At 56.1% G+C, this 43,833-nt stretch carries 53 protein-coding genes, 1 tRNA gene and 1 pseudogene; 11 read left to right on the plus strand and 44 right to left on the minus strand.

Annotation, left to right across the window (positions count from 1 at the left end; all coding sequences use genetic code 11):
- Nucleotide 1: 1 nt before the first annotated feature.
- The 8 genes from AC2VLR_RS05350 to AC2VLR_RS05385 form a co-directional block, all read right to left on the minus strand.
- Nucleotides 2–78, minus strand: a tRNA-Met gene (locus AC2VLR_RS05350).
- Nucleotides 79–232: 154 nt separating this feature from the next.
- A complete protein-coding gene (locus AC2VLR_RS05355; RefSeq protein ID WP_486881193.1) occupies nucleotides 233–1,276 on the minus strand; it encodes a L,D-transpeptidase family protein in 1,044 nt (347 codons plus the stop codon).
- Nucleotides 1,266–1,505: a Rho-binding antiterminator gene (locus AC2VLR_RS05360; RefSeq protein WP_486881194.1), complete on the minus strand. Its 240-nt coding sequence runs from the start codon at nucleotides 1,503–1,505 to the stop codon at nucleotides 1,266–1,268. The genes AC2VLR_RS05355 and AC2VLR_RS05360 overlap by 11 nt, the downstream gene beginning before the upstream one ends.
- Nucleotide 1,506: 1 nt before the next feature.
- Nucleotides 1,507–2,772, minus strand: a complete 1,266-nt coding sequence (gene serS / locus AC2VLR_RS05365; protein ID WP_486881195.1) for a serine--tRNA ligase — start codon at nucleotides 2,770–2,772, stop codon at nucleotides 1,507–1,509.
- Nucleotides 2,765–4,093, minus strand: coding sequence for a replication-associated recombination protein A (locus AC2VLR_RS05370; RefSeq protein WP_486881196.1), 1,329 nt, complete (start codon nucleotides 4,091–4,093; stop codon nucleotides 2,765–2,767). Before AC2VLR_RS05370 ends, serS begins: the two co-directional genes overlap by 8 nt.
- 23 nt (nucleotides 4,094–4,116) lie before the next feature.
- Nucleotides 4,117–5,172: an OmpP1/FadL family transporter gene (locus AC2VLR_RS05375; protein WP_486881197.1), complete on the minus strand. Its 1,056-nt coding sequence runs from the start codon at nucleotides 5,170–5,172 to the stop codon at nucleotides 4,117–4,119.
- Between the two features lie 18 nt (nucleotides 5,173–5,190).
- Nucleotides 5,191–5,859: an outer membrane lipoprotein periplasmic chaperone LolA gene (gene lolA / locus AC2VLR_RS05380; RefSeq protein ID WP_486881198.1), complete on the minus strand. Its 669-nt coding sequence runs from the start codon at nucleotides 5,857–5,859 to the stop codon at nucleotides 5,191–5,193.
- The gene (locus AC2VLR_RS05385; protein ID WP_486881199.1) at nucleotides 5,831–8,035 is read right to left on the minus strand and encodes a DNA translocase FtsK; all 2,205 of its coding nucleotides are present in this window, start codon (nucleotides 8,033–8,035) and stop codon (nucleotides 5,831–5,833) included. The genes lolA and AC2VLR_RS05385 overlap by 29 nt, the downstream gene beginning before the upstream one ends.
- On the opposite strand from AC2VLR_RS05385, the gene AC2VLR_RS05390 reads away from it, so the two are divergent.
- On the plus strand, nucleotides 8,028–8,177 hold the full coding sequence (locus AC2VLR_RS05390; RefSeq protein ID WP_486881200.1) for a hypothetical protein: 150 nt from the start codon (nucleotides 8,028–8,030) through the stop codon (nucleotides 8,175–8,177). The two genes, AC2VLR_RS05385 and AC2VLR_RS05390, sit on opposite strands and share 8 nt — an antisense overlap.
- 90 nt (nucleotides 8,178–8,267) lie before the next feature.
- On the opposite strand, the gene AC2VLR_RS05395 is transcribed toward AC2VLR_RS05390, so the two are convergent.
- Complete coding sequence (locus AC2VLR_RS05395; protein ID WP_486881201.1) at nucleotides 8,268–9,695, minus strand: APC family permease; 1,428 nt, start codon at nucleotides 9,693–9,695, stop codon at nucleotides 8,268–8,270.
- Nucleotides 9,696–9,827: 132 nt separating this feature from the next.
- Here AC2VLR_RS05395 and trxB point away from each other — a divergent pair, with 132 nt between their 5' ends.
- Both trxB and AC2VLR_RS05405 read left to right on the plus strand, forming a co-directional pair.
- Nucleotides 9,828–10,796: a thioredoxin-disulfide reductase gene (gene trxB, locus AC2VLR_RS05400; protein ID WP_486881202.1), complete on the plus strand. Its 969-nt coding sequence runs from the start codon at nucleotides 9,828–9,830 to the stop codon at nucleotides 10,794–10,796.
- Between the two features lie 3 nt (nucleotides 10,797–10,799).
- Complete coding sequence (locus AC2VLR_RS05405) at nucleotides 10,800–11,399, plus strand: Smr/MutS family protein (RefSeq protein ID WP_486881203.1); 600 nt, start codon at nucleotides 10,800–10,802, stop codon at nucleotides 11,397–11,399.
- Here the strand turns inward: AC2VLR_RS05405 and AC2VLR_RS05410 are convergent.
- The 5 genes from AC2VLR_RS05410 to ispD form a co-directional block, all read right to left on the minus strand.
- Complete coding sequence (locus AC2VLR_RS05410) at nucleotides 11,387–11,593, minus strand: CopZ family metallochaperone (RefSeq protein WP_486881204.1); 207 nt, start codon at nucleotides 11,591–11,593, stop codon at nucleotides 11,387–11,389. The genes AC2VLR_RS05405 and AC2VLR_RS05410 overlap by 13 nt on opposite strands.
- Nucleotides 11,594–11,602: 9 nt before the next feature.
- Complete coding sequence (locus AC2VLR_RS05415) at nucleotides 11,603–12,082, minus strand: heavy metal-responsive transcriptional regulator (RefSeq protein WP_486881205.1); 480 nt, start codon at nucleotides 12,080–12,082, stop codon at nucleotides 11,603–11,605.
- 68 nt (nucleotides 12,083–12,150) lie between these two features.
- The gene (gene truD / locus AC2VLR_RS05420; RefSeq protein ID WP_486881206.1) at nucleotides 12,151–13,245 is read right to left on the minus strand and encodes a tRNA pseudouridine(13) synthase TruD; all 1,095 of its coding nucleotides are present in this window, start codon (nucleotides 13,243–13,245) and stop codon (nucleotides 12,151–12,153) included.
- A complete protein-coding gene (gene ispF, locus AC2VLR_RS05425) occupies nucleotides 13,238–13,711 on the minus strand; it encodes a 2-C-methyl-D-erythritol 2,4-cyclodiphosphate synthase (RefSeq protein ID WP_486881207.1) in 474 nt (157 codons plus the stop codon). Before ispF ends, truD begins: the two co-directional genes overlap by 8 nt.
- A gap of 2 nt (nucleotides 13,712–13,713) precedes the next feature.
- Nucleotides 13,714–14,427 (minus strand): 2-C-methyl-D-erythritol 4-phosphate cytidylyltransferase, encoded by a 714-nt coding sequence (ispD, locus tag AC2VLR_RS05430; protein ID WP_486881208.1) that lies wholly within the window; start codon nucleotides 14,425–14,427, stop codon nucleotides 13,714–13,716.
- 123 nt (nucleotides 14,428–14,550) lie between these two features.
- Here ispD and mfd point away from each other — a divergent pair, with 123 nt between their 5' ends.
- Nucleotides 14,551–18,015, plus strand: coding sequence for a transcription-repair coupling factor (gene mfd, locus AC2VLR_RS05435; RefSeq protein WP_486881209.1), 3,465 nt, complete (start codon nucleotides 14,551–14,553; stop codon nucleotides 18,013–18,015).
- Nucleotides 18,012–19,124 (plus strand): phosphoserine phosphatase SerB, encoded by a 1,113-nt coding sequence (gene serB / locus AC2VLR_RS05440; RefSeq protein WP_486881210.1) that lies wholly within the window; start codon nucleotides 18,012–18,014, stop codon nucleotides 19,122–19,124. The genes mfd and serB overlap by 4 nt, the downstream gene beginning before the upstream one ends.
- Here serB and AC2VLR_RS05445 read toward each other — a convergent pair.
- The 5 genes from AC2VLR_RS05445 to AC2VLR_RS05465 form a co-directional block, all read right to left on the minus strand.
- Nucleotides 19,079–21,535 carry a YbcC family protein gene (locus tag AC2VLR_RS05445; protein WP_486881211.1) on the minus strand — a complete coding sequence of 819 codons (2,457 nt, stop codon included), beginning with the start codon at nucleotides 21,533–21,535 and terminating at the stop codon, nucleotides 19,079–19,081. The genes serB and AC2VLR_RS05445 overlap by 46 nt on opposite strands.
- A complete protein-coding gene (locus AC2VLR_RS05450; protein ID WP_486881212.1) occupies nucleotides 21,528–23,225 on the minus strand; it encodes a proton-conducting transporter transmembrane domain-containing protein in 1,698 nt (565 codons plus the stop codon). The genes AC2VLR_RS05445 and AC2VLR_RS05450 overlap by 8 nt, the downstream gene beginning before the upstream one ends.
- Before the next feature lie 189 nt (nucleotides 23,226–23,414).
- A complete protein-coding gene (locus AC2VLR_RS05455; RefSeq protein ID WP_486881213.1) occupies nucleotides 23,415–24,377 on the minus strand; it encodes an AraC family transcriptional regulator in 963 nt (320 codons plus the stop codon).
- Between the two features lie 74 nt (nucleotides 24,378–24,451).
- Nucleotides 24,452–25,429, minus strand: coding sequence for an SDR family oxidoreductase (locus tag AC2VLR_RS05460; protein ID WP_486881214.1), 978 nt, complete (start codon nucleotides 25,427–25,429; stop codon nucleotides 24,452–24,454).
- A 170-nt stretch (nucleotides 25,430–25,599) separates the two neighbouring features.
- A complete protein-coding gene (locus AC2VLR_RS05465) occupies nucleotides 25,600–26,571 on the minus strand; it encodes a LysR family transcriptional regulator (RefSeq protein ID WP_486881215.1) in 972 nt (323 codons plus the stop codon).
- Nucleotides 26,572–26,636: 65 nt separating this feature from the next.
- Between AC2VLR_RS05465 and AC2VLR_RS05470 the strand changes: the two genes are divergently transcribed.
- The 4 genes from AC2VLR_RS05470 to gorA all read left to right on the plus strand — a co-directional run bounded on the left by AC2VLR_RS05470 (nucleotide 26,637) and on the right by gorA (nucleotide 29,797).
- On the plus strand, nucleotides 26,637–27,083 hold the full coding sequence (locus AC2VLR_RS05470; protein WP_486881216.1) for a DUF29 domain-containing protein: 447 nt from the start codon (nucleotides 26,637–26,639) through the stop codon (nucleotides 27,081–27,083).
- Nucleotides 27,084–27,092: 9 nt separating this feature from the next.
- Nucleotides 27,093–27,599, plus strand: coding sequence for a hypothetical protein (locus AC2VLR_RS05475; RefSeq protein ID WP_486881233.1), 507 nt, complete (start codon nucleotides 27,093–27,095; stop codon nucleotides 27,597–27,599).
- The gene (locus AC2VLR_RS05480) at nucleotides 27,599–28,339 is read left to right on the plus strand and encodes a glutathione peroxidase (RefSeq protein WP_486881217.1); all 741 of its coding nucleotides are present in this window, start codon (nucleotides 27,599–27,601) and stop codon (nucleotides 28,337–28,339) included. Before AC2VLR_RS05475 ends, AC2VLR_RS05480 begins: the two co-directional genes overlap by 1 nt.
- Before the next feature lie 102 nt (nucleotides 28,340–28,441).
- Nucleotides 28,442–29,797, plus strand: coding sequence for a glutathione-disulfide reductase (gorA, locus tag AC2VLR_RS05485; RefSeq protein ID WP_486881218.1), 1,356 nt, complete (start codon nucleotides 28,442–28,444; stop codon nucleotides 29,795–29,797).
- Between the two features lie 54 nt (nucleotides 29,798–29,851).
- Here gorA and AC2VLR_RS05490 read toward each other — a convergent pair whose 3' ends face one another.
- From AC2VLR_RS05490 to radC, 7 genes and pseudogenes are all read right to left on the minus strand, one after another.
- Nucleotides 29,852–30,667 (minus strand): S-methyl-5'-thioinosine phosphorylase, encoded by an 816-nt coding sequence (locus tag AC2VLR_RS05490; RefSeq protein WP_486881219.1) that lies wholly within the window; start codon nucleotides 30,665–30,667, stop codon nucleotides 29,852–29,854.
- Nucleotides 30,667–31,215 carry a hypoxanthine-guanine phosphoribosyltransferase gene (locus AC2VLR_RS05495; protein WP_486881220.1) on the minus strand — a complete coding sequence of 183 codons (549 nt, stop codon included), beginning with the start codon at nucleotides 31,213–31,215 and terminating at the stop codon, nucleotides 30,667–30,669. The genes AC2VLR_RS05490 and AC2VLR_RS05495 overlap by 1 nt, the downstream gene beginning before the upstream one ends.
- A gap of 7 nt (nucleotides 31,216–31,222) precedes the next feature.
- Nucleotides 31,223–31,600, minus strand: coding sequence for a DsrE family protein (locus AC2VLR_RS05500; RefSeq protein ID WP_010641460.1), 378 nt, complete (start codon nucleotides 31,598–31,600; stop codon nucleotides 31,223–31,225).
- Nucleotides 31,601–31,710: 110 nt separating this feature from the next.
- Nucleotides 31,711–32,073: a YtxH domain-containing protein gene (locus tag AC2VLR_RS05505; RefSeq protein ID WP_215842756.1), complete on the minus strand. Its 363-nt coding sequence runs from the start codon at nucleotides 32,071–32,073 to the stop codon at nucleotides 31,711–31,713.
- A 25-nt stretch (nucleotides 32,074–32,098) separates the two neighbouring features.
- Nucleotides 32,099–32,452, minus strand: coding sequence for a hypothetical protein (locus AC2VLR_RS05510; RefSeq protein WP_486881221.1), 354 nt, complete (start codon nucleotides 32,450–32,452; stop codon nucleotides 32,099–32,101).
- A gap of 118 nt (nucleotides 32,453–32,570) precedes the next feature.
- Nucleotides 32,571–32,881, minus strand: a pseudogene (locus tag AC2VLR_RS05515) (diacylglycerol kinase).
- Nucleotides 32,882–32,934: 53 nt separating this feature from the next.
- Nucleotides 32,935–33,609, minus strand: a complete 675-nt coding sequence (radC, locus tag AC2VLR_RS05520; protein WP_486881222.1) for a RadC family protein — start codon at nucleotides 33,607–33,609, stop codon at nucleotides 32,935–32,937.
- A 32-nt stretch (nucleotides 33,610–33,641) separates the two neighbouring features.
- Here radC and coaBC point away from each other — a divergent pair, with 32 nt between their 5' ends.
- Nucleotides 33,642–34,910: a bifunctional phosphopantothenoylcysteine decarboxylase/phosphopantothenate--cysteine ligase CoaBC gene (gene coaBC, locus AC2VLR_RS05525; protein WP_486881223.1), complete on the plus strand. Its 1,269-nt coding sequence runs from the start codon at nucleotides 33,642–33,644 to the stop codon at nucleotides 34,908–34,910.
- Nucleotides 34,882–35,334, plus strand: a complete 453-nt coding sequence (gene dut, locus AC2VLR_RS05530; protein WP_486881224.1) for a dUTP diphosphatase — start codon at nucleotides 34,882–34,884, stop codon at nucleotides 35,332–35,334. Before coaBC ends, dut begins: the two co-directional genes overlap by 29 nt.
- 9 nt (nucleotides 35,335–35,343) lie before the next feature.
- Here dut and AC2VLR_RS05535 read toward each other — a convergent pair whose 3' ends face one another.
- From AC2VLR_RS05535 to AC2VLR_RS05620, 18 genes are all read right to left on the minus strand, one after another.
- Complete coding sequence (locus AC2VLR_RS05535) at nucleotides 35,344–35,625, minus strand: high-potential iron-sulfur protein (protein WP_486881225.1); 282 nt, start codon at nucleotides 35,623–35,625, stop codon at nucleotides 35,344–35,346.
- Between the two features lie 160 nt (nucleotides 35,626–35,785).
- Nucleotides 35,786–36,163, minus strand: coding sequence for a 50S ribosomal protein L17 (gene rplQ / locus AC2VLR_RS05540; protein WP_486881226.1), 378 nt, complete (start codon nucleotides 36,161–36,163; stop codon nucleotides 35,786–35,788).
- Nucleotides 36,164–36,192: 29 nt separating this feature from the next.
- The gene (locus tag AC2VLR_RS05545; RefSeq protein ID WP_486881227.1) at nucleotides 36,193–37,209 is read right to left on the minus strand and encodes a DNA-directed RNA polymerase subunit alpha; all 1,017 of its coding nucleotides are present in this window, start codon (nucleotides 37,207–37,209) and stop codon (nucleotides 36,193–36,195) included.
- A gap of 22 nt (nucleotides 37,210–37,231) precedes the next feature.
- Nucleotides 37,232–37,858, minus strand: a complete 627-nt coding sequence (gene rpsD, locus AC2VLR_RS05550; RefSeq protein ID WP_215842748.1) for a 30S ribosomal protein S4 — start codon at nucleotides 37,856–37,858, stop codon at nucleotides 37,232–37,234.
- Between the two features lie 20 nt (nucleotides 37,859–37,878).
- Nucleotides 37,879–38,274, minus strand: a complete 396-nt coding sequence (gene rpsK, locus AC2VLR_RS05555; RefSeq protein ID WP_010639656.1) for a 30S ribosomal protein S11 — start codon at nucleotides 38,272–38,274, stop codon at nucleotides 37,879–37,881.
- A gap of 17 nt (nucleotides 38,275–38,291) precedes the next feature.
- Entirely contained in the window at nucleotides 38,292–38,648 is a 357-nt protein-coding gene (gene rpsM, locus AC2VLR_RS05560; RefSeq protein WP_215842747.1) for a 30S ribosomal protein S13, read from the minus strand.
- Between the two features lie 59 nt (nucleotides 38,649–38,707).
- Nucleotides 38,708–38,821, minus strand: a complete 114-nt coding sequence (gene rpmJ, locus AC2VLR_RS05565; RefSeq protein WP_009568281.1) for a 50S ribosomal protein L36 — start codon at nucleotides 38,819–38,821, stop codon at nucleotides 38,708–38,710.
- A 9-nt stretch (nucleotides 38,822–38,830) separates the two neighbouring features.
- Nucleotides 38,831–39,049: a translation initiation factor IF-1 gene (infA, locus tag AC2VLR_RS05570; RefSeq protein WP_010639668.1), complete on the minus strand. Its 219-nt coding sequence runs from the start codon at nucleotides 39,047–39,049 to the stop codon at nucleotides 38,831–38,833.
- Entirely contained in the window at nucleotides 39,050–39,712 is a 663-nt protein-coding gene (locus AC2VLR_RS05575) for an adenylate kinase (RefSeq protein WP_486881228.1), read from the minus strand.
- Nucleotides 39,709–41,040, minus strand: a complete 1,332-nt coding sequence (gene secY / locus AC2VLR_RS05580; protein ID WP_486881229.1) for a preprotein translocase subunit SecY — start codon at nucleotides 41,038–41,040, stop codon at nucleotides 39,709–39,711. Before secY ends, AC2VLR_RS05575 begins: the two co-directional genes overlap by 4 nt.
- Nucleotides 41,040–41,477 carry a 50S ribosomal protein L15 gene (gene rplO, locus AC2VLR_RS05585; protein WP_486881230.1) on the minus strand — a complete coding sequence of 146 codons (438 nt, stop codon included), beginning with the start codon at nucleotides 41,475–41,477 and terminating at the stop codon, nucleotides 41,040–41,042. Before rplO ends, secY begins: the two co-directional genes overlap by 1 nt.
- Nucleotides 41,474–41,659: a 50S ribosomal protein L30 gene (rpmD, locus tag AC2VLR_RS05590; protein ID WP_215842793.1), complete on the minus strand. Its 186-nt coding sequence runs from the start codon at nucleotides 41,657–41,659 to the stop codon at nucleotides 41,474–41,476. The genes rplO and rpmD overlap by 4 nt, the downstream gene beginning before the upstream one ends.
- Nucleotides 41,652–42,182 (minus strand): 30S ribosomal protein S5, encoded by a 531-nt coding sequence (rpsE, locus tag AC2VLR_RS05595; RefSeq protein ID WP_215842744.1) that lies wholly within the window; start codon nucleotides 42,180–42,182, stop codon nucleotides 41,652–41,654. The genes rpmD and rpsE overlap by 8 nt, the downstream gene beginning before the upstream one ends.
- 14 nt (nucleotides 42,183–42,196) lie before the next feature.
- Entirely contained in the window at nucleotides 42,197–42,553 is a 357-nt protein-coding gene (gene rplR / locus AC2VLR_RS05600; protein ID WP_226818564.1) for a 50S ribosomal protein L18, read from the minus strand.
- A 16-nt stretch (nucleotides 42,554–42,569) separates the two neighbouring features.
- On the minus strand, nucleotides 42,570–43,094 hold the full coding sequence (gene rplF / locus AC2VLR_RS05605; protein WP_486881231.1) for a 50S ribosomal protein L6: 525 nt from the start codon (nucleotides 43,092–43,094) through the stop codon (nucleotides 42,570–42,572).
- A gap of 12 nt (nucleotides 43,095–43,106) precedes the next feature.
- Nucleotides 43,107–43,502, minus strand: coding sequence for a 30S ribosomal protein S8 (rpsH, locus tag AC2VLR_RS05610; RefSeq protein ID WP_215842742.1), 396 nt, complete (start codon nucleotides 43,500–43,502; stop codon nucleotides 43,107–43,109).
- A gap of 9 nt (nucleotides 43,503–43,511) precedes the next feature.
- Nucleotides 43,512–43,697: a type Z 30S ribosomal protein S14 gene (locus tag AC2VLR_RS05615; protein ID WP_010639684.1), complete on the minus strand. Its 186-nt coding sequence runs from the start codon at nucleotides 43,695–43,697 to the stop codon at nucleotides 43,512–43,514.
- A gap of 14 nt (nucleotides 43,698–43,711) precedes the next feature.
- Entirely contained in the window at nucleotides 43,712–43,831 is a 120-nt protein-coding gene (locus AC2VLR_RS05620) for a hypothetical protein (protein WP_486881232.1), read from the minus strand.
- Nucleotides 43,832–43,833: the final 2 nt, after the last annotated feature.

Below are 43,833 nucleotides of genomic sequence, written 5' to 3' on the forward strand. Positions count from 1 at the left end.
TTGGTAGCGGGGGTAGGATTTGAACCTACGACCTTCGGGTTATGAGCCCGACGAGCTGCCAAGCTGCTCCACCCCGCAACAGGGTCGACAATCATACGTGGTAAGCTATTTTACTGTCAATACCTTTCTGCTTTGTCGCTCTCTTTCAGGACCGCTGCCCCGTCGAGAGAGCGCACTATACATGGGGGTCCGGGGGTGTGCAAGCACTTTTTTCAACACTCCCTCTCTCCTTTCACCGGGCGGATTCGCCCATGGCTACGGGGGCCGGAGGCGGGGTAGCGGTATTGGCGTTGTCTCCGTAGGGGGCAAAATCATAGGGTTGCGCCTGCAACTGACGAGCTACCGTCTGCAAGTCCGGGGTGTTGATATTGATGGCCACAGGGACGGTATTGGGTTTTTCTACCAGATTGATGACCCGCTGCCAGTTGATGGTCCAGGCCTGATGCAGCGCCGTACTGTAAGTAGTAATGGCATCTACTGCACGCTGCTGATTGTTACTGCCCTTGTGATAGGCCTCTACGGGTTCAAAACTCTGCAGATACAGGTTTCCATCACCATTGCTACCCACCACATAGGGCTGGTCGATACTACGCACAGGCGTACCCACCTTGACCATTTTGAATAGCTGTACCTCATTTTCCGGATACACATGGAAGCAGCCATGACTGACCCGCATTCCTACACCCCAGGGCTTGTTGGTGCCGTGGATAAAGATTTGCGACCATCCGGTTTCCAGCGCCAGTTCACCCATGGGGTTGTCGGGTCCCGCCGGGAAAAATGCCGGGATCGGTTCGCCAGCCTTGGCATGTTCTTCCTGAATATTTTTGGGAACCGTCCAGGTGGGATTTTTGACCTTGGCAATGATTTTCGTGCTGCCCACCGGATCGGGCCAGTTAGGACGGAAAATGCCTACCGGAAAGGTGTAGACCACCTTCTGTCCTGCCGGAAAATAATACAGGCGACGGGCGGGAATGTTGATAATGATGCCCTGCCAGGGCTTGGGCGGGAGAATGTATTCGGTAGGCACGAGCACCCGGGTACCGGCTCCAGGTAACCAGGGATCCACACCCGGATTGGCTGCACGGATTTCGTTGTAGCCCACGTCATAATGGCGGGCAATATCCAGCAGAGTATCCTGCTGACGGGCCAGCACGACCCGGAGTTGTCCGACCATGTTGCTGCCTGCCGCAGGCAGGGGAAACTCTGCCGCCAGGGCGGTCTGCCCATTGAACCAGAGTCCGCCCAGCAGTACCCAATGAATAGGCTTAATTTTCATGAAGAGATGATTCCTGGAGTTGATCAATAAAAGTGAGGTCGAGGATATGTTCCTGGTGCTGGTCCAGAAGCTTGAGCCACTCCCTTCCCGCAGCTGTCCAGACATCCAGAATCTGTCCCTGGAGATGGCGGCCATCATGCAGTTGGAGTATCACTGGCCGCCGTTGCAGGGCTGCAAGCTCCAAAGCGCTGTGCAAGGCACAACTGACAGGCAGATAGGGATCTGACATCTTATGCCCGGATAGTGTCCATTCCACCCATATAGGGTCGTAACGCTTCGGGAAGGTGCACACTGCCGTCGGCCTGCTGGTGATTTTCCAGCAAAGCCACCAGGGTGCGGCCAATTGCCAGTCCCGAGCCATTCAGGGTGTGTACCAGCTGGGGCTTGCCGTCTTCGCCGCGATAGCGTAGCTGCAATCGGCGCGCCTGGAAACTCTCAAAATTGCTGCAGGAGCTGATTTCACGATACTGGTTCTGGCCCGGCAACCAGACTTCCAGATCATAAGTGCGCGCCGCACTGAAACCCATGTCTCCGGCACAGAGCGCCATGACTCGATAGGGAAGTTCTAGTAATTGAAGGACTTTTTCGGCATGCCCGGTGAGCGCCTCAAGGGCGTCGGCGGAATCTTCGGGGCGCACCACCTGCACCAGCTCAACCTTGTCAAACTGATGCTGGCGAATCATGCCCCGGGTATCGCGGCCATAAGCCCCTGCTTCGCGTCGGAAACAGGGGGTATAGGCGCAGAACTTCTGGGGAAGCGTCGTGACGATTTCGCCGCGCAACAAATTGGTGAGCGGTACTTCTGCTGTGGGAATCAGATAATAAGGGTCATCGCGTAGAGCAAACAAATCGTCTTCAAATTTAGGCAATTGTCCGGTGCCGAATAATGAGTCCGCATTGGCCAGAAACGGCGGAGCGATTTCGGTATAAGCATGGGTATTCACCTGCAAATCAAGCATGAACTGGATGAGCGCCCTTTCCAGACGGGCACCCAGGCCCCGCAAAACCACAAATCGCGCACCAGCCAGTCGGGCGCCTGCGGCGAAATCCAGGATCCCCAAGGCCTCGCCGAGGTCCACATGATCTTTGGCGGTGAACGAAAATTCACGGGGAGTTCCCCAATGGCGCAACACCACATTGTCGGCTTCATCCCGTCCATCAGGGACAGCGTCCTGAGGCAGATTGGGCAGACTGCTGACCAGTGTCTCCCACTGTTGCAAGACAGTTTCTAGAGATTGCTCCAGCGCCTTGATGCTTTCTCCGTATTGCCCGGCCGCCGCTTGCATGGCGCCGGTATCCAATCCCTGCCGACGGGCCTGGGCAATTTCCCGGGAGGCTTCGTTGCGTGCATTGCGTTGCTCTTCCATCTGGATTTGCAGGGTTTTGCGCTGCTGGTCCAGTGCCTTCAGGGCATCGACGTCCAGCGTAAAATGCCGACGGGCGAGTCCGGCAGCGACCTTTTCGGGTTCATTGCGCAACAAGTTGGGGTCAAGCATGGGGCTTTTTCTCTTCAGCAGTGGCGCGACGGGAGCCAATCCAGCGCAGACGTTCCTGAATGCGCAGTTCCAGCCCGCGTTCGCTGGGTTCATAAAAACGGGTTCCCGCCAGTGCCGACGGAAAATATTCCTGTCCAGGAGCAATGGCATCGGGATAGTCGTGATCGTATTGATATTCCTTGCCGTAATCCAGCGTTTTGAGCAATTTGGTGGGCGCGTTGCGCAAATGCAGAGGGACTTCCAGACTGCTTCCAGCTTTGACCAGAGATTGTGCCTGGTTCCAGGCCGCATACACACGGTTACTTTTGGGACAGCTGGCCAGGTACACCGTCACTTGCGCCAGGGCCAGCTCACCCTCGGGACTGCCCAGAAACTGGTAGGCATCTTTGGCCGCCAGAGCCATTTCAAGAGCGCGCGGGTCTGCGAGGCCCACATCCTCCGAGGCCATCCGTACCAGACGCCGGGTCAGGTAAAGGGGATCGGCACCACCATCGAGCATTCTTGCCAGCCAATACAGGGCGGCATCGGGGTCAGAACCGCGCAGGGATTTGTGGAAAGCGGAAATTTCATCATAAAAAGCCTCGCCACCCTTGTCGAAACGCCGCCAGCTTTGCCCAGTCGCGGCAAGCAAGGCCTGGGGCGTAATCCGTACGGTATCTTCCTGCTGCTCCGCCAGCTGTACCGCGAGATCCAGCAGATTCAGGAGGCGGCGGGCATCTCCATCCGCCGCACGCAACAGGCCTTGACGCAATTCAACTGGAAAATCAATGGAACGCGCACCCAAACCCTGGGTGGGATCCTGCAAAGCTCGCGCAAGAATGATGGCTAGATCGGCTTCCTCCAGGCTCTTGAGCACATACACCCGCGCCCGGGAAAGCAGGGCATTGACCAGGGCAAAACTGGGGTTTTCTGTAGTGGCACCAATCAGAGTAATGACGCCTTCTTCCACATAGGGCAGCAGGGCGTCCTGCTGGGTTTTGTTGAACCGATGGATTTCGTCAATAAAGAGGACGGTTTCCTGCCCATCAATCCGATGCGCTTCGGCACTGCTGATGGCGGCGCGGATTTCCTTGACGCCACTATTGACTGCTGAAAGCACTTGAAAATGATAATCCGCTGACTGCGCCAGCAATTGGGCAAGGGTGGTTTTACCGGTGCCCGGTGGGCCCCAAAAAATCATGGAATGGAGCTGCCCGGAGCGGAGCATGGCACGCAATGGCCCCTGTTCGCCGAGCAGGTGCGGTTGGCCGACGTAATCCTCCAGACGCTGAGGGCGCAGGCGCGCCGCCAGAGGGCGGAGATCACGCGCTTGATTCAGCAAAGGATCTCCGAGGCTGACCAGGGTCAGAAATGCCGGGAAATAGCCGCACCGAAGTTAAAGGTGCTGGCTTTGTAAGTTCCGGGAAAGGTCAAGGAATAGGAAGTGGCATTACCGGAAAGAGCATAGGAAGCCCCGAGGTCATACTGCCAGTGTCCAAGCCCGATACCCAAGCCAAAGGATACCAGATTGCTGCTGGGGGCCGGGGCAGCAGCCTGGATACTGGAGCCATCGGTCGGACTGTCTTCGTGGGCGAGCCCGCCACGCAAAGCCAGGAACTGACTGAAGTGATAGCTCAAACCCAGACGATAGGCGAGGGCTGATTTCCAGCCGAGGTTACCATAACCAGGTAAGCGGGTATTACTCCAGTCATTCCAGTCCACATCCAACTCGGTTGCAAATGCGGGGGTGAAGCGGTAGCGGATACCGGCCTGGACCTGACTGGGCAGACGAATATCGCTGCCCACGTTGGCGGTTGAGCGGTAACTCAGGGCTGCATTGAAGGTTTCAGTGGTATAAAAGAGGCCGACATTGCCGCCGACGCCGCCGCCGTTGCCGGAATGCGGTCCAAAAGTTGCGCTGAGACTCTGGTAATAATCCAGCCCTGCACCAATACTCAGATTGGGCAGAATCAGGTAAGCCACGCCCGGATTGATGTCGATGAGGCGCAGATCATTTTTGTAGGGTAGCGTCTGCTCCGCGCTCAAGCTTCCTGCTGGCCAGGTGGCATTGATTCCATAGGGAGAGGTAATGCCCAGCCCTGCAGCCAGGGGTAAGTTATCAAAGCGGTGGGTCACGAATAAATTGGGCATGATCAGCAGATTATTGCTGGCACCCACCCCATCTTTTTTATAGCTGGGTTCTGCGGCGACCACATCCAGACTGGCGCGAGTTCCGGGGAAAAACACCATATCCGCCGGATTAACGGCAAAACTGCTGACGGGACTGGCATCGGCCACGGTGGCTCCCGCTTCGGAAAGCCCTACGACCGATGTGGGCACCGCAAACCCCGATGCCTGTGCCTGCACACTGACGAAAAGGCCCAGGGCCAGAAGGGTCAAACCGGTTTTGACATTACGCATGCAGCACTCCAGAAAAATTTATTGCGAAAGAACATCGACTCCGGCAGGAGCGGTAAACTGAAACTCCTTGGCCGGAATGGCATGATTGATTTCTATATGGGTAAAATGCAGAACCGTCTCCTGCTGGAAAGCATCTTCCATGCGCATTTCCTGCAGGATCCCGGCCTGATTGAAGCCGAGACGCAGGGAAGTAAAACCCTGATCCTGACCGTTTTTGGGACGCAACAATAACCAGTGCAACTGATTTTTAGTGCCCAGATCACTGATATCAAAGCGCTGGCTCAAGTCATCATTGCCGGCAATTAACGCCGCCGGAGTGGAGCCCAGGGCCTTTCCCAGGGGTTGCACGGTGACCTGTTGCAGAGCCGGTTCATAAAGCCAGACTTTGCTCCCGTTGGAAACAATGGTCTGCCCATTGGCGCCGCTGTAATCCCAGCGAAACTGGCCGGGGCGGGAAATCCACAAACTGCCACTGGCCTTTTTGACAATCTGGCCATCATGGTTGGCCACTTCCTGACTGAACCGGGCGGTAATGGTATGGGTGCTCTGAAAAAAATGATGCAGCATATCCATGCCCGAAGCAGCATTTGCCGCAGTAGTCCAGCCGAGCAAAATGGCAAGGCCCAGTAACAGCCCGAAAAACCCTCGGCTTTTTGCTTTAATCACGACCCGGTGGCGCTGCTGCATAAATTTCCCTGCTCCCGTTACTTTGCAAAGGCCCGACAACACCCACTCTTTCCATTTCTTCAATCATGCGTGCGGCGCGATTATAGCCCACCTTCAGTTGCCGCTGCACGTAGGAAATGCTGGCCTTGCGACTACTGGTGACAATAGCCACTGCCTGATCATAAAGCGGATCGGCATCTTCACCGCCAGCCCCCTCCAGATCTTCACCATCAGCACTTTCACCGCCCTGTAAAATTCGCTCATCATACTGGGGTGCGCCCAACTGCCGTAACGACTCTACGACACGATGCACTTCGTCGTCACTGACAAAGGCGCCATGCACCCGTTGCGGATAACCGGAACCCGGTGGCAGATAGAGCATATCGCCCTGGCCGAGCAGGGTTTCAGCCCCCATCTGGTCGAGAATGGTACGTGAATCAATCCGCGAAGACACCTGAAAGGCAATGCGGGTAGGAACATTGGCCTTGATCAGGCCGGTGATGACATCCACGGAAGGGCGCTGGGTCGCCATGATCAAGTGCAATCCGGCGGCCCGGGCTTTCTGGGCCAGACGGGTGATGAGGGTTTCCACCTGCTTGCCGACTACCATCATCAGATCCGCAAACTCGTCGATGATCACGACAATTGCTGGCAAGGTATTCAGAGTAATGGGCTCCCCGTCCAGATCCTTGTCAGGACCCGGCAGAGGATGCCCCGCAGCGATGGCTTCCTGAACCTTCTGGTTATAACCCGCCAGATTGCGAACGCCCACAAAAGCCATCAGTTTATAGCGTCTTTCCATCTCCGCCACACACCAGCGCAGGGCGTTGGCCGCTTCTTTCATATCGGTAACTACCGGCGCCAGCAAATGGGGAATGCCCTCATAAATGGATAACTCCAGCATTTTGGGGTCTACCATGATCAGCCGCACCTCGGCGGCTGTAGCCTTGAAGAGAATGCTCAATATCATGGCATTGACGCCCACGGATTTGCCGGCACCCGTGGTTCCCGCAACGAGGAGATGGGGCATTTTCGCCAGATCCGCCGAAACCGGTTGTCCGGCAATGTCCTGTCCCAGGGCCAGAGTCAACAGACTTTTGCTATGACTGAAACCGGAGCTGGACAGAATTTCCGAAAGCCGGACCGTCCGCCGCCGGGGGTTGGGCACCTCGATGCCCATGGTGGCCTTGCCGGGGATCGCCTCCACCACCCGCACCCGGGCCGCCAGCACACGGGATAAATCCTTACTGAGCCCGGCGACCTGACTCACCTTGACCCCGGGAGCCGGTTCGATCTCAAAGCGGGTAATGACGGGTCCGGGATTGGCGGCCACCACTGTGGCCTGCACCCCGAAATCCGCCATTTTTTCTTCCAACATACGCGACTGCTGGGCCAGGGTTTGAGGATCCAGTTGTCCGGTGGGATCCATGGGGTCGGCAGGGTCGAGCAGGGCCAAGTCTGGAAGACCATCGGCCCGGGGCGGGCCCACCGGTGCTGGCAGGGGCATCTGCCGGGTATTTTTGGGCACCGGGGCGACGGCGACGGAACGCGGTTTTTTGGCCGCAAAAAAACCCGGAGTGGCTGCAGGGGCTTTGTTTTCCTCAATGGCCGGAGAAGGGTTGGATATGACCACAGCAGTTTCCGGCTGAGATTGCTCCCTGCGCCGGATTCGGGGGATATGAATACGCGGAATAGTGATGATTTTCCGCCCACGCCATCCGTTGGAAATATTCCCCAGTTTCGTCCACATCTCCCGGGGACTCAGCCCTGTCAGCAGAAAGATACCGAGCACGAAAACCGCCAGAAACAGCAGGGCGCTTCCGCCCGAACCCAGCAATGGCTGAAAGAGGCTGGAGATTTCCTGACCGAGAATGCCACCGGCGAAGCTGCCAGTTACCGGCCACCAGGCCGCAGGCCAGACCAGGGCCAGAAACGCCATCATGCCCAGCAATATGGCCAGGCCGCCGACGGGAGCCAGGCGCCGCCCCTGCCGCTGACGAAACCAGTGATTCCAGAGCTGCACCACCCAGGCATAGAGCGCCGCCGGCAGCAACCAGGCGGCCATGCCCATGAACTGTACCAGAAAATCCGCCAGATAAGACCCGGCTTCGCCACCCCAATTTTGAACAGCAAGCCCTTTGCCACTGTTAAACCAACTGGGATCAGCAGGATGGAAGCTCAGCAGAGACATGGCCATGAAGGTCGCCATGGCGAGCATGATCAACAATAACGCTTCGCGGCGCCAGGGTTTTCGGGGCGCGGCTTTTGCTGGTCTGGCCGGGGAAGGGCGAACCGATCGGGGCGCATTACGGGTGGCAGAACTCATGCTGGCAAGCTAAACGAGGCGTGCCCGGGTGTCAAGCTTCAGGATCACAAGAAACACTTACAAATGGGGCTGTTAGCGCTTCATAATAAAGCATCCGGAGAACTTATCGGGGATGGCGCAGCGTGCCCAGGTGATGGCGTTGATCAGGATGAATACGTCCATGTACGCGCATCACATACAGCAGCACCAGCAAGCCGAAGCCCAGCCAGGCAGCCAGAGACCAATCCAGAGGATAGGCCAGCGGCACGATGGACTCATATAACACCCCCCAGAACAAGGCGGTAGCAATGACCGGCAGGAAATAATGATAAAGCAGGCGGGTGCTGGTCCCTTCATGATCGGCATGGGCGAGACGCATCAGGGATAGATTCATCAAAGTATGGGCGGTGACCAGCCCGAAGAGTACCGCCGTGGTCAACACATTAAAACCATTGCTGGCCCCGAATATTACAACCGCCAGCACTGCGACCAGGATAGTCAGGCCAGTGATCACCGAAATGCTGCGTTGCGGGGCCTGGGTATGACTCACCTGCGCAAAGCGTTCGGAAATCAGGGCGTCCCGACCAATGGCATACAGTACCCGGGAGGAGCTGTTCAGCAAGGCAAGGCTGTCAGCCATGGCACTATTGATGGCGAGGATAACCAGGGCGATACCCCCCACGGGGCCGAGATAACGCAGAAAGACCGTCACGCCGGGCGCATCGGCTTGGGCGAAACTGGCCATATCAGTAGCTCCCCAGCCGACCGTCAGAGCATAGGCGGAAAGCACCAGCGCCGCACCGACCAGGGTCAGGGAAAGCAACGCGGCCTTGCCAATCAACCGGCCACGCTGGGTGCGAGGGCCGCGCACCTCTTCGCCGAGCGGCGTGTGGCTGCCGATACCAATAAAACTGGTGATGGCAAATATCATCCCCATGGCCACGCCCTTGAAGCCATCTGTCGGAATAGAAAAGGGCGCCCAGGGATGCAGCGGCGCTGCTTTGGCAATGATGATCAGGGAGGCGACCACCAGAAAGGCCACTTCCACAAAACTGGTCACCGCCACCACGCGAATGCTGGGACGGATGCCGGAAATACTGAGTATCCATGGAACCCCGATAAAAAACAAAATGGTGACCAACCAGAACCAGGCGGGTAAAGGGTAACCCATGCTCTTGGCCAGCCCCGGCAGAAATACACCGCCAACATATACCGGAATGGCCGCCACACTGAGCAACTGATAAAACACCACCATAAACCCGGTCAGTAATGCCGGGCGAGCCCCCAGACCCGCCGCCACATAGGCATAATACCCGCCTGCCGAAGCCCGGTGTTTGCTCAGGTGATAGATGGTGTTCATTTCGATGAACATGAGCGCAAATGCCCAGAGGTAGGAAAGCGGCAAGGCCACCAACGCAAAGGCGGCACCGGCGGTCATGAAAGCCACCACATCGCAAGTCGGCGCCATGCCGGAAATACTTTGACTGATCAGCCCCCAAAGACTGACCACATCGCCTTTCAGGGTTTCGGGAGCAGCATCCGCCTGGTTCATCACGCAAATTCCTTAAATGCAACAATGTTGCATTATTGTTCATGACAAAGTTTACTGTCAACTTCACCATCATTACAGCGCTTCCCGGTTGATGTTAGACTGAGTACATAACCTGACTAGTTGAGGAAACCCATGAGCGACTCCAAAAGTGTCATAGATGAAAAGCATTGCCGTTTATTGATTCTGGGCTCCGGGCCCGGAGGTTATACGGCAGCCATTTACGCTGCGCGCGCCAACCTTCAGCCCCTGCTGGTCCAGGGTATGGAGCCTGGCGGACAATTGATGACCACGACGGATGTGGACAACTGGCCGGGTGCCGCCGAGGGCATCATGGGCCCGGAACTGATGCAGGAGCTCGAAAAGCAGGCCAGGCGCTTTGATACGGAAATTGTCTTTGATCATATTCACCAAGCTGACCTGAGCCAGCGCCCGTTTCGACTTTGCGGTGATCAGCATACTTACACCTGCGACGCCCTGATTCTGGCCACGGGAGCCTCGGCCAAATACCTGGGTTTACCCAGTGAGGACAAATTTCGCGGCAAAGGAGTTTCCGCCTGCGCCACCTGTGATGGTTTTTTCTATCGCAACCAGGATGTTGCAGTCATCGGTGGGGGGAACACGGCAGTAGAGGAGGCACTCTACCTGAGCAACATTGCCAAGCATGTCACCGTGGTCCATCGCCGCAACAAGTTCCGTGCCGAGAAAATTCTCCAGGACAAACTGATGGCCAAGGAGAATGTGACCATCATCTGGGATCATGCCGTGGATGAAGTGCTGGGTGATGCCTCGGGAGTGACCGGCCTGCGCATCAAGCATGTGGATAATGGCGACACCCAGGATTTAGCGCTGATGGGGGTGTTTATTGCCATCGGCCACAAACCCAACACCGATATTTTCAAGGGACAACTGGAAATGGATGCCGGAGGCTATTTGATCACCCGTGGTGGCCGGGATGGCATGGCCACCGCCACCAGTATCGAAGGCGTTTTTGCTGCGGGCGATGTCCAGGATTATGTGTATCGGCAGGCTGTCACCAGTGCGGGAAGCGGCTGTATGGCGGCTCTCGATGCCGAGCGCTGGCTGGAGCAACAAGAGGACTGAAACATGAGACGGCGGCGATCAGCGCAGCAACCCCCGGCAACGCCCGCCGCCGTGCTTCCTGAAGAAAAAGCCTGTTTTGAAGCCGCCATGGTGGATGTAAAACGCATTCCTGCACCGCCCGCACCGCCTCGCCCCACCCCTCCGGCACCCGTGGCCGCACAAAGACAAAAAGAGGAGCTGGAAGTTCGCGCCGCCCTTAATCGTCACTTGAGTAGTGATGAAATACTGGAAGCCGGGGATGAATGGTTGTACTTACAGCCCGGACAGTCTCCTGCCCTGCTCCGTGACCTGCGCAGAGGCCGCACCCGCATTCAGTCGCGGCTGGATTTACATGGCTGTAACGTCGAGGAGGCCCGCCTGGAGTTGGCGGCGTTTTTGCACGAAGCCCAGCAATGGCGCTGGAATTGTGTATGTATTGTGCATGGCAAGGGACTGGGCTCCCCTGGCCGTATACCGGTGCTGAAAAGATTGGTGGGTGCCTGGTTGATGCGCCATCAGGAAGTTCTGGCTTTTGCCCAGGCCCGTCCCGGCGAAGGGGGTAGTGGTGCCTTGCGGGTACTGCTGGGCTGGCGACGCCAGCGTCAGCAGAATTATCGGAGCTGAGCCGTATAACCTTCCTCTTCGATGGCCTGAATCAAGGTCTCGGGATTCAGGGATGTGCCCTCTACAGTGGCGCTTTGGGTATCCAGCTGCACGCTCACCGACTGCACTTCGGGGAGTTTCCGAAGTGCTTTCTCCACGGCCGCCACACAATGTTGGCAGGTCATGCCCTGAATGGATAATTCAACATGGCTCATAGATAATTCTCAGCGTTGCGCGACGCTACGCTGTGCAGACGGATCCCGGCTCACATCCCAACGCCGGCGCACGGCCATGTCACCTTCGGCATCGGCGAGTGAAGCCAGGATGGGACAATCTTCCACTGATCCATGACCGGGACAGCGCTCTGCCTGAACTGCCAGGGCATTGCGCATTCTCTGCAGGTCGGCAATCTTGAAGTCGATTTCGGCGATTTTCTGCTCGGTCAAGGCTTTGACATCGCCCATGTCATTTTCAGCGCTGCTGCTGATGTCCAATAATTCCTTCACTTCGGTCAGGGAAAAACCGAGATTCTGGGCGCGACGGATAAAGCGCAAGCGCGACTCGGCGTGGCCGTCATACAAACGATAGTTGGATTGGGTGCGTTGCACCGGCTGAATCAGCCCGATACGCTCATAGTAGCGCAGGGTTTCTGCTGCCAGTCCGGCCTCACGGGCCAGGCGCCCGATAGTTACAGGTGTATCCATTTTAACTCCCTCCTTATATTGACTCAGGTTTTACGCTCCGAGTGGATAGTGTCCTCATTCTAAAGCATCTAGTCAACACAAAGGTCAAGTCTGTGCATTTGTTCCTGCTCCCGGCCCAGTAAAGCCTCTACGCAGCCGGTGGCATACACCCCGGCAGGGAGAGAAAATGCCAATACCAAAGTCTGCGCATCCTCCCAGTGATATTCCAGTGCATCAGGACGGGCACGCAGGGCACGGCGGGCGGCGTCCACCTCCTGGACGGCCAACTGTGCGGGCCAGAGGCGAAGATTTCCCTCTATTTCGGTGGTCTCGGGCAGGGCTTCCAGCACCTGTTTTTCGAGCAGACCAGCCAGGTCTTCGGGCTGCAGCCCGCCACGGCCGGGCAAGGGACCGGTGGGATGCAGATCCCATTCCCGGGCGCGCTGCTGCAAGCTCTCGAAATCCTGCGTCTGAGCATGGGCGACAAAAACACTGTGGGACCCATCCAGCTGCACGACTTCTCCCGGCAAAAGGCTGTCCCAGTTATTTTGTCGGACCCTTTCGGCCAGCACCCGATTGAAAAGTGCCGAGCGGGCTGCTGAAAGCATCAGACCACGCCGGTGGCGATCCATTTTGCGCGCAGTTCCCGACAAAAGGCGGCTGGCCTCCTGCAAATTATGTCGCCCAAAACGCTGCGCTCCGAAATAATTAGGAAAACCCCGCTGCTTGAGTTTCTCCAAACTCTCCTCCCAGTCTCGGGTTTCGCCCTGACAGTGCCGTAAAACCAGACGAAAGTGGTTCCCCTTGAGTACGCCTCTGCGCAGCTTGCGATCATGGCGATTGATCTCCAAAAAATGCAGATTTTCGCTTTCCAGACACTGCCAATCCGGCGTTTCCCCGAGCTGCACCGGCACGGAAAAGTGCTGCCGGGTAATGGCGTGGCGGTCTTTCATTCCCGCATAACCCACATCTCGCACCGGCACTCCGGCGAGGCGCGCCAGCCGTTGCGCCACTTCCTGAGTATTCAATCCGCGTTTTTCGATCTTGAGCCAGTGATGGGCTCCCGTCCCGGAAGGGGCGAAAGGCAGGATTTCCGTGACTTGAAAATCCGCTTCCGTGGATTTGAGTTCCGCATCCAGACGGCCAACAGCTTCAGGATAAATGCGCGGGAACCATTCAGACATGTTGAATCAAGGCCACCGCGTGGGCGGCGATCCCCTCTCCCCGTCCGGTATAACCCAACTGTTCGGTAGTGGTCGCCTTGACGTTGACACAATCTTCGGAAACCTGCAGATCCTGGGCAAGATGCGCGCGCATTTGTGGGATATAAGGCGCCAGTTTGGGGCGCTGGCAGACGATGGTGGCGTCCACATTGCCCACCGCAAAGCCTTTTTCCTGAATCAACCCGTGACAATGACGGAGCAACACCCGGGAATCAGCTCCGGCGAAGTGGGGATCCGTATCGGGAAAATGGCGACCAATATCACCCAGTGCGGCAGCACCGAGCAATGCATCACAAATCGCGTGCAGCAACACATCTGCATCAGAGTGCCCTGCCAAACCCAGCGCATAAGGGATCTGGACCCCGCCCAGAATCAGCAGACGCTCAGGTACAAGGGCATGCACATCAAAACCGTGACCAATACGCACGCTTATTTCTCCTCATCACGGGCTGCCAGAATAGCCGCAGCCAAAGCCAGATCATCCCCCAGAGTAATCTTGATATTATCCCCATGTCCTTGAATCAGACGTGGACGCCAACCTTGCAGCTCCATGGCCGAAGCTTCGTCGGTAATGGGCGATTCCACTGCTTGCGCTACCCGCAGGGCAGCCAGCAAAGCCCCCAGGGGGAAGGCCTGGGGAGTCAAGGCCCGCCACAACCCCTCCCGATCAACGGTGCCCAAAGACACCGCGTTTTTTTCGCGTTTGAGGGTATCGGCAACCGGTATGCCCAGCAAAGCGCCCTGAGGAGAGTCTGGCAGACTGTCCAGCAAGCTGTGCAGATCCTCACTGCGCAGGCAGGGCCGGGCCGCATCGTGGACCAGCACCCAATCCGTATCCGCAGCACCGGCTGCTTGCAAGGCCTCCAGACCCAAACGCACGGAATCAGCACGCTGCTTGCCACCGCTAACGGGTGCCAGCGGCAAAACCATCTGCTCGCCCAATAACTCCCGCCAGAATCCGCTGCGCAGGTCTTCCTCGGGCAGGACCAGCTGGACCCCGGCTATGCGGGGTTCCTGCAGAAAAATGTTCAGGGTATGAGCCAATACTGGCTGGCCCCGGAGCTGCACATATTGTTTGGCCTGCGACCCGCCAAAGCGCTGCCCCTTCCCTCCGGCGGGAATAATCATCCAGATCCGGTTCATCACTTGCCCTCAAATACATGGGATTCAGGCGCAGTATCCGCAGTCTGTCCAGGAGGCGCAAGGGTTTGTACTTTTGCAGTTTGCGCACGGGCACCTTACACTAGGCTCCCTGTATTTGCTGATATGACCCCGGAAATTTTGGACCATTCTCTTCCTTTGGGCCCTGTCCCTCGCGTCGGTAACACCCGCATCTTCCAGCATCTTTTCGGAGCCGCCGACTGCTGGCTGGCTGCCGAAATGCTTCGCCAATGGCAGAAACCTCTGCTGGTACTGTTGCCCAATCCCCGTGACCTGGAAGAATGGCAGCGCGAATGGGCTTTTTTTGCGCCCGATCTGGATGCTCCGCTGATTTTCCCGGACCGGGAAATTCTGCCCTATGATCGCCTAGCGCCCCCCGCAGATGCGACGGCTACCCGTCTGGCCACATTGGCTGCATTACCCAACTGGCGCGGCCTCTGTCTGGCGCCCATGGCTGCTGCCCTGCAACGCCTTCCGCCCAGAAGTTTTCTCGATCAGCACGCCTTTGTCCTAGCCGTTGGCGATGCGCTGCCTCCCGAACGCTTCCGGCAACGTCTGATCGATGCTGGCTACCGCAATGTCAGCGAAGTGTCCGAGCCTGGTGAACTGGCCTGGCGTGGTGGCATCATTGATCTGTTTCCCAGTGGCAGCCCCTTACCCTACCGGATTGAGCTGTTTGATACCGAGGTGGAAAGTATTCGGGCTTTTGATCCGGAAACCCAGCGAACCCTGGACAAAGTCAGCAAGGTGTCCCTGCTCCCGGCACGAGAAATCCCCGTGGATACGGACGCCCTCCATGAGTTCCGCAGCCAGTTTCGAGCCCGGTTCAGTGGTGATCCACAACGCTCGGAAGCGTATCGGGCCGCCAGTCGGGGGCAGGTCCCGCAGGGGGCGGAGCATTATCTGCCTTTGTTTTTCCCGGAAAGCAGTCACTTGCTCTCCCATTTCCCTGCGGACGGAATTATTTTCATGCCTCCCGGTCTGGCGAACGCCAGCCAGCAAATCCGTCATGACTGGCAAGAGCGTCATGAAGAGCGCGCCCACGACTTCCATTACCCCATTCTTCCTCCTGAAGCACTGATCTTGACCCCAGACGAATGGGAAAGCGCTTTGCAAAGTCGCGTTCTGGTCCACGGGGAACAAAACGGGACTGGCGAAGCCTTGCCGACAGCCCCTTTACCCGCCCTGCAGGGCAGCCCGGAAACGCCACTGGCAGCGCTGGAAACCTTTTTACGGCAACTCCCGCCCCAGGGACGCGCCCTGATTGCTGCCGAATCTCCGGGCCGTCAGGAAGCCCTTTCTGAACGGCTCAGTAAAGCCGGACTGACGGCAACCCGTCTGAACAACTGGCCGGAGTTTCTCGCCTCCGCAGAAAAAATTGCCATCACCGTAGCCCCTCTGGAGCGCGGTCTGCTGATCAAGGACAAGGGGCTGGTCCAGCGTGCGCTCGTCTCGGAAGCGCAAATTTTCGGGGATCGGGTATTTGCGCAAAGACGCAGCGCCCAGGTCCGGCAACGCAATGTGGAAGGATTAATCCGTGATCTGGGCGAACTGCAACCCGGCGATGCGGTGACCCACGAGGAATACGGAATCGGGCGTTTTCAGGGGATGCGCACGCCTTTTGCGGCCCAGGGCGATGTCAATGAATATGTGGTGCTGGAATATGCCCAGGGAGATCTGGTGTATGTACCCGCCGATCATCTTGATCGCATTGCCCGGTATGTGGGCAACGGAGCTGCGGAACCGGTACTGTCGCGTCTGGGTAGTCCGCAGTGGGACAAAGCCAAAACCAGGGCGCGGGAAAAGGCCATTGATGCCGCCAGCGAACTGCTGGACATTTATGCCCGGCGGGCGGCCCGCCAGGGACGCGCCTTTGCGCCCCCGGATGATGCCTATTGGGACTTTGTTTCCCGTTTTCCCTTCGAAGAAACCCCCGATCAGCAACAGGCCATTGATGCCGTGATTGCCGACATGACCAGCCCCCATCCCATGGATCGTCTGGTCTGTGGCGATGTGGGTTTCGGCAAAACCGAGGTGGCGCTGCGCGCGGCTTTTCTGGCGGCCCATGGCGGGGCACAGGTAGTCGTTCTGGTACCTACCACCCTGCTGGCCCAACAGCACTATGAAAATTTTCAGAATCGCTTTGCCGGCATGCCGCTGCGGGTAGAGGTACTTTCCCGCTTCCAGAAGGGCAAAACCCACAAGGAGATTCTCGCAGCCACCGAAGCGGGGGAAGTCCAGATACTGATCGGCACCCATCGTCTGCTCCAGAAAGATGTGCATTTCAAGGATCTTGGCTTGTTGATTCTGGACGAGGAACACCGCTTCGGGGTCCGCCAGAAAGAACAGATCAAGGCGCTGCGCGCAGAAGTGGATATTCTGACGCTCACCGCCACTCCCATTCCCCGCACCCTGAATCTGTCCCTGGCCGGATTGCGGGATTTATCCATCATCGCTACGCCCCCGCAACGTCGCCAACCGGTGCGTACATTTGTGCAAACCTGGGAAGATGCAGTCGTGGTCGAAGCCTGTCAGCGCGAATTGCACCGGGGTGGCCAGATTTACTTCCTGCACAATGAAGTGCGGGATATTGAGCGCATGGCCAGCAATCTCCGCCGGCTGCTTCCTGAGGCCCGACTGCGCGTCGCCCACGGGCAAATGCCGGAAGGCGAGCTGGAAGCGGTCATGCTCGATTTTTATCATCAGCGTTTTGACATTTTGCTCAGCACCACCATTATCGAATCGGGCATCGACAATCCCCACGCCAATACCATTCTCATCAATCGGGCGGATAAATTTGGTCTGGCCCAGCTGCATCAGCTTCGCGGTCGGGTGGGACGCTCCCATCAACGGGCTTATGCCTACCTGTTCACCCCCGACCTGCGCGCCATGAGTGATGATGCCCGCCGCCGCCTGGATGCCATCCAGTCTCTGGAAGATCTGGGGGTAGGTTTTGCCCTGGCCAGTCATGATCTGGAAATCCGGGGCGCCGGTGAGCTTCTCGGCGAAGAACAGAGCGGACACATGGACGAAGTCGGCTTTACCCTGTTCATGGAATGGCTCAATGATGCCGTGGCTGCCATTCGCGCCGGCAAGGATCCGCGCAGCCTGGCCGAGCAACGCGCCAGCGGGCCGGAAATTCATCTGAACACGGCAGCTTTGATCCCCGAAGACTACCTGCCTGACGTACATTTACGCCTGCAGTTTTACAAGCGACTCAGCGATGTGCGCAGTGATGCGGCTATTGGTGAAATCATGGTGGAAATGGTGGATCGCTTCGGTCCGCTGCCTGCCCCGGCCAGAACGCTGCTGTGCCAGACCCAGCTCCGCCTCCTTGCCAGCCAGATAGGTATTGAACAGATCGACGTCGGACCATCGGGAGCCCGCCTGCAATTTGCCCCGGAAAACCAGGTGTCTCCGGAAAAAATCATTCAACTGGTACAGCGTCCGCACAGCATTTATCAACTGGACGGCGCCCAGCGCCTGCGCATTCGCCAGGACTTTCCCGACGGCGAAGCACGCTGCCAGGCCATCATTCCCCTTGTCGAAGCCTTGAGGACACCCGCATGAGTAGCACCCGCCTTGCCCTGTTGAGTCCTGCTGAACGCGGCCCCATGACCTTACCTGCCAGCATGGGACAATTCGTCCATAGTACCGAAAGTCATCAGCAAATCTGGGGATCCTGGCTGCAAAGCTGGCATCTGCCAGTGGCTGTCAGTGAAATCACGCCTTTTCTGGATGAGCTGTCCCGCCAGGCCCTGCATCAGGATCGCGAGGTTTTCTGGTCCTCCATGCCCAGCGAGAGCCATGCTTCACGACTGGTGCTGCGGGGTCCGCTGCACGCCGAAGCCCTGCGCCGGGCATTGACCACCCTGCACCTGCAAAATTGTATGCCCGGCCGGATTCTTCATGCCCAGGGCGACAGCCTGGCCATCGCCATGCATGGTCCCCAGGGCCCTGTCCCGGCCTTCAATCGTGCGCTGACGGATGCTCTGGAAGGCATTCATGTCGATCTGGCCATGACCCCGGTCTGGGAACCCGGCCATTTCCGGCTGCTGCTGACCGATATGGATTCTACACTGATCAGCATTGAATGTATTGATGAAATGGCCGACCACCTGGGTCTCAAAAGGCAGGTAGCGGCCATTACCGAACGCTCCATGGCGGGTGAGCTGGATTTTCAGACCTCCCTGCGGGAACGGGTGCGCCTGTTACAGGGGACCCCGGCCAGCAGCATCGATGCCATCATCCGCGAACGTCTGCAGCTCAGTCCCGGGGCCCGGGAGCTGATCCAGGCCGCCAAGACGCAGGGCCTTGAAACCGGCGTGGTTTCCGGTGGTTTCACCCAGTTTACCCGGCATTTGCAAGAAATGCTGGATCTTGACTATGCCTTTGCCAATACCCTGGAAATCGTCGATGGCAAAATCACCGGTCAGGTGCTGGGCGACATCGTCGATGCCGATGCCAAGGCCGACATCCTGGAGTTGTTGGCCATCAGTGCTGGCACCGACGCCAGTCACTGTATTGCCATAGGGGACGGCGCCAATGATCTGCCGATGCTGCGCAAGGCAGGCGTCGGCATTGCCTATCACGCCAAGGCCGTGGTGCGGGCCCAGGCGGACTTTCAGATTCGTTACGGCGGGCTGGATACTGCTGCCGATTTTCTCGGCTGGTATTGAGTAATGTTCTTCCATATCCCTTCGCCACGACGCTCCAGAAGCTGACCGTCGGGTGTGATCTGGATAATGGTCAGCCAGCGGTTATTGACCAGTTGGTCGAGTACCGCATTTTTTGCGATGATGGCGTCCATCGCTTCCGTCGGCGCCTCGATGAAAGCCGACAAACGCAAAGGCTCATGCTGCAGAATACTGCTGCTGTCGCGCAGAGATTGCTCCGATAGCCCGACGCGCAGATCGCCACCATTGCCCTCCAGTACCCCGATGGTGCCCCCCACCACATTGTGCAGGACCTTGTTACCGCAACCTTGTCGCTGATTATCGACAATGGAACCGTAATATTGCAGATTGATCCAGTTGGCGACCACCAGGGGGGCCGTCATGATCAGGTTCAGGAGGCTGAAATCCGCATCCTTGCTGGCATCGTAATCGTGGAGGAAAGCCCTCCCTGCCAGATTCATTTCCCGCGTCCGCCAACGGGGTGCGGCAATGAAGGCAGCGTTACCCGCCAGCGCCCATTCGGGACGCACCTGGGACCAATCCCGCCCACGGAAAGCCATATTCCGGCTGACCATATCGGAATCCCGCAGATCCGGCTCCAGGCGCAGCATTCTTTCCAGCCGGGTGAGATTGGCTGCTTTTTCCAAAGCATCCTGTAATGCTGCGAAAAGCGCGGCATCGAGCCGGTAATCGCTCACCTTACCCAGAATCTCCACCCGATCCGTGGTGGTATCGTGCAGCGCCGGCAAAAAGCAGGTCTCAGGATCGAGAGTCCAGCCTTTTTCCACCAGCGCCGTGCGAATCTGCCGGTCATTGAGCAGCTGGGCCGCTGCCTTGGCGTTGACCTCGCCCGTTTGCCCCGCACAGGCACCACAATCCAGACCTGCACGGTGGGGATTATTGGTCGTAGAACTACCATGCCCCACCAGCATCACAATGGGAGCCACCTCTTGAGTCAGCCCCAGGCCCGTCAGAATGAACTCGGCCATTTTGACACGCTCATCCAGACTCAGAGAGGCTGGCAACGCGCAGTGCAACGCCGCCCGTTCGCCCCCGGAAAGCCCTGCATCGTCGGGCGGAAGCGAAGGCTGATGCCAAGCCAGAGTATCCGCCAGCAGACGCGCCACATAGGAGAGCCCGGCAGTTTCCACAAAAGAGAAGCAGGATGCCGCCGAAAGCTTGAACTGCTTCCAGGTCGCTCCCCGGCGCAGGCGCCGGAAACGCCGGGTGATAACGGGCTCTGGAGCCTCCTCGTGGACATGCACAGCAGGGTTGAGCAACACCGGGGACTGGGTCCGGGGTGCCAGATCTCCCTGCCGCTGATAATCCAGCAACACCCCGAAAAAGCCGGCGAAACCGATGGTTTCGAGGCTGGGCATTACGCCTTCCAGATGGCGGCGGAAGACCTCTGAGCGCACGTCAATGCAAAATGCTGCCTGGATCTGTGTTTTTGTAGCGCCGGCTTTGCGCGACGGACGCTCGCGAATCCGCGCCGCCACCTGACGACGGTAAGCGATTTCCGTAGCGCGCAGCAGTACCTCACCGCGCTGGGCATTCTCCCGGTCGATTTTCTTGTCATCCTGTGACCAAGCGCGCAATTGCCGCTGCCAGCGCTCCACCACTTGGGGATTCGCAGCAAGACGCAGCAGCGCCTCCCAGACCATCCGGATCGTCAACAGATCCCGCAGATCCTGATGCGCAGCTCCCTGCAGTTCCGCCTGCCAGAGAAGATAGCGGCACCAGCTCGCCCAGCCCCCAATGGACTTGAGCAAAACCAGCAGATAAGCCTCCTCCTCCCCTTGGGGAATGTTCAGGGTCTGCATGGCCCAGACCCGGGCCTGCTCAGGTTCCGCAGACAAAGCCAGCAAAGGTGCGCGAATCTTCTTCAGACCCATGGGACTGAGACTATGATCGAGCAAGGTGTACTGCCGCCAGCTGCCGAAAAGCCCGAGGTCGGGATCCCTGGGAAAGGACCAGAAGGACTGCCCACGGTCATAATAAGCGGCCAGAAAATGGCTGATTTGCTCCACCACATACTGGGAGATGGAAGCATGCCCCTGGCGATCCATCAGTTCCGGCAAACGCGGCAGACGCATGGGCGTTTCTGGCGTTTCCTGGAGGTAATTACGCCATTCCTCCTCATCGGCAGACAAGCCCAGATCATCCGCAGCGCACTGGATGTCGACCATATCCAGCTTGCCCGTTTGCAACAAATCCGCATACCAGCGCCGATCCATGACCAGACGCTCACCCACACTGCCCTCCAGCTCCGCTGTTACCTGACAGAAGGGTGTATCCGCAAAACCCCAGTAGGGATTGACCGCCACATAACTATCCAGAGGCCAGAGCGGAGCAATCCGCCGAATCACCCGCTCGTAGAGCATTTCCGTATTTTCCAGAACATTGTTACTCACTGGTCACCTCCTTCATGGTCATAGATTCCTGATTTCGTGCCACTGATTGCAAAGACTCCACGGCAAGATTCTTGCGCGGCAGTTTGACGCTGACCCGCTCCGACCAGAAACGGTGGGAAAACTGCTCTACCCAGTAGTCGGTATACAAGCCGTTATAGAGATAAGTGAACAAAGCCCACTGGACTTTTTTCGGCAGAACCATGTGTCCGGGGCCCTGCATGAAACTCAGGAACAGGAAACCCACTGCCGTCAATCCCACCAACACCATATAAGCGCCCGATACGACGGGCATGGCACGGGTCAGGTCGGCGCTAAAGCCCCAGACAAACAAGGTGTGCAGCACCAGATAAATCAATCCCATGGCGACAGCTACCAATATGGCCATAAACCGGTCCACAGCCGCATCAAACAGAAAGCCTTTGATCAAAATTTGCGATATAGCGGCAGCGACAATCAGCACCAGGGCAAACCACACGGGTTCCACAAAGGGATTTTCGCCAAAGCACCAGGCAGCACCCGCAGAGATCAGCACCCCCAGCACGGTAGCCGTCAGCCACGTTACCAGGCCGGCTTTCTTCTTGGCGCCCGGCGGCACCTGACGCAACTGATCGGTAATACTGCCCGAAGACAGGAAGGCATGCGCCTTGTAGAGGGAATGTCCCACCAAGTGCAGCAGTGCCAGAGGAAAAAGCCCCAAACCCAGCTCCAGAGACATGAAACCCAGCTGGGCAGTGGTAGACCAGGCCAACATGGATTTGATGGAAGTCTGGGTGGTCATCACCAGAGAAGCGATCATGACCGTAGTCAAACCCGCCAATCCCAGTATAAGCAGGGCGTCGGGAACCCGGATCAGCAGTGCGCTCGTGCGCAGCGCGACAATGGCCCCACTATACACAATACCCGCATGCATCAGTGCTGACACTGGAGTAGGCGCCTCCATGACCTGAATCAACCAGCCATGGGCCGGAAAATGCGCACTTTTCAAGAATACCGCCGCCACAATCAGCCAGGCAGCCACCTGCAGAGACATGGGCATGGTCCCCGCCTGCTCGACGAAACTGCGGATAGCCACAAACTGAAGACTTCCCACGCTGTGTCCGATCAACAGGGCAGCAGCCACCAGGCAGAGATCTGCCGTTCGCGTAAACAAGGACTTTTTGTGGGCCGCCATGATGGCCTTGGGACGATCCCCATAAAACCTGAGCAGACGATTGACACTGAAGCCCACGGCAATGATGGCCAGGGTAAATAATCCGATGTTCCCGGAGATGACTGTCAGGAGAAAAAACCCGCCCGTAAAAGCCAGAAGCCGGAAAAAACGGGCCTGCTGCGGATCACCGTCCAGATAGGCCACGCTGTATTGGGCAATCATCACCAGCACAAAAGACACCACGCTCGCCAGGATCAAGGTCAAGGGATCAACTGCTATGGAGAGCGGCAAAGCGAAGTGCAGAGCGGGCAGTGGCAAGCTTACCAAAAGCAGGCTGCTGCGGGCACCCAAGACAAAAACCAGATCGGCAGTCAAAGCCAGTAATAATGTGACTATGGCGGTCCAGCGGACCCGGTTACGGGTCGTAAGGGCGGATTGTCGGGTTCTGCGAACCCCAGGCAAACCCATCAGGATAAGTCCTGCCGGCATCAGTGCCAGCAGTCCTCCTGCCAGCCAAGGTATGGATAGAATGTGCATCATTGTTACCTCCAGGGATCAGATGACCGGAGGAGACAATAACGGGATATGATTATTTATTCTAATTTATTATTTAAATTTATATGATTTATTATTATAAATATAGCTTAAAGCTCATAACCAAGGAACTGGGTAAATAGCTCAGAAGAAAAAACGGAATATTCGCTTAGGGAGAAAGCTTCAAATTTTGTCCTACCCTGCGTGCCCTTTACTCTGGCGATGCAGTCGGGCCGCCAGCGATCCATGCGCGGAACACTCCCGCGCATATCTTCCCGGGGGACAGCCTATGACCCGCTTGAAGGCGACGCTAAAAGCACTTTCGGATTCGTATCCCAGCGCGTAGGCGATAGCGGAGACAGGCTGATGGCCGTGTGCAAGCCGATCCGCAGCAAGCTGCATACGCCAGTGCGTCAGATATTCCATCGGTGTTTCACCCACGATATTTTTGAAGCGGGCTGCAAAGTTGGAGCGGGACATGCCAACATGTTTTGCCAGTATCGATAGGTTCCAGCGCCGACCCGGGTCAGTATGCAGTGCGACCAGTGCCGCGCCGATATGTCGGTCGGCCATGGCGAATAACCAACCGGTGCCCGCCGCAGAACGATCCGCCAGAAACAAACGCAAAGCCTGAATCAATAAGGTCTGCGCAAGGTGGTCGGCCAGCAGATCACTGCCAGGCTGCGGTTCACGCAGCTCCTGCATCAGTCGTTCTATCGACTGCCGCAGAGCGACACGATCTGACTCTTCACGGACCATGATCACTGGCGGCAAAAGGCCAAGCAGAATATCCGCTTGTGGATCCACGAACTCGAAATAACCCCCGACCCCGCTGCAGTCGCCACCGCCATTGAGGGTAACCACAGCTCCCATCTGGGTGCCGGAAATCAGATCCATGACGTCCTGTGCAGGTGCCTCTGCATCACTGCCGAATCGAAATGCACAATCGCGTGGCAACAGTACACAGTCGCCAGCCGTCAGCGCCAGCGGTAGATCTACACCGTCCACCCATAACCAACAACGCCCGGTAGTCAGGGCATAGCACTTGATGCCCGGGCCAGACGGAAAGTCCAATGCCCACCTACCGGCAACGTCAAGACCTCGAGAGGCGTAGCTTTGCGGTCGGAGCAGAGACAACATATCCGAAAGAGGGTCCATGGATTACCTTGAGGTATTGAGCCCGGTTGATAAAGTTAAAGTTTGCAGCGCAACACCTTGTATGCCATGCCAGATCAGTCGCGGAAATAATCACAGTTCTCAAGGTCATCGAGCAGAGACGGCCCACGCGGCTGCCAGCCCATCTGCTCGCGCGTCCAGAGGCTAGAGCTGGGGTTGTCCAGCGCAATAAACGCGCCCAGCCAACCATAGTGTTTCAGTGCTTCTGCATGCGTGATGGAGCGGACCGGCAAGCTTAATCGCTGACCAATCACGCCAGCAATATCGCGCATCATAATACCCTCCTCAGCGACACCATGATATCGGGCCCCGGCGCGGCCTTTTTCCAGCGCCAGCCGAAACAATTTTGCCGCGTCGTTACGGTGTACAGCCGGCCAGCGATTACACCCATCGTCCACAAACGCCATTTCCTTTTTTTTACGCGCCGTCAGAATTATCTGCCGCACCAGACCGTTATCGCCCATACCATGCACAGAGGGCGACAGCCGCACCATGGATGTGCGCACGCCGCGCATCGCCCAAGCTTCAAGAACCGACTCGGTGATTGCGCGACCATAACCCGGTGAAGCTGGATCGGGCTTATCTGCCTCCTGTGCAGGCGAGTCTCGCATGACACCAGTAGCGGCCATACCCAAAGTACCAAACGTAGCCACCAACGGACGTTCTGAGCCTTGCAAGGCAGCGCTCATCGCATCTATGGCGCGATGATCGGCGTCAGTCACCACTTTCAGAAAACGTCCCACAATGCCACCCGGCGCGCCACCCGCCAATATATACAGGCGGTTCCGCCAGGAAGCATTGGATAAGCCATGTATAAAAGCCAGGTGGATCACGCCATCGCTGCGTGCCGCTGCGGTACTCAGACTCTCAAGGTCAGCCAGATGGCCCTGCTGCGGCTCTACTCCCTGCTTTTGCAGCAACGTAGCCGCCTGCCTGGAGCGGGCTAGTCCAATCACATGGTGGCCATTTTCCTGCAACTCCCGCACAACCGCCCTACCAATGAATCCGGTCGCACCGGTCACAAATACGCGCATGCTGAGATTCCTTCGATGCCCCTGGAAATCAGAAAATATACGCAGCCATGTCCGTACTCACCATGTGTCAGACTCCGAAGTTTTTTTGCGATCGTCCAGTTTCATACCGCTCTGGCTACGATGCACAGGCCCCCTTCTACCCGAAAGCCGTTCACCACCTTCATATAAATTCAGAGATGATGACGCAACTCGGGCCACAGATGCAGCAGTCGGTCGGTAATGAATTGCTCCTGGGAAACGGAAAAGTCCAGAAACTTCTGTGCCGTAGATGACAAATGTTTACCCTTGGGATACACCAGAAACCATTGGCGCAAGATAGGAAAGTCCTCTGCCTCCAGCACCTCGATGGGGCCACCAGTTCCCTCCAGCGCCAGGGAGTGGATGGAAAGAATGGATACCCCGAGGCCACTGGCCACCGCATGCTTGATCGCCTCGTTACTGCTCAGCTCCATGACAATATGGGGCCGCAGATTTTTTTCCGCGAACAATCTCAGGTAGGCATGGCGCGTCCCCGAGCCCGGCTCGCGAATCAGGAAAGGCGCCTCGGCAATGGCTTCCAGCGACACGGGTTTGTCCAGGCGGGTCAATGGGTGTCCACGCGGGACCATGACCGTAAGCGGATTCAAGGCAAAAGGAACTGACTCCACATCGACTTCGTCATCGGGTACCTGCCCCATCACATACAGATCATCCTCGCCGTTTTGAATGCGTTGGATAATCTCATCCCGATTACTGACTTTCATACTGAATTCAATGCCCGGAAATTGCACACCAAAAGCCGCCAACAACTCGGGAGCAATATATTTGGCCGTCGTCACCACCCCCAGACGCAATTTTCCCCGGCGGATACCCTTGCGGTCAGCGATTTGCGCCTCGAGGTCTTCAAAAGTGCGGAACAAATCCCGACAGGCCGCATACAAGTCCTCTCCAGCCCCCGTCGGCCGGATGGTCTTCCCCATTTTTTCGAACAAAGGCAGACCAATGGTCTCCCCCAATTTCTTCATTTGCAGCGAGATGGTGGGCTGCGCCAGGAAAAGCTCGTCGGCGGCTTCCGTAAAACTCCCGGTACGTATGATGGCCGCAAATATCTGCAACTGGCGAAAGGTCACATGGCGTGAAAGAGAATGCAGGGTTTGCGTCATGGTTTCTCTGGATATGTGGCGGCTGAGTCGAGTGGAGAGGGCATCAGAGCAATCTACCGGTATCCATGCATTGTTGCCAAGGGTGTGACTGGATATTTTCCCGATATACTCCACCGGGTTGCCGCTTCCATCCACAGAGTAGCGCACAGAATTTGTGGATAGATTCCTCCAACGCCGGAAACCATCTAATATGCATTAACAGGCGCAAGACGGACCGATTAAAAAGCCGTCTGACACTCTTGTTGATGCACCTCATCAAGTGGGCATGGCAACCAGAAAAACGAGGCAATAGCTGGAGAAGTACCATTCGGATTCAGCGCCGCGAGATAAACGATTTGTTAGCCCAATCTGGCAGCTTGAAGCCTTATCTCCTGGAAATATCCGCTACCACCTGGAGCAATGCCTGCGAAGATGCAGCAGACGAGACAGGGCTTCCGCTACAGGCTTTCTCCTTGGAGTGTCCGTGGGACATGGATGTCCAGGTTTTAGGCAAAGACTGGCTACCAGAATGAACAGCTACATTGTTAGCTCCTTTCCTGGTCAATGCTGGCAATAATTCGGTAATTTCCAATCCTGTATCGATTGAGTGCGCCCGTCGCCTTTGCAAGGGCATCCCAACGCTTCTCAATGTCGTCAGACAACCCCCGGACTTCCGTCCGGGGGTTGTCTTTGGCACCCTGCGCTATGCCCGCTGGGATCTGGCGCAGGTCGATCTGGTGGAGCCGCACACGGGCACCGTCCTCTGCCCAATCCACCCGCTGGATAAAACCGTCCATGCCGACAGGGCGCGCCGCACCCTGAGCCCGGCACCGGAGCTCAGGCTGATGCAAAGTCCCTTCAGAAAACGGGTACGACGTTCCGGATTTGATCCACTTTGTTCAGGGAGCGGGGCGCGTGGAACCCTGAAAAAAGGAAACAGCGTTCCAAGCCTTGCAAATTTCTTAGACTTATTCTATAATTGTTCTAGGTATATTACAGAACTGCAATACACCACTTTCGGATTTCACCCGCACCAGGAGATAGAGTAATGAAACTGACTAGCATGGAAGGTAAACGTGTTCCCCAGGCCACTTTTCGTACCCGCGTAGATAACCAGTGGCGGGATGTTACCAGTGACCAGATTTTCAAGAACAAAACCGTCATTGTGTTTTCTTTGCCGGGAGCTTATACCCCGACCTGTTCCTCCAGCCACCTGCCCCGTTATAACGAATTGGCTCCCACTTTCCACGAAAATGGCGTGGATGATATCCTTTGTTTTTCGGTCAATGATGCCTTTGTGATGGATGCCTGGGCCAAGGAACTGGGTGTCGAAAACATTCACTTGGTGCCTGATGGTAACGGGGAGTTTACCCAGGGCATGGGGATGCTGGTTGACAAAAGTGATCTGGGTTTTGGCAAGCGTTCGTGGCGCTATTCCATGCTGGTTAAAGACGGGGTCATTGAAAAAATGTTCATCGAACCTGACAAGCCCGGCGACCCCTTTGAAGTTTCCGACGCGGATACCATGCTCCGCTATATCAATCCCGAAGCTCGGGATCCGGAGTTCATCACGGTATTCACCCGCGAGGGTTGTCCCCACTGCGCCCGGGCCAAGGCGCTGCTGAAAGCGCAGAACCTGGATTTTGAAGAAATCCATACGGGTATGGGGACCGGAATCAGTTCCCGCAGTATTCGTGCAGTCAGTGGTCGCTCGACGGTTCCCCAGGTATTTATAGGTGGACGCCATATCGGCGGGGCTGATGATCTGGAAAAATATCTCGGCAAATAACTCCGGGGTAACCAGCGTCGTATTCTCCGGATACGACGCTTCAGACGCGTATATAATCCGCCCGGCAAGACAATACTTGCCTGCACAAAAGGATGACAGTTGATGGACCACCAACAACCATATGATTTGATTGTGATCGGCGGCGGCAGTGGCGGTATCGCCACCGCCAACCGCGCTGCCCAGTACGGGGCCAGAACCGCCCTGATCGCCGCAGGCCCGCTGGGAGGCACCTGCGTCAATGTCGGCTGTGTCCCCAAAAAAATCTTCTGGAATGCCGCGCATCTGGCAGAACAGATGCGTATGGCCGAAGAATACGGCTTTACTGCCGTCACGCCTGATTTTCATTGGGAACAACTCAAAGCGCGAAGGGATGCCTATCTTCATCGCCTGAATGGCCGCTATGCCCAGGGTCTGGATGGCAATGGCGTCACCCTACTGCGGGGTCATGCCCGTCTGCGCGCTGCGCATCAGGTAGAAGTCGAAGGTCAGGTCCTGCAGGCGCCTCATATTGTCATCGCTACCGGTGGTCAGCCACTTTGGCCGAATATTCCCGGTGCTGAACTGGGCATCACTTCGGATGGTTTTTTTGCGCTGGAGCAAAAGCCACGCTGCGTGGCCATTGTCGGGGCAGGTTATATTGCGGTGGAATTAGCCGGTGTTCTCCATGCTCTGGGCAGTGATGTCTCCCTGGTCATGCGCCGCCATCATTTTCTGAATGACTTCGAGCCCATGCTTCGCGAACACCTCATGGACGCCATGCTGCACCAGGGAATCAACCTCCTTGCCCAGCGCCAGGTCCGCGCGCTGGAGCAACAGGAAGATGGTTTATGCCTGCATTTTCAGGATGGAGACTGCTTAGGCGGTCTGGACACGGTCATTTGGGCCATTGGCAGACAACCCAACAGCAGCGATCTGGGGCTTGAGAGTGTCGATATCCAGCAGGATGCCCAGGGGTTTATTCCTGTTGACGCCTTTCAAAACACTACCAGCTCCGGCATTTATGCCCTGGGTGATGTGACCAGAGCCCCCGCCCTGACCCCCGTAGCCATCGCTGCCGGACGCCGACTGGCGGATCGTTTGTTTAACCAGCAAGCCGACCGTCATCTGGATAGCTCCCTGGTGCCGACGGTGATTTTCAGTCACCCACCCATAGCTACTGTAGGAATGAGTGAGACCGCCGCCCGGGAACAATACGGGGACGAATCCGTCAAGGTTTACCAGACCCGCTTCACCCCCATGCTGCGCGCATTTTCCGAAGAACCGGAAAAAACCACCATGAAACTGGTAACGGTCGGCCGGGAGGAAAAAATTGTCGGCCTGCATGCCATTGGCGATGGCGTCGATGAAATGTTGCAGGGATTTGCCGTAGCTCTGCGCATGGGCGCCTGCAAGCGGGATTTTGATGACACCATTGCCATCCATCCTACCAGCGCTGAGGAGCTGGTCACCTTGCGCTGATCGCTCACCCGAGCAGGCCGCGCAAGCAACCTGACTGTACTGTTAAGCAGTCTGTTACTTGCGTCGGCTGTGCAGGTGTTTGAGGGCTTCCGGCCCGACGGAAAGTCCGCAATCACACTGGGGGCAATCGGCCAGAAGGGGAACCGTACTGGCCAGTATCGACCGCACCCTTTCCATACCCTCATGCATTACCGCATCAATGGCTTCCATGGTGATGGGCTCACTGGACTTACCTGCCGCCGGATTTACTACCAGGGACAAGGGCGCATAACACAGACCGATTTCTCGCGCCAAAACCGCTTCGGGAGCACCAGTCATACCGACAATATCCCCGCCATCTCTTTCGATACGGCGAATTTCGGCGATGGTTTCCAGACGGGGGCCCTGGGTTGCCGCGTAGGTAGCCCCATCCAGCGCTGCCACTCCCGACACTTTTGCCCCTTGCAGCAGGCGTTCGCGAATACGTCCGCAGTAGGGCTCCGAAAAATCAATGTGAACCACCATGCTTTCGCCGCCTTCAAAGAAGGTGCCGGGCCGCCCACTGGTATAATCAATCAACTGGTCCGGCACGCAAATGACGCCGGATTGCATGGCCTCACTGATGCCACCCACCGCCGCCACCGCAATGACATGGGTCACGCCCACATGGTGCAAGGCCCAGATGTTGGCGCGATAGTTCACCCGATGCGGAGGAATGGTGTGCCCATACCCATGGCGGGCCAGAAAAACCACTTCCTGCCCCCCCAGGTTCCCAAAAGTCAGGGGTCCGGAAGCTTCTCCGAAGGGGGTGCGCACAACCCGACGATTACGAATCTGCAGATTATTGAGTCGGGTTAAACCACTGCCACCAATAATGCCAACCACACCCATCAGTGATCCTCCGGGAGCACAAAAATGCCCGGCGCATTACGTCCCAGCCCCCGGGCATCCAAACCATAGCCAAATACAAAGCGATCGGGAACATCCAGGCCCACATAGTCTACCTGCAGATCTACAGCACGAGGGCGTATCTTGCGGACCATCACTGCCGTGTGCACCGCGGCGGCCCCTTCAGCCATGCAAAAATCCTGAATGGATTTGAGGGTAATCCCCTCATCAAGAATATCATCCACCAGCAACACAATGGCACCCGCGAGGGGTTCCTTGGGCCGGGTGCGCCACTGTAATTCGCCACCACTGGTTTCTGAACCATAGCGACTGACCTGCACACAATCCAGGGTCATGGGAAAATGCAAATGAGGCATGAGTTGCCCTACCACCACAATCGCACCAGTCAGCACACAGAGCAGCACTATCGGACGATGCGGCGTCAGATGTTCAAGGTCTTTATTAATGGCAACGGCCATCCTCTGGATGGCCGCTTCCACCTCTTCCGCACTGAACAGGTGCTCAGCGGGTCCCAAATGGGTCGGTGTCATCTTGGCATCAATAGGTAAAGGTGACCACGTCGTCGTCCATGGCCTGTTCGATTACATAAGCGCCACCGACTACGTCAGATACTTCAGGAATCAGATCTTCCTTGGTGCAGTCCCACAGTTCGAGGGTGGGGGTACAAACAAAGAACTTCACGCCAGCTTCATGGGCGTCCTTGATGAAATCATAGACGCTCTTGGGGCTGCCGGGCATCACAAACATTTTTTCAGCCACGCCCTTTTTGGCCAGTTCGCCAGCACGGGCGGTCAGCACCACTTCCACATCAAAATCCATGGCCGCAGCCACCGTCGCCTGGAAGAAAGGTGCACCCAGCTCCTGGGGATTGGAAGGATCGGTATTTACCATAACCATCAACAATTTATCAGCCATCTGTATCTCCTTAAAAATTCGGCCTGCACATCATAGCCGTCCCCACCCGCTACCGCACCATGAAATGATTGATTACACCATAAAAAGAGCCGCATTCCAGCCGCTGCTGCTCAGGCGTCCTCTTCCTCTTCCAGCAGAATTTCGCGCCGGGCACGCGTGCTGCGCGTGAGAATATCCCTTTCCTCCGCCAATGCCCGCTTGGCTACCTGAATAGCCTCCAGCAGATCCTCGCGCTTGGACTCCATCAAATCGCCGCCGGCATCCATCAGTCTGGCGGTTTTTTCCTGTATTTCGTCAATCAGCACACCAATACGTTCTTCTGCCAATGATTCAAGGTTGTAAAAGCGCTCTTTACCCTTGTCCATGGCCCTGCGTATCTCCTGACGGGTTTCCGCACCACTGGCCGGTGCCAACAGCAAGGCACCCACTGCGCCTACCAGAATGCCCACTACAAAACCTTCCGCGTTTCTCATGGCTTGCTCCTCGCCGTTTCCGGCTTTACCGTTTTCGTGAAAAATAGCGCCAGCCAGTGCGCAACGCCCGGTACCACATACCGAGTTCCTGCACTGGTTGAACCAGGGTTTCGGTGGTTTCCATGATTTCCCGACTGAGATATTTCATTGTGGAATCCACCCTGCTCATTTGTGCCCGACCCACCTGGGTCATTTTCTTGATGTCTGCCAGTGCTGACTTGAGCTCAAAAATGAGGGGACCGACATCCTGTTCGGCACGGGCCAGCAACCTTTCCAGGCGCAGAAAGGTGCGGATAAATACGCCCGCAGTCACCGCGATGATCAGCAAAATAATGATCATGACGATGGCAATAACGGTAATGCCTGCGTCAATACCCATTTTTCCTCCCTGCATATTGAAAATCACTGACGAGCTGCCGGCCACCATAAATACCAGCTCAGCCTGCATATAGAACTATTATAGGCAGTAACCGCCCACCGGGTAAAATACGCCCATCTTACCCGGCACCTCCATGGAAGTGCTGCCACAAGAGCAGCAATGCCAAAAACACGCCGACAGTACTGAGTACAAACACGGCTGCCGCCCCACAATCTTTGGCACGGGCCACCAAGGGGTGAAATTCCGGGCTGACCAGATCAGCCAGGGACTCCACCGCAGTATTCAGCAACTCTGCAGCCAGCAGCATGCCATGAGCAGTAAGGCCAGTCCCCACCACCACAGGGAAGCATGGACCCATATCAAAAACAGCACGGCGCCCAACAGAGCCCATAATTCCGCACGAAAACTGGCTTCCTCCCGGGCGGCCATACCGAGCCCGCGCAGGGCATAACGGGCACGTCGCCAGATGGGCTGGTTTTTATTCACCAGCCACCCTGCTCGCGCAGGGACAAGGGCTCCCCATCGCCCACAATAAAATGATCCAGCAAGCGCAGCTCCAGCAATTGCATGGCACTTTCCAGCCTCCGGGTCAACGCCAGATCCGCTGAGCTGGGCTCCGCCACTCCGGAGGGGTGGTTATGAGCGACGATCAAAGCGGCCGCGTTCAGTTCCAATGCCCGCTTCAGGATTTCCCGGATATGCACCGTCGCACCATCAATAGTCCCCGAAAACATTTCTTCCAGCTTTAGAACCCTGTGCCGGTTATCCAGAAAAATCACAGCGAATATTTCCCGGCAGCGATCACGCAAACTGGCCGACAAATACTGGCGCACCCGTTGCGGCGAATCCAGACAAGTACCCCGTTGCCATTCTTCCGCCAGATGTCGACGTCCCATCTCCAATACCGCCTGCAGTAAAGCATATTTTGCATCACCCATGCCATGATGCGCGCAGAACTGGGCGCGGGTTGCGGTCAACAAAGCACGTAACCCGCCAAAATTCTGCAGCAATTCCCGGGATACATCGACCGCGCTTTTGCCCACCACCCCGACTCGCAAAAAAATCGCCAACAACTCGGCATCCGACAAACTCTGGGCACCTTTCTGCAGCAACCTCTCCCGGGGACGCTCGTCCACCGGCCAATCAGTAATAGCCATTTGCTCCCCCCTTCCCTTACACTGGGATTATCATGAGAAGCCTATTCAACACGACTGAACCCCTGGCTGGCAAACGAATTCTGCTGGGAATTTGTGGCAGCATCGCCGCGTATAAAAGCCCGGAAATCGTCCGCGAACTGACCCGGCTGGGCGTGGAGGTAAGGGTGGTGATGACCCGCAGTGCGGGCCAGTTTGTCACCCCCATCACCTTACAAGCCCTGAGTGGTCAAGCGGTGCGTCAGGATTTGTTTGCCGCCGAAGAAGAAGCGGCGATGGATCACATTCGTCTGGCGCGCTGGCCGGACGCCGTTGTCGTCGCCCCGGTGTCCGCTCACAGTCTGGCCCGTTTTGCCCTGGGCCTCGCCGATGATCTGCTCAGCACCCTGTTGCTGGTTACCCGCGCACCGATTTTTCTGGCACCGGCCATGAATGCCAGCATGTGGGCACATCCTGCAACCCAGGCGCATGCGCGGCAGCTCTGCGAATATGGGGTGCAGCTTCTCGGGCCGGAAGCCGGAGCACTGGCCTGCGGTGAAGAAGGTACAGGGCGGATGCTGGAACCGGAACAGATCGTTGCACAACTCCGTCTGGCGCTGGCGCCAAAAATTCTCGCCGGGAAACAGGTGCTCATTACCGCAGGGCCGACCTGGGAAAGCCTGGATCCCGCCCGGGGTCTGAGTAATCGCGCCAGCGGCAAGCAAGGCTTTGCCCTGGCCCGGGCCTGTGCCGAAGCGGGTGCCCGGGTGCAGCTCATCAGCGGCCCCAGCCAAGAAGCAACCCCTCCGGGCGTATTACGGGAAAATGTCACTTCTGCACAGGAAATGCTCGAAGCCACACTGCGGGCTTTGGCAATTCCCACAGATTTATTCATTGCTAATGCAGCCGTCGCCGACCATCGCCCGGCACTGCAAAGCACAGAAAAACTCCCCAAAACGGCCATAGCGGAACAGCTGACGTTAACTGTGAATCCAGATATAGTCTCAAGCGTGCATCAACATGTCCGACGCCCGCGTCTCATCGTCGCGTTTGCGGCAGAAACCCGGGATCATCTGGACTCGGCGCGCAACAAGGCGGCGCGCAAGGGCGCGGACATCATGGTCATCAACGACATCAGCCAGAGCAACACGGGAATGGGTGCTGAGAGCAATGCCTGTAGCATTCTTGAGGGGTCAGATCTGACCGAAATCCCGACCTGCAGCAAAATCGACCTGGCCAGACACCTGATCCGCCATATCGCAGAAAATCACTTCGCTTCAAAGGTTACCGAACAACATGGAACAGTTACGAATTCGCATTCTTGACCCGCGCATCGGCGCGCTTTGGCCACTTCCGCACTATGCCAGTGAAGACGCTGCCGGCATGGATTTACGGGCCAGTCTGGAAACCCCCTTACATCTGTTACCGAACACCGTGGAACTCGTATCCGCAGGTTTTGCCATGCATATCGCGGATCCCGGAGTCACCGCATTGCTACTCCCACGTTCGGGACTCGGTCATCGCGGACTGGTGTTAGGTAATCTTACCGGTGTCATTGATGCGGATTATCAGGGACCGGTCAAAATGTCCCTATGGAATCGCGGGCGGGAAGCAATCATCATCGAGCCCGGAGAGCGGGTGGCACAGATGGTACTGGTCCCCGTTATCCGGCCGAAAATTCTGGTGGTTGAAAGCTTTGCTGCCACCGAAAGAGGTAGTGCCGGCTTCGGCAGTACCGGACAGCAGTAAGCGGTCAGATTATTTTTTGGGCATATAAATGGTGCAGTAACCGCGCGGACTGATTTTACCGGCGACCACTTTGCAGGCTCCATCTTCATTGGGCTTGGCCCCGGGAATGAAGAACTTGCAATTGCTGCACATTTCCTTGCCGTTGGGGTGTGTTACATATTGTACCGATGCCTGTGTAGCCTTGCTGGTCGCAGCCTCGGCCACGTTAGCCAGAACCGCAGGCGCCACGGCTGCGGCAATAACAACCTTCCCACTAGATTTGAACCATTCACGACGGGTCAACTTCTGCATACATCACTCCTTTTGGTTGCATATCGCCAGAAAAGCGATACCTCACCAATATAGTACAAAGTGCTGTTGAATGTGTAGCAGAATAAGACGGATCGTTAAACAAAATCGGCCAGGACTGTTGTCACTGGCCAGATGGGGTGCTTAGCGCAAAGCTAAAGCATCAGGAAGCGTCAGCGACTGCCTGCCGATCCACCAGCTCCACAATCGCCAGGGGAGCATTGTCACCGGCGCGGAAACCATATTTGACAATACGCAGATAGCCACCGGGGCGGGCTGCATAATGAGGTCCCAGATCGTCAAAAAGCTTGACCACCGCCTGGCGGTCGCGCAAGCGCGAGAAAGCCAAACGCCGTTTGGCAACCGTGGCTTCTTTCGCGAGCGTAATCATGGGCTCCGCAAAACGCCGCAGTTCCTTGGCTTTGGGGAGCGTGGTCACAATACGCTCATGGTGAAACAAGGACACCATCATGTTGGCAAACATGGCCTGACGATGGCTGCTATTTCTGTTTAATTGTTTACCACTTTTGCGATGACGCATAACCCATTCCTTCTACCAAATTCTGAACATTAGCCGTTAACATCAACGTCTGCATTGCGCCCGGCAACCGGCGGCAGGTTTTCCGGAGGCCAGTTCTCGATACGCATACCCAGACTGAGACCATGGGCAACCAGCACTTCCTTGATTTCGGTGAGTGATTTTTTGCCGAGATTGGGCGCTTTCAGCAGTTCCTGCTCGGATTTTTGGACCAAATCACCAATATAAAAAATATCCTCTGCTTTCAGGCAATTGGCAGAACGAACCGTCAACTCCAGATCATCTACCGGGCGTACCAGCAAGGGCATCTGATCCTGCCCCCCCTGTGCCTGGGAAGCTTCGGGAGCTTGCTGGTTTTCAGCACCAGCCAGCACCCCCAACTGACTACGGAGGATACGTGAAGCTTCCTGAATCGCCCACACCGGATCAACCACTCCATTGGTCTCCACATCCAGGATCAGCCGGTCAAGATCAGTACGCTGTTCCACACGCGCATTTTCAACCTGATAGCTAACCTTCAAAACCGGGCTGAAGCTGGCATCCAGAGCCATGACCCCAATCCGTTTTTCGTGATTCTGGCGGCGGCTGGCAGCGGCATCATAGCCTCGCCCGTCGTCAATACGCAGATGCATGACCAATTCGACATCACGGGTCAGGGTGGCGATCACCTGATCAGGATTAGCAACTTCAATCCCGTGCTCGGAAACAATATCAGCGCCAGTCATCACCCCGGGTCCACGCTTGTGCAACTTTACTTGCACATCACCGTGCCCCTGGGAACGCACTGCCAGCATTTTGAGGTTGAGCAGAATATCCACGACGTCTTCCTGCACCCCTTCGATGCTGGAATATTCATGCAGAACGCCTTCAATCTCTACCTCAGTAACGGCAGCTCCCTTGAGAGAGGAAAGCAGAATGCGTCGCAAAGCACTGCCCAGAGTGTGGCCAAAGCCACGTTCCAGAGGCCCCAAAGACAGGCGCGCCCGACGTGCGGAAATTTCTTCAACTTCTACGCCCTGGGGGCGTAACAGATCACCAACATCAGTCATAAGCTTTCCTCAACCCCCGGTCTTACTTAGAGTACAACTCCACGACGACCTGTTCGTTCAAATCCGGTGCGATATCTTCACGTGCCGGTACGGCCTTGATCGTGGCACTGAGCGACGCCGCATCCATGCTCACCCATTCCGGGAAACCACGACCGCCCGCCGCCTCAACCGCCGAAACAATGCGCACATGCTGACGAGCAGATTCTGCCACACTCACCACATCTCCGGCCCGCACTTGATAAGAAGGAATATCCACACGGCGGCCATTCACCAGCACATGACCATGGCGAACCACTTGCCGAGCTTCGGCACGGGAAGAGCCAAAACCCAGACGATAAGCCACATTATCCAGACGCAGTTCCAACAAGCGCAGCAAGGTCTCACCGGTCACACCGCGCTTCTGACTGGCTTGTTCAAAGTAACGCCGGAATTGACCTTCGAGAACGCCATAAATCCGGCGAATCTTCTGCTTTTCACGCAGCTGACCACCGTATTCGCTGACTCTTCCCCGGCGCTGACCATGCTGACCCGGCGCATAGGCACGAATACTCACAGGGCATTTATCCGAAAAGCATTTTTCGCCTTTCAGAAAGAGCTTGCCACCTTCACGGCGGCATAAACGACAACTGGGACCCGTATATTTAGCCACTAACAACCTCCACCTAAAATTTAAACACGCCGCTTTTTAGGCGGACGGCAGCCGTTATGGGGAATCGGCGTGACGTCGCGAATACTCGCAATGCGAAAGCCGATAGAATGCAAAGCCCGAACCGTACTTTCCCGACCCGGTCCAGGGCCACGCACTTCTACATCCAGATTCTTGACACCATATTCCTGCGCCTTTTTTCCGGCATTTTCCGCTGCCACCTGAGCGGCAAAGGGGGTGCTTTTGCGCGACCCACGGAAACCCGAACCACCTGAACTTGCCCAGGTCAGGACGTTACCCTGACGGTCACTGATGGTGATGATCGTATTGTTAAAGGACGCATAAATATGCGCGACCCCGTCGAGTACGTTCTTTTTAACTTTCTTCCGCACGCGGGAGTTTGTCTGTGTTTTCGCCATTACCGGAATCTTCCTAGTTAACGAGTGATCGACTTGGCAGGACCTTTACGGGTCCGTGCATTCGTCTTGGTGCGTTGTCCGTGAACCGGAAGTCCACGACGGTGCCGAATACCACGATAGCAGCCGAGATCCATCAAACGTTTGATGTTCATGGTGACCTCACGGCGAAGATCACCCTCAACCAGAAACTTGGCTACCTCGGTACGAATGCGTTCCAGCTCCGGTTCGCTGATGTCCTTGACGCGCATGTCAAAAGCAATCTCCGCCGCCGTCAAAATACGTTGCGAACGGTTCCTGCCAATCCCATAGATATACGTCAAGGCAATTTCAATTTGCTTGTTGTTTGGAATATTTACACCAGCAATGCGGGCCATCCGCAATTCCTCCAAAAGACCAAGTGGGACAAGCCCACAGACTGATAAATTTAGCCGCCTTAACCTTGACGCTGCTTGTGACGGGGCTCCACACAAATAACCCGTACCACACCGTTACGGCGGACAATCTTGCAATTACGACAAAGTTTTTTTACTGACGCCCTTACTTTCATCACATTCCCCTATTTGGCACGATATATAATGCGACCCTTGGTTAAATCATAGGGCGTCATTTCTACGGTCACCTTATCTCCAGGGAGAATGCGGATATAATGCATCCGCATTTTCCCAGATATATGGGCATTGACGACATAGCCATTTTCGAGACGCACCTTGAAGGTGGCACTTGGCAAGTTTTCAATGACCTCACCCTGCATTTCCAGAGTATCTTCTTTCGACATCTAATCTGTTTCCCTCACCGCTTTCACGATTCTGGCAAAAACCTCGTCCGTCTCACCATGACCATCGATGCGATGGTAGGCAGGACGATCGTGATAATAAGCGACCAAGGGCGCGGTTTCCGCTTGATAAACGGCCAACCGTTTCCTGATGACTTCCGGCTGATCATCTTCACGCTGAACCAAATCAGCACCACATACATCACACACAGCACTTACCTGTGAAGGATGATATCGCACATGATAAATGGCGCCGCAGCCGGAACAAACTCGTCTTCCAGACAGTCGCTCCACTATTTCTTCATCATCCAGCGCGATATGCAGCACCGCCGCAATCTGACTTTCGCCGCGCTCCAGTAACGCATCCAGGGCATTGGCCTGGTACACGGTACGCGGAAAGCCATCAAATATCACACCAGCAAGCGCATCTTCCGAGGTCAAACGTTCGGCAACAATACCCATGATAATGTCGTCACTGACCAAGGCCCCGGAATCCATCACTGCTGCTGCCCGGCGACCAATCTCACTGCCAGACTGAACAGAGGCGCGGAGCATATCACCGGTGGAGACATGAGGCAAGTGCAATTCCTGAGAAAGACGCTGTGCCTGCGTTCCTTTACCGGCTCCCGGGGCTCCCAGAAAAATAATGTGTCTGGCCAAGCTCAACGTCCGCCGAGGGGATTCTTGCGAATCAACCCTTCATATTGATGGGTAAGGAGATGACTCTGAATCTGACCCATGAGATCCATCATCACTACTACCACGATCAGGAGGCTGGTACCGCCCAGATAGAAAGGCACGTTGTACTCAACAATCAGGAACTCTGGCAACAGACACACCAAGGTTAGATAAATCGCACCCCAGAGAGTCAGACGGGTCAGAATCTTGTCCATATACCGGGCCGTATGTTCACCAGGACGAATACCCGGCACAAAAGCCCCCGATTTTTTGAGGTTATCGGCCGTATCCCGGGGATTGAAGACCATTGCCGTATAGAAAAACGCAAAAAACACAATTGCCGTTGTAAAGACAACCACATACAGCGCTGACCCGGGACTCAGCGCCTGGCCGAAACGGGCCAGCCATTCCATGCCAGGAACGTTGGCGAACCAACCCGAAAGAGTGGCGGGTAACAGCAGAATACTGGTAGCGAAAATAGGGGGAATCACACCACTCATATTCACCTTGAGGGGCATATGGGTACTTTGCCCGCCATAAATCTTACGCCCGACCTGGCGCTTGGCATACTGGATGGGGACCCGCCTTTGTGCGCTTTCCATGAATACCACGAATCCCGTTACCAGCAGTGCCAGCACAAAGAGAGCCACTACAAACAGCGGCTGAAACTGACCGGTCTGCATCAATTCAAAAGTGGTACCAATCGCATCGGGCAAGCCAGCCACAATCCCGGCAAAAATGATCAGAGAGATGCCGTTGCCAATACCACGCTCGGTAATCTGTTCCCCAATCCACATCAGGAATACGGTTCCACAAGCCAGAGAAATCGTGGTGGTAAACAAAAACAAAGGACCCGGATCAATGACTACGGGCACATGGCCGGCGTGCATCTTTTCAATGGCCACGGCAATACCAAGACCTTGCATCAGGGCCAGACCCACAGTGGCATAACGCGTATATTCGGTAATTTTACGGCGACCGGATTCCCCTTCTTTTTTCAGTTCTTCGAGCTTGGGGAAGACCGAACCCGCCAACTGAAAAATGATGGAGGCACTGATGTAAGGCATGATTCCCAGGGCAAAAACCGTCAGGCGAGATAAGGCTCCGCCGGAAAACATGTTGAACATGCCCAGGATGGTGCCTCTTTGCGCATTAAAAAAAGAAGACATCGCCGCAGGATCGATGCCCGGAACGGGAATGTGAGCGCCAATACGGAATACCAGCAAAGCACCCAGCAAAAAAAGAATGCGGTTACGTAATTCATTGATCTTACCAGCACCCTGAGCGGCACCTGCAATATTACGTAACCCGGCCATTATTCTTCGACCTTTCCACCAGCATTTTCGATAGCGGCCTTGGCACCTGCGCTCACTCGCAAGCCCCGCACCGTAATAGCCTGAGTCAATTCGCCGGTCATGATGACTTTGACCACATCCGGGTTACCGCGCACAATGCGCCGCAGCAGCAGTCCTTCCATATCCACCAGACCATCAATAGCGGCATTTTCGAGCTGAGTCAGGGTCACCTCACAACTACGCGCACCCAGGGTGTTGCGAAAACCTCTTTTCGGAATCCGCCGCTGCAAGGGCATCTGACCACCCTCAAAACCCACCTTATGATAACCACCAGAACGGGCATGCTGACCCTTATGACCGCGTCCGGCAGTTTTGCCGAGGCCACTGCCAATACCACGACCAACACGACGACGATCTTTTTTTGCACCTTCTGCAGGCGCAATTGTATTTAATTTCATGACAACTCTTCCCAGCGCAAAAGGTAAGGCACTTTATTGACCATGCCACGGATTTCCGGGGTATCCGGACGTTCAACGGTATGGTTGGTACGACGCAGGCCCAAACCGCTAATGACTCGACGATGTTTTTCGGTCACACCAATTAAACTTTTCACCAGCGTGATGCGTAACTGTTTACTCATCATGACCCCCCTCACCACGAATTTCCTTGAGACTCTTGCCGCGCTTCATGGCAATTGCCTGCGGGCTGGAAAGCTTGTTGAATGCATCGAAAGTTGCACGCACGACGTTAATAGGATTGTTGGATCCCAAAGATTTGGCCACCACATTCCGTAAACCAACCGCTTCGCACACCGCACGCATGGCTCCACCGGCAATAACACCACTTCCCTCAGGAGCAGGTCGCAGCATGACTCGCGCTGCGCCATGACGTCCTTCCACAGGATATGGAATGGTACCGCCCCGCATCAAGGGAATCTGGGTCATCCACCGACGCGCCTGATCAGTGGCTTTCTGGATACCTGCCGGTACTTCCTTGGCTTTACCACGTCCGAAACCGACTTTACCATCGCCATCACCCACTACCATCAACGCCGCAAAACCGAATTGCCGACCGCCTTTGACCACTTTGGACACACGATTGATATGGATTAACTTCTCCTGCATACCATCGCTGGGTTGATTATCCCGATTTTCCCTTGCCATTTTTCAGATCTCCGTCAGAACGACAACCCGCCCTCACGGGCGGCATCGGCCAGGGCTCGCACCCGACCATGATAACGATAACCGCTTCGGTCAAAGGCCACTTCCTTTACCCCTGCAGCCAATGCTTTGGCCGCTACCCGTTGACCGATGGTCACGGCAGCAGCCACGTCCGCGCCGCGCGGCATGGTAGCGCGTACTTCGCCTTCAACGCTGGACGCCTGGGCAATGACAACCCCTTTGGAGTCATCAATGATTTGCGCATAAATGTGCTTGCCGGAACGAAAGACGCAGAGTCTCGGCTTGGCCTGTGAGGCAATCCGTGCACGGGTTTTCCGGGCACGACGAAGTCTGGATACATTTTTATTCATCATTCACCTGCCTCAACCATTATTTCTTCTTGGCTTCTTTACGACGGACATTTTCACCGGCATAACGCACCCCTTTACCCTTATAGGGTTCAGGAGGACGATAAGCACGGATGTCTGCAGCAATTTGGCCAATTTTCTGTTTATCGATGCCCTTGATCACGATTTCCGTCTGGGTAGGCGTTTCAATCGTAATATCTTCAGGCACGGGGTAATCCACGGGGTGCGAAAAACCCAGACTCAAACTCAAGGTTCTACCTTTAGCCTGGGCACGATAACCGACGCCGATGATTTCGAGCTTCTGCTCAAAACCCACCGAAACACCATGCACCATGTTATTGAGCAAAGCCCGCATAGTACCCGCAAAAGCATTTTGACCTTCTATCCAATCCAAGGTCGCAACACCTTCTTCAACCTGGAGAGACACACTGGAGTGAAAAGGTACCGACATTTGTCCTTTGGGTCCCTTCACATGCAAACGCTGGTCAGCAATATGCACCTCCACGCCCTTGGGAAGAGTAACGGGTTGTTTCCCTACTCGCGACATACCTTTTCCCCTTTAAGAGACGACGCAGAGTACTTCACCACCAATCCCGGCGCTACGCGCCGCACGATCAGTCATGATACCCTGCGATGTGGAAATGATAGCGATACCAAAGCCATCCCGAACTCTTGGAAGGTCTTCTGCACCGCGATAAATACGCACTCCCGGTCTGCTTACCCGACGGATCTCAGCAATGACGCCAGCACCGGCGTAATATTTGAGAGTCAGATTCAACACAGGATGTCCATCCAGTGTTTCTTCTCGGAAGTCGCTTATGTAGCCTTCTTCCACCAGAACCCGGGCGATCGCCCTTTTCAATTTGGAAGCAGGAATTAATACTTTTGCCTTGTTGACTTGTTGCGCATTACGAATGCGCGTAAGCATATCAGCAATAGGGTCCGTTACGCTCATCGTGTTTCCTCACCAACTCGCTTTAACAATACCGGGAATCGAACCCGCCGAAGCATGCTTACGCAGACACAAACGGCAAAGGCCAAACTTCCGATAGTAACCACGTGAACGTCCGCACAATTTGCAGCGGTGGTACGCACGCACCTTAAACTTTGGGGTCCTTTCGGACTTTGCAATCAATGATTTTTTTGCCACGCGTCAAACTCCCTTCAAGACCGGAAGGGCATCTTGAAAGCTTTTAACAGCCCAAGGCCCTCTTCATCATTCTTGGCGGTGGTAGTGAACACCACGTCCAACCCGCGCAAACGATCAATTTTATCATATTCAATTT

The organism is Acidithiobacillus sp. TH-A117 (assembly GCF_057473465.1).

What these genes read in the sequence shown, in the direction of transcription:
- AC2VLR_RS05510 (WP_486881221.1), bottom strand. Translation starts at nt 32,452, where the DNA reads ATGGGTATTGACGCAGGCATTACCGTTATTGCCATCGTCATGATCATT.
- AC2VLR_RS05460 (WP_486881214.1), bottom strand. Translation starts at nt 25,429, where the DNA reads ATGCGCGTATTTGTGACCGGTGCGACCGGATTCATTGGTAGGGCGGTT.
- AC2VLR_RS05455 (WP_486881213.1), bottom strand. Translation starts at nt 24,377, where the DNA reads ATGGACCCTCTTTCGGATATGTTGTCTCTGCTCCGACCGCAAAGCTAC.
- AC2VLR_RS05545 (WP_486881227.1), bottom strand. Translation starts at nt 37,209, where the DNA reads ATGACTGATGTTGGTGATCTGTTACGCCCCCAGGGCGTAGAAGTTGAA.
- AC2VLR_RS05450 (WP_486881212.1), bottom strand. Translation starts at nt 23,225, where the DNA reads ATGATGCACATTCTATCCATACCTTGGCTGGCAGGAGGACTGCTGGCA.
- rpmD (WP_215842793.1), bottom strand. Translation starts at nt 41,659, where the DNA reads ATGAGTAAACAGTTACGCATCACGCTGGTGAAAAGTTTAATTGGTGTG.
- AC2VLR_RS05465 (WP_486881215.1), bottom strand. Translation starts at nt 26,571, where the DNA reads ATGACGCAAACCCTGCATTCTCTTTCACGCCATGTGACCTTTCGCCAG.
- coaBC (WP_486881223.1), top strand. Translation starts at nt 33,642, where the DNA reads ATGAGAAGCCTATTCAACACGACTGAACCCCTGGCTGGCAAACGAATT.
- AC2VLR_RS05355 (WP_486881193.1), bottom strand. Translation starts at nt 1,276, where the DNA reads ATGAAAATTAAGCCTATTCATTGGGTACTGCTGGGCGGACTCTGGTTC.
- AC2VLR_RS05490 (WP_486881219.1), bottom strand. Translation starts at nt 30,667, where the DNA reads ATGGGTGTGGTTGGCATTATTGGTGGCAGTGGTTTAACCCGACTCAAT.
- AC2VLR_RS05360 (WP_486881194.1), bottom strand. Translation starts at nt 1,505, where the DNA reads ATGTCAGATCCCTATCTGCCTGTCAGTTGTGCCTTGCACAGCGCTTTG.
- truD (WP_486881206.1), bottom strand. Translation starts at nt 13,245, where the DNA reads ATGTCTGAATGGTTCCCGCGCATTTATCCTGAAGCTGTTGGCCGTCTG.
- AC2VLR_RS05395 (WP_486881201.1), bottom strand. Translation starts at nt 9,695, where the DNA reads ATGAACCAGGCGGATGCTGCTCCCGAAACCCTGAAAGGCGATGTGGTC.
- rplR (WP_226818564.1), bottom strand. Translation starts at nt 42,553, where the DNA reads ATGATGAATAAAAATGTATCCAGACTTCGTCGTGCCCGGAAAACCCGT.
- serS (WP_486881195.1), bottom strand. Translation starts at nt 2,772, where the DNA reads ATGCTTGACCCCAACTTGTTGCGCAATGAACCCGAAAAGGTCGCTGCC.
- rplF (WP_486881231.1), bottom strand. Translation starts at nt 43,094, where the DNA reads ATGTCGCGAGTAGGGAAACAACCCGTTACTCTTCCCAAGGGCGTGGAG.
- AC2VLR_RS05470 (WP_486881216.1), top strand. Translation starts at nt 26,637, where the DNA reads ATGCATTGTTGCCAAGGGTGTGACTGGATATTTTCCCGATATACTCCA.
- AC2VLR_RS05495 (WP_486881220.1), bottom strand. Translation starts at nt 31,215, where the DNA reads ATGACACCGACCCATTTGGGACCCGCTGAGCACCTGTTCAGTGCGGAA.
- AC2VLR_RS05405 (WP_486881203.1), top strand. Translation starts at nt 10,800, where the DNA reads ATGAGACGGCGGCGATCAGCGCAGCAACCCCCGGCAACGCCCGCCGCC.
- trxB (WP_486881202.1), top strand. Translation starts at nt 9,828, where the DNA reads ATGAGCGACTCCAAAAGTGTCATAGATGAAAAGCATTGCCGTTTATTG.
- AC2VLR_RS05410 (WP_486881204.1), bottom strand. Translation starts at nt 11,593, where the DNA reads ATGAGCCATGTTGAATTATCCATTCAGGGCATGACCTGCCAACATTGT.
- rpmJ (WP_009568281.1), bottom strand. Translation starts at nt 38,821, where the DNA reads ATGAAAGTAAGGGCGTCAGTAAAAAAACTTTGTCGTAATTGCAAGATT.
- AC2VLR_RS05480 (WP_486881217.1), top strand. Translation starts at nt 27,599, where the DNA reads ATGAAACTGACTAGCATGGAAGGTAAACGTGTTCCCCAGGCCACTTTT.
- dut (WP_486881224.1), top strand. Translation starts at nt 34,882, where the DNA reads ATGGAACAGTTACGAATTCGCATTCTTGACCCGCGCATCGGCGCGCTT.
- lolA (WP_486881198.1), bottom strand. Translation starts at nt 5,859, where the DNA reads ATGCAGCAGCGCCACCGGGTCGTGATTAAAGCAAAAAGCCGAGGGTTT.
- rpsK (WP_010639656.1), bottom strand. Translation starts at nt 38,274, where the DNA reads ATGGCGAAAACACAGACAAACTCCCGCGTGCGGAAGAAAGTTAAAAAG.
- ispD (WP_486881208.1), bottom strand. Translation starts at nt 14,427, where the DNA reads ATGAACCGGATCTGGATGATTATTCCCGCCGGAGGGAAGGGGCAGCGC.
- AC2VLR_RS05390 (WP_486881200.1), top strand. Translation starts at nt 8,028, where the DNA reads ATGGCCATGAAGGTCGCCATGGCGAGCATGATCAACAATAACGCTTCG.
- AC2VLR_RS05500 (WP_010641460.1), bottom strand. Translation starts at nt 31,600, where the DNA reads ATGGCTGATAAATTGTTGATGGTTATGGTAAATACCGATCCTTCCAAT.
- AC2VLR_RS05385 (WP_486881199.1), bottom strand. Translation starts at nt 8,035, where the DNA reads ATGGCCATGTCTCTGCTGAGCTTCCATCCTGCTGATCCCAGTTGGTTT.
- AC2VLR_RS05505 (WP_215842756.1), bottom strand. Translation starts at nt 32,073, where the DNA reads ATGAGAAACGCGGAAGGTTTTGTAGTGGGCATTCTGGTAGGCGCAGTG.
- infA (WP_010639668.1), bottom strand. Translation starts at nt 39,049, where the DNA reads ATGTCGAAAGAAGATACTCTGGAAATGCAGGGTGAGGTCATTGAAAAC.
- rpsH (WP_215842742.1), bottom strand. Translation starts at nt 43,502, where the DNA reads ATGAGCGTAACGGACCCTATTGCTGATATGCTTACGCGCATTCGTAAT.
- AC2VLR_RS05535 (WP_486881225.1), bottom strand. Translation starts at nt 35,625, where the DNA reads ATGCAGAAGTTGACCCGTCGTGAATGGTTCAAATCTAGTGGGAAGGTT.
- serB (WP_486881210.1), top strand. Translation starts at nt 18,012, where the DNA reads ATGAGTAGCACCCGCCTTGCCCTGTTGAGTCCTGCTGAACGCGGCCCC.
- rplO (WP_486881230.1), bottom strand. Translation starts at nt 41,477, where the DNA reads ATGAAATTAAATACAATTGCGCCTGCAGAAGGTGCAAAAAAAGATCGT.
- radC (WP_486881222.1), bottom strand. Translation starts at nt 33,609, where the DNA reads ATGGCTATTACTGATTGGCCGGTGGACGAGCGTCCCCGGGAGAGGTTG.
- rpsM (WP_215842747.1), bottom strand. Translation starts at nt 38,648, where the DNA reads ATGGCCCGCATTGCTGGTGTAAATATTCCAAACAACAAGCAAATTGAA.
- gorA (WP_486881218.1), top strand. Translation starts at nt 28,442, where the DNA reads ATGGACCACCAACAACCATATGATTTGATTGTGATCGGCGGCGGCAGT.
- mfd (WP_486881209.1), top strand. Translation starts at nt 14,551, where the DNA reads ATGACCCCGGAAATTTTGGACCATTCTCTTCCTTTGGGCCCTGTCCCT.
- AC2VLR_RS05375 (WP_486881197.1), bottom strand. Translation starts at nt 5,172, where the DNA reads ATGCGTAATGTCAAAACCGGTTTGACCCTTCTGGCCCTGGGCCTTTTC.
- rpsE (WP_215842744.1), bottom strand. Translation starts at nt 42,182, where the DNA reads ATGGCAAGGGAAAATCGGGATAATCAACCCAGCGATGGTATGCAGGAG.
- rplQ (WP_486881226.1), bottom strand. Translation starts at nt 36,163, where the DNA reads ATGCGTCATCGCAAAAGTGGTAAACAATTAAACAGAAATAGCAGCCAT.
- AC2VLR_RS05415 (WP_486881205.1), bottom strand. Translation starts at nt 12,082, where the DNA reads ATGGATACACCTGTAACTATCGGGCGCCTGGCCCGTGAGGCCGGACTG.
- secY (WP_486881229.1), bottom strand. Translation starts at nt 41,040, where the DNA reads ATGGCCGGGTTACGTAATATTGCAGGTGCCGCTCAGGGTGCTGGTAAG.